General features: G+C 62.9%; 58 protein-coding genes and 1 tRNA gene (1 of these 59 only partly in view). 39 read left to right on the forward strand and 20 right to left on the reverse strand.

Translation table 11 applies throughout. The annotated features are described in order from the left end of the window. Window positions 1-741 (forward strand): DMT family transporter (locus JJ959_RS11725; RefSeq protein ID WP_292883809.1); only part of this gene is annotated, 741 nt, incomplete at its 5' end. 14 nt (window positions 742-755) lie between these two features. On the opposite strand, the gene JJ959_RS11730 is transcribed toward JJ959_RS11725, so the two are convergent. Together JJ959_RS11730 and JJ959_RS11735 are read right to left on the reverse strand one after the other, a co-directional pair. Next, the gene (locus JJ959_RS11730; protein ID WP_292883811.1) at window positions 756-3977 is read right to left on the reverse strand and encodes a PAS domain-containing protein; all 3222 of its coding nucleotides are present in this window, start codon (window positions 3975-3977) and stop codon (window positions 756-758) included. A 142-nt stretch (window positions 3978-4119) separates the two neighbouring features. Continuing rightward, a complete protein-coding gene (locus JJ959_RS11735) occupies window positions 4120-5172 on the reverse strand; it encodes a hypothetical protein (RefSeq protein WP_292883813.1) in 1053 nt (350 codons plus the stop codon). A gap of 479 nt (window positions 5173-5651) precedes the next feature. On the opposite strand from JJ959_RS11735, the gene JJ959_RS11740 reads away from it, so the two are divergent. Together JJ959_RS11740 and JJ959_RS11745 are read left to right on the forward strand one after the other, a co-directional pair. Then, on the forward strand, window positions 5652-6050 hold the full coding sequence (locus tag JJ959_RS11740) for a hypothetical protein (RefSeq protein WP_292883815.1): 399 nt from the start codon (window positions 5652-5654) through the stop codon (window positions 6048-6050). Between the two features lie 113 nt (window positions 6051-6163). Beyond that, a tRNA-Thr gene (locus tag JJ959_RS11745) sits at window positions 6164-6239 on the forward strand. 10 nt (window positions 6240-6249) lie between these two features. On the opposite strand, the gene JJ959_RS11750 is transcribed toward JJ959_RS11745, so the two are convergent. From JJ959_RS11750 to JJ959_RS11760, 3 genes are all read right to left on the reverse strand, one after another. Continuing rightward, entirely contained in the window at window positions 6250-8241 is a 1992-nt protein-coding gene (locus tag JJ959_RS11750; RefSeq protein ID WP_292883817.1) for an ATP-binding protein, read from the reverse strand. Between the two features lie 138 nt (window positions 8242-8379). After that, the gene (mnmC, locus tag JJ959_RS11755; protein WP_366817040.1) at window positions 8380-10392 is read right to left on the reverse strand and encodes an FAD-dependent 5-carboxymethylaminomethyl-2-thiouridine(34) oxidoreductase MnmC; all 2013 of its coding nucleotides are present in this window, start codon (window positions 10390-10392) and stop codon (window positions 8380-8382) included. Beyond that, window positions 10355-10750, reverse strand: a complete 396-nt coding sequence (locus JJ959_RS11760; protein ID WP_292883819.1) for a cupin domain-containing protein — start codon at window positions 10748-10750, stop codon at window positions 10355-10357. The genes mnmC and JJ959_RS11760 overlap by 38 nt, the downstream gene beginning before the upstream one ends. Before the next feature lie 115 nt (window positions 10751-10865). Between JJ959_RS11760 and JJ959_RS11765 the strand changes: the two genes are divergently transcribed. The 13 genes from JJ959_RS11765 to JJ959_RS11825 all read left to right on the forward strand — a co-directional run bounded on the left by JJ959_RS11765 (window position 10866) and on the right by JJ959_RS11825 (window position 19547). After that, complete coding sequence (locus tag JJ959_RS11765) at window positions 10866-11111, forward strand: hypothetical protein (protein WP_193181339.1); 246 nt, start codon at window positions 10866-10868, stop codon at window positions 11109-11111. 57 nt (window positions 11112-11168) lie between these two features. Next, complete coding sequence (locus JJ959_RS11770) at window positions 11169-11921, forward strand: SDR family NAD(P)-dependent oxidoreductase (protein ID WP_292883822.1); 753 nt, start codon at window positions 11169-11171, stop codon at window positions 11919-11921. Between the two features lie 16 nt (window positions 11922-11937). Continuing rightward, entirely contained in the window at window positions 11938-12312 is a 375-nt protein-coding gene (locus JJ959_RS11775; protein WP_193181343.1) for a hypothetical protein, read from the forward strand. After that, window positions 12309-13160 carry an alpha/beta hydrolase gene (locus JJ959_RS11780; protein WP_292883824.1) on the forward strand — a complete coding sequence of 284 codons (852 nt, stop codon included), beginning with the start codon at window positions 12309-12311 and terminating at the stop codon, window positions 13158-13160. Before JJ959_RS11775 ends, JJ959_RS11780 begins: the two co-directional genes overlap by 4 nt. A 1-nt stretch (window position 13161) precedes the next feature. Further along, a complete protein-coding gene (locus tag JJ959_RS11785) occupies window positions 13162-13623 on the forward strand; it encodes a YcgN family cysteine cluster protein (protein ID WP_292883826.1) in 462 nt (153 codons plus the stop codon). Window positions 13624-13698: 75 nt separating this feature from the next. Next, a complete protein-coding gene (locus JJ959_RS11790; protein ID WP_292883828.1) occupies window positions 13699-13890 on the forward strand; it encodes a hypothetical protein in 192 nt (63 codons plus the stop codon). 86 nt (window positions 13891-13976) lie between these two features. Then, entirely contained in the window at window positions 13977-14516 is a 540-nt protein-coding gene (locus tag JJ959_RS11795; RefSeq protein ID WP_292883830.1) for a DUF2796 domain-containing protein, read from the forward strand. A 23-nt stretch (window positions 14517-14539) separates the two neighbouring features. Further along, a complete protein-coding gene (locus tag JJ959_RS11800) occupies window positions 14540-15259 on the forward strand; it encodes an ABC transporter ATP-binding protein (protein ID WP_292883832.1) in 720 nt (239 codons plus the stop codon). Further along, window positions 15256-16515 (forward strand): ABC transporter permease, encoded by a 1260-nt coding sequence (locus JJ959_RS11805; protein WP_292883834.1) that lies wholly within the window; start codon window positions 15256-15258, stop codon window positions 16513-16515. The genes JJ959_RS11800 and JJ959_RS11805 overlap by 4 nt, the downstream gene beginning before the upstream one ends. Before the next feature lie 9 nt (window positions 16516-16524). Beyond that, window positions 16525-17052: a DUF3299 domain-containing protein gene (locus JJ959_RS11810; RefSeq protein ID WP_292883836.1), complete on the forward strand. Its 528-nt coding sequence runs from the start codon at window positions 16525-16527 to the stop codon at window positions 17050-17052. A gap of 50 nt (window positions 17053-17102) precedes the next feature. Continuing rightward, window positions 17103-17558, forward strand: coding sequence for a VOC family protein (locus JJ959_RS11815; RefSeq protein ID WP_292883838.1), 456 nt, complete (start codon window positions 17103-17105; stop codon window positions 17556-17558). A 30-nt stretch (window positions 17559-17588) separates the two neighbouring features. Then, window positions 17589-18986, forward strand: coding sequence for an amidase (locus JJ959_RS11820; RefSeq protein ID WP_292883840.1), 1398 nt, complete (start codon window positions 17589-17591; stop codon window positions 18984-18986). Window positions 18987-19070: 84 nt separating this feature from the next. After that, window positions 19071-19547, forward strand: coding sequence for a PilZ domain-containing protein (locus JJ959_RS11825; protein ID WP_292883842.1), 477 nt, complete (start codon window positions 19071-19073; stop codon window positions 19545-19547). Between the two features lie 10 nt (window positions 19548-19557). Here the strand turns inward: JJ959_RS11825 and JJ959_RS11830 are convergent, their stop codons facing one another. Then, on the reverse strand, window positions 19558-21015 hold the full coding sequence (locus JJ959_RS11830; protein WP_292883844.1) for a D-aminoacylase: 1458 nt from the start codon (window positions 21013-21015) through the stop codon (window positions 19558-19560). 173 nt (window positions 21016-21188) lie between these two features. Between JJ959_RS11830 and JJ959_RS11835 the strand changes: the two genes are divergently transcribed. From JJ959_RS11835 to JJ959_RS11860, 6 genes are all read left to right on the forward strand, one after another. Continuing rightward, window positions 21189-22352 (forward strand): FAD-binding oxidoreductase, encoded by a 1164-nt coding sequence (locus JJ959_RS11835; RefSeq protein WP_292883846.1) that lies wholly within the window; start codon window positions 21189-21191, stop codon window positions 22350-22352. A gap of 186 nt (window positions 22353-22538) precedes the next feature. Beyond that, entirely contained in the window at window positions 22539-23333 is a 795-nt protein-coding gene (gene cysD / locus JJ959_RS11840) for a sulfate adenylyltransferase subunit CysD (protein ID WP_292883848.1), read from the forward strand. Between the two features lie 39 nt (window positions 23334-23372). Beyond that, a complete protein-coding gene (gene cysC / locus JJ959_RS11845) occupies window positions 23373-25259 on the forward strand; it encodes an adenylyl-sulfate kinase (RefSeq protein WP_292883850.1) in 1887 nt (628 codons plus the stop codon). A gap of 132 nt (window positions 25260-25391) precedes the next feature. After that, a complete protein-coding gene (locus JJ959_RS11850) occupies window positions 25392-26567 on the forward strand; it encodes a 2OG-Fe(II) oxygenase (RefSeq protein WP_292883852.1) in 1176 nt (391 codons plus the stop codon). An 18-nt stretch (window positions 26568-26585) separates the two neighbouring features. Further along, window positions 26586-27128: a sigma-70 family RNA polymerase sigma factor gene (locus JJ959_RS11855; protein WP_292883854.1), complete on the forward strand. Its 543-nt coding sequence runs from the start codon at window positions 26586-26588 to the stop codon at window positions 27126-27128. Beyond that, window positions 27112-27879, forward strand: a complete 768-nt coding sequence (locus JJ959_RS11860; RefSeq protein WP_292883856.1) for a hypothetical protein — start codon at window positions 27112-27114, stop codon at window positions 27877-27879. The genes JJ959_RS11855 and JJ959_RS11860 overlap by 17 nt, the downstream gene beginning before the upstream one ends. 42 nt (window positions 27880-27921) lie before the next feature. On the opposite strand, the gene JJ959_RS11865 is transcribed toward JJ959_RS11860, so the two are convergent. The 5 genes from JJ959_RS11865 to JJ959_RS11885 form a co-directional block, all read right to left on the reverse strand. Further along, complete coding sequence (locus JJ959_RS11865) at window positions 27922-28176, reverse strand: hypothetical protein (RefSeq protein WP_292883857.1); 255 nt, start codon at window positions 28174-28176, stop codon at window positions 27922-27924. Beyond that, window positions 28173-28799, reverse strand: coding sequence for a metalloregulator ArsR/SmtB family transcription factor (locus JJ959_RS11870; RefSeq protein ID WP_292883859.1), 627 nt, complete (start codon window positions 28797-28799; stop codon window positions 28173-28175). The genes JJ959_RS11865 and JJ959_RS11870 overlap by 4 nt, the downstream gene beginning before the upstream one ends. A 69-nt stretch (window positions 28800-28868) precedes the next feature. Next, on the reverse strand, window positions 28869-30446 hold the full coding sequence (locus tag JJ959_RS11875; protein ID WP_292883861.1) for a cisplatin damage response ATP-dependent DNA ligase: 1578 nt from the start codon (window positions 30444-30446) through the stop codon (window positions 28869-28871). Beyond that, complete coding sequence (locus tag JJ959_RS11880) at window positions 30446-31471, reverse strand: ligase-associated DNA damage response exonuclease (protein WP_292883863.1); 1026 nt, start codon at window positions 31469-31471, stop codon at window positions 30446-30448. The genes JJ959_RS11875 and JJ959_RS11880 overlap by 1 nt, the downstream gene beginning before the upstream one ends. Before the next feature lie 2 nt (window positions 31472-31473). Beyond that, window positions 31474-32079 (reverse strand): SIS domain-containing protein, encoded by a 606-nt coding sequence (locus JJ959_RS11885; RefSeq protein ID WP_292883865.1) that lies wholly within the window; start codon window positions 32077-32079, stop codon window positions 31474-31476. A gap of 227 nt (window positions 32080-32306) precedes the next feature. Between JJ959_RS11885 and JJ959_RS11890 the strand changes: the two genes are divergently transcribed. From JJ959_RS11890 to JJ959_RS11905, 4 genes are all read left to right on the forward strand, one after another. After that, a complete protein-coding gene (locus JJ959_RS11890) occupies window positions 32307-32477 on the forward strand; it encodes a hypothetical protein (RefSeq protein ID WP_292883867.1) in 171 nt (56 codons plus the stop codon). Between the two features lie 158 nt (window positions 32478-32635). Next, window positions 32636-33433, forward strand: a complete 798-nt coding sequence (locus tag JJ959_RS11895) for an enoyl-CoA hydratase-related protein (RefSeq protein WP_292883869.1) — start codon at window positions 32636-32638, stop codon at window positions 33431-33433. A 19-nt stretch (window positions 33434-33452) separates the two neighbouring features. Then, window positions 33453-33893, forward strand: coding sequence for an STAS/SEC14 domain-containing protein (locus JJ959_RS11900; protein WP_292883871.1), 441 nt, complete (start codon window positions 33453-33455; stop codon window positions 33891-33893). Between the two features lie 39 nt (window positions 33894-33932). Next, the gene (locus JJ959_RS11905) at window positions 33933-36410 is read left to right on the forward strand and encodes a ligase-associated DNA damage response DEXH box helicase (RefSeq protein ID WP_292883893.1); all 2478 of its coding nucleotides are present in this window, start codon (window positions 33933-33935) and stop codon (window positions 36408-36410) included. An 8-nt stretch (window positions 36411-36418) separates the two neighbouring features. Here the strand turns inward: JJ959_RS11905 and JJ959_RS11910 are convergent, their stop codons facing one another. Next, complete coding sequence (locus JJ959_RS11910) at window positions 36419-36598, reverse strand: hypothetical protein (RefSeq protein ID WP_292883895.1); 180 nt, start codon at window positions 36596-36598, stop codon at window positions 36419-36421. 253 nt (window positions 36599-36851) lie between these two features. On the opposite strand from JJ959_RS11910, the gene pdeM reads away from it, so the two are divergent. From pdeM to JJ959_RS11945, 7 genes are all read left to right on the forward strand, one after another. Next, window positions 36852-37523 (forward strand): ligase-associated DNA damage response endonuclease PdeM, encoded by a 672-nt coding sequence (pdeM, locus tag JJ959_RS11915; RefSeq protein ID WP_292883897.1) that lies wholly within the window; start codon window positions 36852-36854, stop codon window positions 37521-37523. Window positions 37524-37586: 63 nt separating this feature from the next. Beyond that, the gene (locus tag JJ959_RS11920) at window positions 37587-39044 is read left to right on the forward strand and encodes a deoxyribodipyrimidine photo-lyase (RefSeq protein WP_292883899.1); all 1458 of its coding nucleotides are present in this window, start codon (window positions 37587-37589) and stop codon (window positions 39042-39044) included. 64 nt (window positions 39045-39108) lie between these two features. After that, window positions 39109-40455 carry an FAD-dependent oxidoreductase gene (locus tag JJ959_RS11925; RefSeq protein ID WP_292883901.1) on the forward strand — a complete coding sequence of 449 codons (1347 nt, stop codon included), beginning with the start codon at window positions 39109-39111 and terminating at the stop codon, window positions 40453-40455. Window position 40456: 1 nt separating this feature from the next. Further along, a complete protein-coding gene (locus JJ959_RS11930; RefSeq protein ID WP_292883903.1) occupies window positions 40457-41281 on the forward strand; it encodes a DUF1365 domain-containing protein in 825 nt (274 codons plus the stop codon). Between the two features lie 30 nt (window positions 41282-41311). Then, the gene (locus JJ959_RS11935; protein ID WP_292883905.1) at window positions 41312-42553 is read left to right on the forward strand and encodes a cyclopropane-fatty-acyl-phospholipid synthase family protein; all 1242 of its coding nucleotides are present in this window, start codon (window positions 41312-41314) and stop codon (window positions 42551-42553) included. A gap of 4 nt (window positions 42554-42557) precedes the next feature. Next, on the forward strand, window positions 42558-43928 hold the full coding sequence (locus tag JJ959_RS11940; protein ID WP_292883907.1) for an MFS transporter: 1371 nt from the start codon (window positions 42558-42560) through the stop codon (window positions 43926-43928). 3 nt (window positions 43929-43931) lie between these two features. Next, window positions 43932-44504: a DUF3833 domain-containing protein gene (locus JJ959_RS11945; RefSeq protein WP_292883909.1), complete on the forward strand. Its 573-nt coding sequence runs from the start codon at window positions 43932-43934 to the stop codon at window positions 44502-44504. Here JJ959_RS11945 and JJ959_RS11950 read toward each other — a convergent pair. From JJ959_RS11950 to JJ959_RS11960, 3 genes are read right to left on the reverse strand one after another with little or no spacing between them, the layout of a single operon-like run. Then, window positions 44475-44909, reverse strand: coding sequence for a nuclear transport factor 2 family protein (locus JJ959_RS11950; RefSeq protein WP_292883911.1), 435 nt, complete (start codon window positions 44907-44909; stop codon window positions 44475-44477). The two genes, JJ959_RS11945 and JJ959_RS11950, sit on opposite strands and share 30 nt — an antisense overlap. 5 nt (window positions 44910-44914) lie before the next feature. After that, the gene (locus JJ959_RS11955) at window positions 44915-45664 is read right to left on the reverse strand and encodes an SDR family NAD(P)-dependent oxidoreductase (protein WP_292883913.1); all 750 of its coding nucleotides are present in this window, start codon (window positions 45662-45664) and stop codon (window positions 44915-44917) included. Beyond that, on the reverse strand, window positions 45661-46437 hold the full coding sequence (locus tag JJ959_RS11960; protein WP_292883915.1) for a DUF6134 family protein: 777 nt from the start codon (window positions 46435-46437) through the stop codon (window positions 45661-45663). The genes JJ959_RS11955 and JJ959_RS11960 overlap by 4 nt, the downstream gene beginning before the upstream one ends. Window positions 46438-46600: 163 nt before the next feature. Between JJ959_RS11960 and JJ959_RS11965 the strand changes: the two genes are divergently transcribed. From JJ959_RS11965 to JJ959_RS11980, 4 genes are read left to right on the forward strand one after another with little or no spacing between them, the layout of a single operon-like run. Beyond that, window positions 46601-47113: a Fur family transcriptional regulator gene (locus JJ959_RS11965; RefSeq protein WP_292883917.1), complete on the forward strand. Its 513-nt coding sequence runs from the start codon at window positions 46601-46603 to the stop codon at window positions 47111-47113. Window positions 47114-47116: 3 nt separating this feature from the next. Next, window positions 47117-47902, forward strand: coding sequence for a metal ABC transporter ATP-binding protein (locus JJ959_RS11970; protein ID WP_292883919.1), 786 nt, complete (start codon window positions 47117-47119; stop codon window positions 47900-47902). A gap of 27 nt (window positions 47903-47929) precedes the next feature. Next, complete coding sequence (locus JJ959_RS11975) at window positions 47930-49027, forward strand: GTP-binding protein (RefSeq protein WP_292883921.1); 1098 nt, start codon at window positions 47930-47932, stop codon at window positions 49025-49027. Further along, the gene (locus JJ959_RS11980) at window positions 49024-50154 is read left to right on the forward strand and encodes a zinc-binding dehydrogenase (RefSeq protein ID WP_292883923.1); all 1131 of its coding nucleotides are present in this window, start codon (window positions 49024-49026) and stop codon (window positions 50152-50154) included. The genes JJ959_RS11975 and JJ959_RS11980 overlap by 4 nt, the downstream gene beginning before the upstream one ends. Before the next feature lie 6 nt (window positions 50155-50160). Here JJ959_RS11980 and JJ959_RS11985 read toward each other — a convergent pair whose 3' ends face one another. Both JJ959_RS11985 and JJ959_RS11990 read right to left on the reverse strand, forming a co-directional pair. Continuing rightward, window positions 50161-51057, reverse strand: coding sequence for an AEC family transporter (locus JJ959_RS11985; RefSeq protein WP_292883924.1), 897 nt, complete (start codon window positions 51055-51057; stop codon window positions 50161-50163). Between the two features lie 45 nt (window positions 51058-51102). Continuing rightward, window positions 51103-52362, reverse strand: a complete 1260-nt coding sequence (locus JJ959_RS11990; protein WP_292883925.1) for a TIGR04372 family glycosyltransferase — start codon at window positions 52360-52362, stop codon at window positions 51103-51105. A gap of 139 nt (window positions 52363-52501) precedes the next feature. Here JJ959_RS11990 and JJ959_RS11995 point away from each other — a divergent pair, with 139 nt between their 5' ends. Then, window positions 52502-53116, forward strand: coding sequence for a flavin reductase family protein (locus tag JJ959_RS11995; protein ID WP_292883927.1), 615 nt, complete (start codon window positions 52502-52504; stop codon window positions 53114-53116). 124 nt (window positions 53117-53240) lie between these two features. Continuing rightward, window positions 53241-55409 carry a hypothetical protein gene (locus tag JJ959_RS12000; protein ID WP_292883929.1) on the forward strand — a complete coding sequence of 723 codons (2169 nt, stop codon included), beginning with the start codon at window positions 53241-53243 and terminating at the stop codon, window positions 55407-55409. Window positions 55410-55415: 6 nt separating this feature from the next. Here the strand turns inward: JJ959_RS12000 and JJ959_RS12005 are convergent, their stop codons facing one another. The 3 genes in view from JJ959_RS12005 to JJ959_RS12015 are tightly spaced (at most 47 nt apart) and all read right to left on the reverse strand, a layout consistent with a single transcriptional unit that may run on beyond the window. Next, on the reverse strand, window positions 55416-55949 hold the full coding sequence (locus tag JJ959_RS12005; protein WP_292883931.1) for an SCO family protein: 534 nt from the start codon (window positions 55947-55949) through the stop codon (window positions 55416-55418). A gap of 47 nt (window positions 55950-55996) precedes the next feature. Then, window positions 55997-56521 carry a hypothetical protein gene (locus tag JJ959_RS12010; RefSeq protein WP_292883933.1) on the reverse strand — a complete coding sequence of 175 codons (525 nt, stop codon included), beginning with the start codon at window positions 56519-56521 and terminating at the stop codon, window positions 55997-55999. 2 nt (window positions 56522-56523) lie between these two features. Further along, window positions 56524-56664, reverse strand: partial view of a hypothetical protein gene (locus JJ959_RS12015; protein ID WP_292883935.1) — the 3' portion only. It continues 294 nt past the right edge of the window; only the last 141 of its 435 coding nucleotides appear in the window; its start codon lies beyond the right edge, outside the window; its stop codon occupies window positions 56524-56526.

Below are 56664 nucleotides of genomic sequence, written 5' to 3' on the forward strand. Positions count from 1 at the left end.
ATCTGCGTCATCCTCATCCTCGGGCCACAGCTTTTCCGTTCCTTTCCGGCCGGTTTCAAGACCGAACGCCTGCAATTGCACGGCCTGAGGGTCGGGTTTTCCCTGCTCGCCATGGCTGCGGGCTTCACCGCCGTGATCTACATGCCGCTGGCGCAAGTCACGGCGATCTCCTTCGCACGCACCCTGTTCATTACATTGCTCGCGGTTCTCATCCTGAAGGAAGTGGTCGATCTCAAGCGCTGGGGGGCGACCCTGTTCGGATTTGCCGGGGTGCTGATCGTCCTGCAACCGAGCTTCGACGGTATCGATTTCTATGCCGGTCTTGCGATGGCATCCGCGGTCTTTGTCGCCGCCGTCATGATCCTGACGCGGATTCTGACGAAGACAGAATCGCCGATGACGATCATGACCTATCAATCCTTCGGATTGACGATCGCCTTCGCCATTCCGGCCATTCTGTTCTGGGAAACGCCGACCTATGAGGAAGTGGCGATGATGGTGCTGACCGGCGTTCTGATGTCGCTGGCGCAATATTCCAACATCAAGGCCTACAAGCATGGCGAGGCCTCCGCCGTGCAACCGATGGAATATACCCGCCTCGTCTTCGCCGGCCTGATCGGTGTGATGTTCTTCCAGGAGATTCCCAGCCTCTGGACAATTGTCGGTTCGATCGTGATTTTTGTCGGCGCGATCTATTCCGTCAGGGAAATGCGCCGCAACCGATCCGTCCCGGAAGATTGAGAGATTTAACCCACTCATTTCCCGCTGGCGTTCGGCATCAGACCGCGTTCGTAAAGGCCTGCAATCAAGAGCCGCAACCGCGGCCAGTCTACCGGCTTGGTTTCGAACTCCGTCAACCCTGCTTCCATGTATTTCATCCGGTGTTCGGGCATCGCATCGGCGGATAGTCCAATGATCGCAGTATTCCGGTTCGGACCGGTTCCTGCACGGATCTCCCGCGTCGCGTCCGGTCCGTCCAGCTCCGGCATCTGCATATCCATCAGGATAAGATCGAACCGCGTCTCTTCAGCCTTGCGCACGGCTTCCAGGCCGTCGGACGCGATCTCCGTCCTGTGCCCCCACTTGCCGAGCATCATCGCAATCAGATCCGCGTTGAGCGCATTGTCTTCCGCAAGAAGAATATCAATGCCCGGCATTTTCTTCGGATCAGCCTCCGTCACCCGACTTTCGTCGCGATCGGCCGCTTCAGAATTTCCGGCAGCATCCTGCCGGCTTCCGGCTGCTTCGAACTTCAACTCGAAACTGAACCTGCTGCCTTTCCCCACCTCGGATTCGACGCTGATGCTGCCGTCCATGGCAATAGCGAGCCTGCGGCAGATCGCCAGCCCGAGCCCCGAGCCTCCGAATTTGCGGGTCGTCGAAGTATCGACCTGGTCAAACTGATTGAACAGCCGAGGCATGGCCTCTTCCGGGATTCCCATCCCGGTATCCGAGACACTCCCCCGAACGATCAGAGCGCCGTCCTCGAGGGATGACCCGAGGCGCAGTTCGACCTTGCCTTCCGCGGTGAACTTGACCGCGTTGCTGACAAGGTTCGCCAGTATCTGCTTGAACCGCAAGGGGTCGCCGCGCAATCTTCCGACGGTGTGCGGTTCGACCGACAAGAGAAGTTTGATGCCTTTGTCGGCCGCAGCGCTTTGAAAAAGATCGACCGTTTCGCGCGCCGTCTTCGCGAGATCGAACTCAATCGACTCGAGCTTGAGCTGCCCGGCTTCGATCTTCGACAGATCCAGAATGTCGTTCAGCAAATTCTGCAAGGTTCTGGCACACTGCCCGAGAACGTCGAGATATCCCTGCTGAGACTCGTTCAGCTTTTCCGCCCGCAGCATCTCGACCATGCCGAGGAGTCCGGTCATCGGCGTGCGGATTTCATGGCTCATCATCGCCAGGAACTGGGACTTGGCCTCGTTGGCGGCTTCCGCCGCGACACGGGCGGCGTCGAGGTCGGCCGCAAGCTTTTCGAGAGCATCATGCTGTTCGGATAACTGCGCGTGCGCGCTCTCAAGCGCTGTCTCGCGGCGCTTCAGATCGGTTACATCGGTTACCGTCGAGACCGTTCCGCCGTCTTTGGACGCGCGTTCGGCGATCAGGAAGACGCGGCCGTCGGGAACGTCGACAAGGATCGGGTCCTCTCCGGGATGGCGATGCCATTCCATCCGTTCCCGGATCCAACTCTCTGAATTGTCGACATCTTTCGGAAGCAGACCGTGCTTCTGCAGGAGGCGCAAATAGTCCTCGAACAGCAGTCCCGGCACGACGTGCTCGGCAATTTCCGGGCGCAGTTTGCGATAGGTGTCGTTGAAAATCACGAGCCTGTCGGCCGCGTCGTAATATGCGAAGGCCTCGTCGATCGCTTCGATGGCGTCATTGAGCCGCCGCTCGCTCTGTTGGATGCGCTCCTGCGCTTCCTTGATCTCTGTAACATCGACCAGCACACCCGTCAGATCGGTCCTCTCTTCGGAAACCGAAACGACCTGTGACATGCTGCGTATCCAGCGGATCCCCCTGAGCGGCAGTTCGTAACGCGCTTCGAAGCGCACCTGGTCACCGGTCCGCAGGTTGCGCTCCAGCACCTCCCTGACGGTCGCCAGATCGTCTTCGACCGGCACCAGACCGTCTGTCACACCGATGGGGCTTGAATCCTCGAAACCGAAGATTTCCTCGGCCTTCGGACTGACATAAGTGAAGAATGGCTGCTTGTCCTTGCCCAACGACCACTGGCAGAGCACGCCCGGGACGGTGCGAGCGATGTCGCGCAAGCGGGCTTCGCTACGCGCAACACGCTCCTGGTCGATCTTGCGCCGTGTCGTATCGACGATGGATCCGACGATCCGTTCTACGGATCCGCTTGAGTCCCTGATCGCCCGGGCGCGCCAATGAACCCAGTTCACGCGTCCGTCGCGCGAAACGACACGCACCTCGATGTCCATCATCGCGCGATGCGCGATGCAGGCCCGGAACTGCCCCCTGAAATGGGCAAGATCCTCGGCATGCACAATCCCGATCAGGGCATCCAGTGCACTCGGCGGCTCCTCCAGTCCTCCGGTCAGAATATCGGAAGCAAAGTCCGACCAGAAAAAACCGTCGCCGTCGATGTCATATTCCCAAACGCCGATCCCACCGGCAAAAACCGCCAGTTCATAGCGCTCCTTGACCTTTTCCAGTTCCTCGCTGGCTGCACGGGTCTCGGTGACGTCCCGACGCATGGTGATCAGAGCGCCCGTTTCGGTGCGGAACTCGTGCGCCGAATACCAGTGCCCGCTCTTGTGCAGGCGCACGCCGAGGTCCGATACACCGGCCCGACGCGCCGCAATGCGTTGAGCCACGTAAGCCTCCGGATCGTTCAACGCCAGCGGGCTGTCGATGACGCGGTTCTTGAGGCTGATGCGGAGCACCTCTTCGAAGGTCATGCCCTCGAGGTTATCGATGTCTTTCAGATAGGGGAAAAGTTCGAAATATTTCGGGTTTGCATATACATACCTGTCGTCTGGATCATATATGCTGACCGCCTCGTCGAGCGCGTCGATGGTCTGGCGCAGCAGTTCGTTGACACGACGTGCCTGCTCGACATCGCGGCGCTGAGAGATATCCAGGAAAACCCCGATGACCGCGACGACCTTGCCGCTGCTGTCCAGCTCGGGCGTCCCGCGTGAAACAACATTGCGGACCTCGCCATCGGGACGGCGAATTCGCAGCGAGAACTCGAACGGTTGCGCGTTTTCGATACAGCGGCGGACTTCGCTTTCGACCTTCGCGCGGTCCTCGGGAACATAGGCATTCAACGCCGTCTCGAGATTCGGCGGACCCGCTGACGGATCGCGGCCGTGGATCCGGAAAACCTCATCGGACCAGAAGATCGAGCCTGAACCGAGATCCAGCCGCCAGTAGCCGAACCGGGCAAGCCTTTCGGCCATCTGCAATAAGTCGGCCTGCGATTCGGAGCTCAGTTCGGTCATGTCGCCGGCAGCTTTTTGCTGAGCGGCCTTTGATGAGCACATAACGTCGGACGCTCCTCGGCGCGAAGCATTTTGCCGAGCGGAAGGCACACAACCAGGAAATCGGTTGCGTTCCGGCGGCCTCGGCTGCTCCGGAACGACCCTAGCTTACCGCACCGACCTTCTGCTCGATATCCTTGATCCGCTTGAGGCCGGGTTTGATTTCGGAATTGATGAATTCCAGACGCTTCACCGGTCCGCCGCCATGGTTCGGAAAGCGCGCCTCGTAGAGATTCAGTTTCACGGCCAGACCGCAAAGAACGGCACCGATGCTCACATGGTGCGCGGTAACCAGCTCCTGGAAGGACTGGAACGAATCGGCGCTGATATTTTCCCAGAACGCGTGCGAGCGGTGATTGAAATATTCAAACCGGCCAACGAGAGAGGTCGAAATCTCATTCAGATCCGACTCGATATCCATCAACACCTTCAGCTGCGCCCGGTCGTTCTGGATCTGGTAGTTGCTGTGCAGCTCTTCCATCCAGCTGATGAAGGACGGAAGCTGCGACATGATCTTGTCGAGACAGCTGCGGAAATAGGAGAGCGACAGAAAAATGTCGCCATAGCGCTCGAGGAACTTGGGGACCTCGGTCAGTTCGGTATTAAGTTCCTCGGCAAGCCGCTTCAGCTGCGCCACCGCTTCGTTCCGGTTCGGCGAGGCGACCATCTTGATGATCTGCCCGACGTCGCTGATCTCTTCCGACTTGTCGCCGCCATAGACACGCTGGATGAGAGGCCGCGTGAAGGCTCGCATGTATTCGGTGAGTTCCGCGCGCTTGGCGTCGGAAAGCTGCAATGCCGAATAATCCTCGAACCCGATCTCGAGGTTTCTGAGCTCAAGGCGCAGGGAATAAACGTCGAAAGATTCGAGAGTCGAAAGCTTTTCAAGAATGATCAGGTCGTGCGAGAGCGCGCCGCCGACATCCTGAAAATAGCCATGCAGCTCCTTCGGCTCGACCTGACCGCTGCCAGACGTGCCGTCACGAAACAATTCGATCGCACTTTCGAGGCGCGCATTCTTGATCATGAAGGCTTTCTTGAGCCCTGGAGTCTGCAGAGGAATGATCGACAAAGGCATGGTGTGAAGCGAATCAAGCGCTTCTTCGTCCACCTTGGCTTTGGCCGATGATTTCTTTTCCTGCACTTCGACGCTCATTCGAACCAGCTCGTTCAGGTTTCGTCTCGGGAGGCATAATCCCTCATTGTGCTTAAGAATTAATAAACATAATTCGGAGCGACGTAAAAAATCGCAGGATCTCCGCAGCGACATACCGGCAAAATCCCGGCCGCTCCGCGGGTTTTCATGCCTTTCCGAACTGAAAGCAGAATCCGGAACCACGTTCGATAAGCTCATTCCCATTTCCCCGAAAGTTGCCGCGGCAGGCCAAACTCTTTTCAGAGTTCACACTCTTTTTGACGCAAATAAGTATGCATTACAGAAACAAAAGAAGAACATAAAGAAAACACACCCGATTCCAATAAAAAAAATATGCCAAATTGGGGAAATTTATCTCAATTCGATTCACGAGCGATTCACGATTTCCCGCTTAAAATTCAATCGGCAGGCTCATCCAGACGCGGTGGAGTTCTGTTTTTGGATAGGACATGCAGTCGTAAATCGGCTCGGAGTGATCGATGCTCGAAAGTTTAGAATTGAACAATCGGGACCCGCGGGACCGCGAGCTTTACGTTCGCCACCAGCAAGTATACTCACTGCTTGAACTCAACGTCCGCTTGGCGCAGCTCCGCAAGATTGGAGCCGATGCTGGCGAGATCGACCGTGCGGCGGAGGACCTTTCGGCTCTGATATCGGACATCGTGACCCGTTACGAGGAAGCCACGGCGCCGCGGCGAGAGGCCCCGGTCTATTCGGACAGTCAAATCTCGAAACTGGAAAAGGCCCTGAAGGCGCTGAAGCAGCTATGCGAAGATCATGCGCCGATTTCACACCTCATGCGGGCTGCGAGAAATGTCGTGACGGCAGGCTCCCTGCCGCGCTTCGATCCGCCGAAATTGATTGTTTCGAACATTTAGAGCCGGCTGTCGGAATACATGACGTGCCCGGCCTGCGCCCCATGCAGGCGTCCCGCCAACCGTCTCTGTTGACTGCCGGCGCCGCAGGCTGTATCCCGCAGAAATCTGAGGATGCCGGTTTAGCTCAGTTGGTAGAGCATCTGATTTGTAATCAGAGGGTCGGGGGTTCAAGTCCCTCAACCGGCACCATTTCCCTGTCCTAATGACCGATGCTTCGATTTGTCGGGAAGGCAAGATCGACCGTCGTTCCCTGGCCGAGAACGCTCTGAAGATCGACCACACCGCCGTGCAGCTCGACGAAACGTTTCACGAGCGACAAGCCGAGGCCCGAGCCCTCGTGGCTGAGCAGGGCTGTTTCCCGTACCTGAACGAACGGTTCCAGAACACGGGCAAGGTGCTCTTCCGGGATTCCGATCCCCGTATCCCGGACCTTGATATGGATGCATCCCGCATCGTCCCGCTCCGACAGGATCCGGACCTTCCCGCCACGATCGGTGAACTTGATCGCATTGGAGACGAGATTCATCACCATCTGCCGGATCAGCCTGGTATCCGCGCGCAAACAAGCGGCATCCTTGCCGACGTCGAGCTCGATCGAGATCCCCCGCGATTCCGCGAGGCGCCGGAATCCACGGCAGACGAAATCAAAAGCAGTCGCCAGTTCGACCTCGTCCTCGGAGAGTTCGAATGTGGAGGACTCGATTTTGGAGAGATCCAGCACGTCGTCCACGAGCGACAGGAGATGCCGGCCCGAGGTCACGACATCGTTCGCATATTCGACATATTGCGGTTTTCCGACCGGCCCAAGCATCTGATCACGGATAATTTCCGAAAAGCCGATGATCGAATTGAGCGGCGTCCTCAGCTCATGACTCATGCCGGCGAGAAAATTGCTTTTCGCCCTGTTGGCCGCCTCGGCGTGCTCCCACGCCTTCCGCAACCGGCGTTCGGTCGCCACCTGTTCGTCGATGGAGCGGTCCGCGCCGCGATAGCCGATGAAACGTCCGCTTGAGCTATAGAGCGGCTTTCCGGATGAGGAGATCCAGCTTTTCGTCCCGTCCGGACGCTCCACGAAGAAAACGAAATTTGTAAACGGACTCTGTTGTCCCATGGTCGCGCTGTGCTCGCGCAACGCCGCTTCCGACATGCCGCTCACGTCGCATTCAGACAATCGACGGCCGAGGAAATCCGATGCAGGACGACCGACGATTTTTTCGAACGCCCCCGACACATAGGTAAACCTCTGATCTGCATCGGTTTCCCACAGATAATCGAAGGCGATCTCCGCATGATCCCGGAAGCGTGCCTCGCTTCGGGCCAGCAAGCCGATCTGGCGAAGCGCAAGGAAGAGCGCACCGGCAAACAGGATATTGACGAAAAGCACGGGCATCATCGGACTAACGAGACCCGGGCTTGAGCCATGCGCCCTCACCTCCAGTCGATACACCTGGTCGAGAATCTTCAGTTCGTGAGACAGGCTGGAGACGGCCGGCGTATCCGGGGTATTCGACTGTTCGGCAACCAACGCGTCTCCATGGTAGAGACCGACCGACAACCGGCCGCGCGGATCGAGCGCTGCGATGCTTTCGACGAGGTCGTTAAATCGAAAAACGACATTGACCAGCCCCAGCATCTCGCCGCTGCGGACAAGGGGGAAATAACTCGCGAACCCGATTCCCCCCTGCAGCAAGGTTATCGGACCCGTCGCATGCGGCAGGCCATCCCTGCGAGCCGCCGCGATAACGCTTCCGGGTCCATCGAGCGCACTCAGGTCCCTGTCCTTGACCGCCTCGTTCCCTTCAAGCGGAACGATCCAGCGCGCCACACCGTGGCGATCGATCCAGTTAACAGCCTGCACACCATCGAAATCTTCGTGAAACCGCCGGGCCAGCGCCTCGAATTCCGCCTCTTTGACCGCGTCTTCGGACATCGCCAATTGTGCAACCAGCCCGTCGATCGACCGAAACCGCGCATCGAGATAGTTCTGCAGGTTCTGGGAGATGTGGGCACGGGCAAATTCATGCTGCGCGGCACGCTCCTCGTTATCGCGCGCCTCGATCATGAGTTGCGCATAAAGGGCGGCTGCCAGAACGACAATGAAAGCAATTGCTGAGGCGACTGCCGGGGCGAGAGTCAACCGCTCGCCGACGAGCGAAAAGAGCACATTCTTATGCTTGGTTTGACCTGGCACGATCGCGAGCTTTCCGTTCCTGCAGACCAAAACGATGGATCGACAAAGATCGCGATGTTGTCTGCCTTTTCAACTATCTACGTAGAAGCTTAACGAAAGGTTTTCCAACCGGGACTGGCACGTCGGTTTTTCGACATCTCAGCCAAGAAAAGCATCCAGGCGCCCTTGGCGAAAGGCCCGAACGGCAAAACGCGCCGGGTCGCCGGCCAGCCCCGCCGCCATCTCAAGCGGCCAAACCTCCCCGAACAGCCTTGCCGCGAGCAATTCAGCCGCCAACGGCGCGGTGACGAACCCGCGCGAGCCGAGCCCACCGAGCACGAGAATGTCCGATGCCGGAAGGAGAGGTCCGCCGCGCGGAACCGGCTTTGCGAAAGCCGACCGTAGATCCACTCCGTCCGGCAGCGCTCCGAATAGCGGCACGCGGTCCGGCGTCACGGCCCGCAGCCGCGCACGGCCAGTCCAGGCCGCGTCCGGAGTGGCGACAAAATCCGCCAGACAGGGCGGAAGGTTGGAGTGGTTGCGCCGGTGATCCTCATAGGTCACCGCATCGTCCCACCCCGGGCCGATCCGGTTCACCGGATCGTGCGTCGCCCCCAGAAAACGGATGCCGTCCCGCACCGGCGACAGATAGCCGCCCCAGGAAAGCGCGCATCTCAGAGGGTCGTCTTGTCCGAGCGCCGGGACCATGGAGAGCTGACCGCGCACTGGCGCGAGCGGAAGCCAGTCACCCGCGGAAAAGCTTCCATTGCCAATACCTGCAGCAAGAATCACCGTGTCGGCTTCACCCAGAACATCGCCATGATCGTCAAGCAGCCTCAAGCCGCTTCCGGTCCGCGCCAGACCGGCGACGCAGCGCCCGACACATGGAGCCCCGTCGATCCATTCGCGGAGCAGCTTTTCGGTCCCGAGAAGTCCTGCATCGGCATGGAAAAGTCCCGGGCAGTTCAACTCCACTCCGGCAACATCGCTTGCCGTCCGGGCGTCCAGGAGTTCGGCGCGGGCGGCCGGATTCCAGTCATGTCCGCGTGCCTTTTCCGCCCGGACGAGCGATGCCTCCTGCTCAAGCATGACAAGAACGCCGACCGGGTCCCAGGCTTCGCTTCTGCCATATTGCTCGATCGCATAACGGTAGGCCGCCGCATGGAATCTGGCGGCCGGACTGTCGCCCGCATCCATGCGCGGCATGACGAGCGCCAGGGGATTTCCCGAAGCACCCGATCCGATGCCTCCGCCATCGTAGAGCTCCGGCGTAACGCCTCGCCGCCGAAACGCGCGGACCAGCGACGCGCCGGCAATGCCGCCCCCGACGATGGCGATACGGGCGTTCCGGCCACGCTCGGCCACCGGCGCCGCCAGCCGCGCAAATTCGGGGCGTTCATCAGGCACATTCTCTTGCTTTCGGGCCACCGACATCTCGCGCTTGCGCCCGAAGCCCGGCATTTTGGTGACTTCGAATCCGGCCGCGGCCAGCCCCCGGCGCACCGCCCCCGCCGACGTGAAGGTCGCGAGCGTACCGCCCGCGACGGTGAGACGCCCGATCCCCGTCAGAACCTCCTCACGCCACATCTCCGGATTTCGGGACGGAGCGAAACCGTCGAGAAACCAGGCATCGATGCGGGCCTTCAATTTCGAAAGCAAGTCCCCCGCCTCGCCGATTGCGAGTGTCAGGACAATCCCCCATTCCTCGAAATGAATGCGGTGCAGCCCCGGCACCGGATCGGGATAGCGTTCGGCCAGCGCCCCGGCGACCTCGCCGATTTCGGGCCAGCGTTCGAGCGCGCGGCGGCACTCCCCGGCAGAGAGCGGAAACCCCTCGATGCTCACATAATGCAGAAGCGCGCCGGTCGGCCGTGTCCGGCGCCACAGATCGGCGACAGCACAGAAATTGAGACCGGTCCCGAACCCGGTCTCGCCGATCGTGAAGGTCTCCCGCCCGGCCCAGGCTTCGGGAAGGCCGTTCCCTGCGAGAAAGACGTGGCGGGTCTCGGCGAGACCGTCCTCGGCGGAAAAATAGACGTCGCCGAACCGCTCCGAAAACGGGAGCGATCCGTCCTGCCAGCTCAGGTTCTGGGATATGGCCAGGCCCTCCTTGTCCGGCGGGCCGCGCGCCCGGTCAGCTTTCGGGCGCGTCGACTTCGTAAGTCTTGAAATTCGCCGGCGCTACGACCTCGATCAGTTCGAGGTCCTCGGAATGTTCAATTTCGCGATGTTTGATCATCGGCGGCTGCAAAACGCAATCGCCCTCCTTGATCATGTGCACGCCCTGGCCCTCGTATTCGAACTTCGCCCAGCCTTTCAGGACGTAGAACATCTGGAACTTGCAGTCGTGCACGTGCCAGGCACCGGTCGCGTTATGTCCGTCGCGTGCCTTGATCACGTGAGACACCACATCGCCCTTGGAGGCATCTTCGATTCCGAGGTCGCGATATTCGAAATAGCTCCGGAGCCCGCGCGCAACGAACGGATGCTCATCCCCGACGTGATGCAGGAACTCGTGCTTTTCAGTCATGTTTTTCCTCCCACTGACTTTGGAATCAGTCTAGCGTTCGCTCGGTGCCGGCCTCAAGCGAAGCCGCATCGAATAAAGCCCTTCGGGCGGGAACAATAAAAAGTCGGAGAATGATATGTCGGACTCGGATGCGGGAGTTCTGCCGGACGACGAACAGAAACGCGTCGCGCTGAAACTCATCCTCGAGGCCTGGGACGAAGCGGTCGACCAGGGCTGCGCACCGGAGATGGTCGCCTCATCCGCAATCTTTGCGGCCCTGACCGATATGATCGAGAATTACGGCGAGCAGGCCGTTGCGGACATGGTGGCCGAATGGCCCGACCGGATCCGTGAGGGAGAATTCACGCTCGCCTCGAAGTAACATCGGACCAGCCAACGAGTCCGGATTGCACATAAAAAAGGCTTGGGGAGAAGCACATTGAAGGATGGGGATTTTACCGGTCGCGCGGCGATCGTGACGGGCGGCGCGAAAGGCATCGGCCTTGCCGTTGCAAAACGCATTCTGGAACGTGGTGGCAAGGTCGCCCTCTGGGACGTGGATGCGGAGGCGCTCGCGGCCAGGGTCTCGGAACTCGGAAATCCTTCGGGTCTGTCGGCAGCAACCGTCGATGTCAGTTCGGAAGCGAGCGTCGCAGTGGGTCATGCCAATTCGGTCGGCGCCATCGGCCCGATCGACCTGCTGGTCAACAGCGCCGGCATCATCGGTCCGACAGTTCCGACCACCTCCTACGCGCTGCCGGACTGGAAGCGGGTCATCGACATCGACCTGACCGGCGTCTTCCTCTGCTCCAAGACCGTCGCGCCGGGCATGGTTGATCGCGGCTATGGGCGGATCGTGAATATCGCCTCGATCGCCGGCAAGGAAGGCACGCCGAACGCCCCTGCCTACAGCGCGGCAAAAGCCGGCGTGATCGCCTTCACCAAGGCGATGAGCAAGGAACTCGTGAATACCGGCGTCCTCATAAACTCCATCGCACCCGGACCAATCGAAACCGAGATGGTTGCGAACGCGGACCCGAAACATGTCGAGGTGATGATCTCGAAATGTCCAATGGGGCGTCTCGGCACCGTCGCGGAAGTCGCCACCATGGTGTGCTGGCTGCTGTCGGAGGAATGTACCTTCAATACCGGCGCCTGCTTCGACCTGTCCGGCGGCCGCGCCGTCTACTGATCCGGAGAGAGACACCATGTTCGACTGTCTGACGGACGCTGTCGCCAGCCGCCCGCACCTGCGCCACATCGGCCGCTACATGCGTTCCGCCTTTCTGCTCGAGGTCGGCGACACGCCCTATCATGTCACGGTCGAGAACGGCGCCGTCAGCGCCGTCGAGGTCGGACCGTTCAAGATGCGGAGCTGGGACTTCGCCATCCGAGCGCCGAGGGAGGTCTGGGAGACTTTCTGGTCCGACGCACCGCCACCGGGCTACCAGGACCTCTTCGCCATGACGCGCTACGGGCATGCCCGGCTCGAAGGCAACACCGCGCCGCTGCTGCACAATCTGCGCTACGTGAAGGAACTGCTCGCCCTCCCCCGGACCCTGCGTCAGGAGGCGGGGAAATGAGCTCAAGGATCGAGCCGATTACCGGGCGCTACGTGCATCTCGAGATCGAGGGCCGTCCCTACCGGATCTATTTCGAGGAGGCCGGCAGCGGCATTCCCCTGCTCTGCCTGCACACCGCCGGTGCGCATTCGAGCCAGTACCGGCACCTTATGTGCGACAGTGCCGTCACCGACCGGTTCCGCGTCATCGCTTTCGATCTGCCGTGGCACGGCAAGTCCAACCCGCCGGAAGGCTGGCAGGACGAGGAATACAAGCTGACGAGCAGTTTCTACGTCGCTGCGGTAGAAGCCTTCTCCGAAGCGCTCGACCTCGACCGGCCGGTGGTGATGGGCTGCTCCATGGGCGGCCGGGTCGTCGTCCGGTTGGCGCTGGAGAAAGGCGCCGCGCTACGGGGCGTCATCGGCCTCGAGGGCTCCGACCATCCCTCGCCCTGGTACGACAACAGCTGGCTGGAGAGCCCGGAGTTCCTGCGCGGCGATTTCTGCGCCGCCCTCGTCTCCGGCCTCGTCGCGCCGCAAAGTCCGGACGAGTTCCGTTGGGAAACGCTCTGGCACTATTACCAGGGCGGTCCGGAGGTCTTTAAGGGCGACATGCATTTCTACCGGACCGACAGCGACTACGCACGGGATAGCAGCACGATCGACACCGGCGCCTGCCCAGTCTTCCTGATGACCGGCGAATACGACTATTCCTGCACGCCGGAGAACACGATCGAGACCGCAAAACGCATTCCCGGCGCCGAAGCGATCATCATGAAGGAGATGGGGCACTTCCCGATGTCGGAAAATCCCGCAGCCTTCCGCGAACAGCTGCTGCCCGTTCTGGCGCGGATCGCCGGCAAGGACTGAGATGACGGCTGAGAGCGCCACGTCCAACCTTCCATACTGGAAGACCACGCCGCTGGAGCAGATGAGCGGCGAGCAGTGGGAGGCGCTCTGCGACGGCTGCGGAAAATGCTGTCTGGTGAAGCTGATCGACGATGTGACCGACGACCTGCATTACACCGACGTCGCCTGCAAGTTGCTCGACGGACAGTCCTGCCGCTGCAAGGACTATTCGAACCGGAAGGCCAAGGTGCCGGATTGCGTGATCCTGACGCCGAAGCTTCTCGAGGATCTGGTCTGGATGCCCTCGACCTGCGCCTACCGGCTGGTCAAGGAAGGCAAGGATCTGCCGTTCTGGCACCCCCTTGTCTGCGGCGACCCGGAGATGGTGCATGAAGCCGGGATATCGGTCCGGGGACGCGCCGTTTCGGAGGATCTGGTGCCGGACGAGCAGTTGATCGATCACATCGTCGAATGGGCCGAATGACCGAAGTCGGGGCAAACGCCCCCTTTTATCATCGGTGACGTGACCCCACTTTTGGACGGGAGAAAGGGGGCTGATATGAGCCGAGGCATGTGGATACTGGCCGCGTTGCTGGCCGTGATCGTGATGGCGACGATCTATCAGGAGGAGTTCGGCGGCGGCGTCGACCGGCCATGGGCGGCCTGCAAGGAAAGCATGGTCCAGCAATGGCTTTCGGGAGACTGCACTCCCAGAGACGGCGCACAGATCAATATCCAGCCGCAAAACTGAACCCGGAGCCCCGATAGTATCTGGCGAAGTTGATATGTTATGTTATAATATTTCAAACTTAACTCATCGCTCCCGGAGCTCCAAAAATGATCCGTTCCGCATCCGCCGCCCTTCTGCTTGCTGCCCTGGCCGCATCACCCGTCGCCGCGAGCGAAACACGTTCCTCCGGCGCCCATGAGCATGGCCATGGACAGCTGAACATCGCGATCGAAGGCAACAGCGTGCTGATGGAGCTCCAAATTCCCGGTGCGGATATCGTCGGCTTCGAGCACGAGGCGAAATCCGATGCCGACAAGGCTGCGATGATCGACGCGGAGAAGAAGCTGAAGGACGGCGCCGCGCTCTTCAGTTTCCAGGGAGCCACCTGCACTTTCGAGCAGGCGCATGTCGAAGACGGCCACGACGATCACGGCAAGCAGTCCGCCTCCCAGGAAGCGGAGCATTCCGAGTTCCACGTGGCCTATGAAATCTCCTGCGACGACACGTCCCGGCTGTCGGGAATCGAGTTTCCCTTTTTCGCCGTCTTTCCGCATAGCGAGGAACTCGACGTGACGGTTCTCGGCGCGCGGGGTCAGTTCAAGTATGAGGTGGAGCGCGATACGCCTATGCTCTCCCTCAAGAACTGAACACCTCTATCCCGGAACGAACCGTGGCAGCGCCCCATCCCCGACCAGACGACAGTTCGCCTGCGATTGCCCTCTCCGGCGTGCAATTCGAGTGGAAAGGGACCGGCTTCCGCATCGCCGTCGACGCTTTTCAGGTTGCGCGGGGCGAGCGGGTTCTGCTGCTCGGCCCATCCGGCGGCGGCAAGTCGACCCTGCTGGGGTTGATCTGCGGAATCTCGACGCCGGCCGAGGGAAAGATCGAAATCCTCGGGACGGATCTCTCCACCCTCTCATCGGCGCAGCGGGACCGTTTCCGGGCGGAGCATATCGGCGTGATCTTCCAGATGTTCAATCTGCTGCCCTATGCCTCGGCGCTGGAAAATGTGCGCCTCGGCCTTGCCTTCGCCCCCGGACGCGCGCGCCGCGCAGGCGGGGATGCGGACGCCGCCGACGTACTGCTGACCCGACTGGACCTGCCGGAAGGCAAGATGCGGCATCGTCCGGCCTCCGGCCTCAGCACCGGCCAGCAGCAGCGCGTCGCCGCCGCGCGCGCGCTGATCGGCGGCCCGGAACTCATCGTCGCGGACGAGCCCACCTCGGCGCTCGACGGCTCCAGCCAGGAGCGTTTCCTCGACCTCCTCTTCGCGCAGCTCGACAGTCTCGGTGCGAGCCTGCTGATGGTGAGCCACGACGAACGCCTCGCATCGCGCTTCGACCGCGTCGTCCGCACGACCGACGTTCTCAGAACGGAGGCGGCGGCGTGATTCTGCTGAGACTTACGGGGCGTTCCATTGCCAACAGGTGGGCGACAGCATTGCTCACCGTGCTCGCCCTCGCGGTCAGCATCGCGCTGTTCCTTGGGGTGGAACGTGTCCGCACCGGGGCCCGCACAAGCTTCGGCAGCACCATCTCCGGCACGGACCTGATCGTTGGCGCGCGCAGCGGCGGCGTCCAGCTCATGCTCTATTCCGTGTTCCGCATCGGCAATGCCACCAACAACATGACCTGGGAAAGCTACCGGGACATTGCCGGGCAGCCCGAGGTCGCCTGGACCGTACCGCTCTCCCTCGGCGACAGCCATCGCGGGTTCCGCGTGCTCGGCACCACGGAGGCCTATTTCGAGCATTACCGCTTCCGCGGTGGACAAAAGCTGACCATGCGCGCTGGGGAACCGTTCAGCGACCTGTTCGATGCGACCCTCGGCGCGGACGTGGCAGAGACACTCGGCTACAAGGTCGGCGATCCGATCGTGGTCGCCCATGGGCTCGGCGCGATCGGCTTTACGCGGCATGAGGACATGCCATTCCGGGTGTCCGGTATTCTCGAGAAGACCGGCACCCCGGTCGACCGGACGGTGCATGTCAGCCTCGCCGCAATCGAGGCGATCCATGTCGACTGGCAAAGCGGCGCCCGCATTCCTGGTCAGTCGACCGGCGCAGACGCGGTCCGGCAGATGGATCTGACTCCGAAATCGATCACCGCGGCTCTGGTCGGCGTGACCTCGAAACTGAAGACCTTCAAGCTCCAGCGCTTCATCAACGAGTACCCGGAAGAGCCGCTGCTCGCCGTGCTGCCCGGCGTCGCGCTCCAGGAGCTCTGGTCGCTCATCGGCGTGGCCGAGACCGCTCTTGCAGGTGTTTCCGCGATGGTCGTCCTGACCGCCGTCATCGGGATGATGGCAGCCATTCTCTCCAGCCTTGCGGAACGGCGTCGGGAAATGGCGATCCTGCGGTCCGTCGGCGCAGGCCCCGGCACTATCGCGCTGCTGACCGTGCTCGAGGCCGCCCTGCTCTCGCTCGCAGGCGCGGTTGCCGGAACCGCCCTGTTTCTGACCGGCTTGGCGGTCGCCGGACCTCTCGCCGACCAGGCCTTCGGGCTCTACCTGCCCTTCACGCTTCCGACCGCGCGCGAAGCGGCGATCTTGGGAATATTCGTTCTCGCTGGTATCGTTGCAGGGCTGTTTCCCGCCCTGCGCGCATACCGGATATCTCTCGCGGACGGCATGACGATCCGGCAATAGGAGGCTGGTGTGAGCAACTCTCTGGTTCTTTCCCGCAGATCTTTCCTCGCACTCGCGGGATCTGTTCCGGCAATGGCAGGCTTGCCGGTAATCGCCCGAGCTTCGGAGACACCGCGCGACATTCTCTGGGAAGATCTCATCCCGAATGCGGACGAGCGCCTGCAGGCGACCATGAACCGTCTCGGAGTGGTCCAGCACGGGGGCGCTCCGGCGCAGACCAGCGACGATTACGGCAAGGATCTGGTAAAGGAATTGATCGGTCAGAACATCCGCATCGCCGGCTACATTATCCCGCTCGACTATGAAGGCGTCGGGGTCAAGGAACTGATCCTGGTGCCCTATGTCGGCGCCTGCATCCACGTACCCCCGCCGCCACCGAACCAGCTTATCCTCGTCCGCACGGAACAGCCTTACGACCCGCGGGAAATGTTCGAACCGGTGCATGTCGCCGGCACGCTCGGCATCCTGAACGAGACGAACGACCTGGCGGAAGTCGGGTACTCCCTGCAGGCGGATTCGATCGCGCCCTATCAGTAGGCGACAAAGGCAATCCCCGAATTGCGCCGGCCAGGTGAAGAGTCCTAGACTTGGCTTCCCACCTTACCGGTGACGCACGCCGTTCGAGCGTCACCGCATCACATTCGGGAGTCGCCGCCGCCATGCCGTCCGTCGGGCAAATGCTGTCTTTCATCTACACCGGTGACCTCGCTTCGGCTTCGGCCTTCCTCGGCGAGACACTCGGGTTCCGGCTGGCGCTGAACCAGAACGACCATTGCCATATCTACGAAGTGGCGCCGAACGCCTTCCTCGGGGTCTGCACCAACCGCCCGCCCTCGGCCGATCCGGCGGTAACGATTTCCTTCGTCTCCGACGATGTTGACGGCTTCTACGACGAGATGAAGGCCAAGGGCGTCAGCTTCGACGGAGCTCCTGCCTACAGCGAGAAGTTCAACGTCTATTCCGCCTTCTTCCGCGGCATCGGCAACTACCGTTTCGAGATTCAGGAATTCCGCGATCCGTCCTGGCCGAAACCGGTCAAGTGAAGCGGCCCGAAAGATACTGGAGAACACGACATGAGCCGTGAAATCGCGATGATGAGCGCGACCGATCTTATCCGCTCCTATGCCGCCGGAACCCTCTCTCCGGTCGAGGCGACGGAAGCCGCTCTCGGCGCCATCGAGCGCCACAATGCGAAACTGAACGCCTTCGTCCATATCGATGCCGAGGGTGCGCTTGAGGCGGCGAAGGAGTCCGAGGCACGCTGGCTGAAGGGGCGCCCGGTCGGGCTCGTGGACGGCGTTCCGACGACCATCAAGGATCTTGCGGACGTGAAGGGACTGCCGACCCGGCGCGGCTCCAAGACGACCGATCCCGATTACAGGGCGCCTGAGGACGCACCGTTTGTCGCGCGGCTCCGCGATCACGGTGCCGTTTTCCTCGGCAAGACCGCGACCCCCGAAATCGGCTGGAAGGGCGTCACCGACAGCCCGCTGACCGGGGTTACCCGCAACCCCTGGAACCCCGAGAAAACACCCGGTGGCTCTTCGGGCGGCGCCGCGGCCTGCACCGCGACCGGTATGGGCGCACTGAATCAGGGCACCGACGGCGGCGGCTCGATCCGGATTCCCGCAGCCTATACGGGCATTTACGGCATCAAGCCGACCTTCGGCCGGGTTCCGCAATATCCCGCAAGCGCGATGGGAACGGTCTCCCATGTCGGCCCGATGACCCGGACCGTCGCGGACGCCGCGCTGATGCTGCAGGTGATGAGCGGGCCGCATGTCGCGGACTGGTACACCGCACCCGACGATGGACGCGATTTCCGCCGATTCTCCGCCATCTCCGTCCGCGGCATGCGGATCGCCTTCAGCCCGGATCTCGGTTTCGCGAAAGTCGATCCGGAAATCGCGAACCTCGTCGAGGCCGCAGTCCGCCGCTTCACCGAACTCGGCGCCCATGTCGAGCATGTGGAATTGAACCTCGCCTCGTCGGCGGAAACCTTCCGGGCGCACTGGTTCACCGGCGCGGCCAACGCCTACAGGGCCCTCACGCCGGCCCAGCGCGAACTGCTCGATCCCGGCCTCGCCGAAGTCTGCCTCGAAGGGCTCGAGATCACCCTTCCCGAATACCAGGACGCGATCCGGGCGCGGGAAAAGCTCGGTTACGATATGAACCAGCTTCTGGACCGCTATGACCTGCTGATGACGCCAGCCATGCCGACGGCGGCTTTCGACGCCGGCACGGACGTTCCGGCGGGGTCTGGCATGCGGCGCTGGACCGAGTGGACACCCTTCTCCTACCCGATCAACCTGACGCAGCAACCGGCCGCCTCCGTGCCCTGCGGCTTCACAGCCGAAGGCCTGCCGGCGGGTCTGCAGATTGTCGCGGCAAAGTTCCGCGAAGATAAAGTTTTCGCTGCGAGTGCCGCCTACGAAGCACTTTGTCCGTTTAAAATGCCAATTTCTGATTGATCCGCGTCAACCTACTCCCTGTACAGATCGCCGGGCTTCGGCAATAGTTTTCGGGAGTCAGATACAACCTCGATGAGGTGACGTGTGACAGCAGGTGCAGCTCCACGGCCGGAAGGCTCCAAGCCCGTCTCCGAGGGTCTCGCTGGCCTTCAGGTGAGCGTTGAACGCATTCTCGCGACAATGACAGACGATCAACTGGCGGCAGAATTGGCCGACATCCTGCATGACATCGCCGCGCTCAGGCTCTATGTGGACATGCCGAAGGAAGGGGACCGGCGCCGGGATCTGAGAGAACCACGCCGTGATATCTCGATCTTCAGAATCGACGGTCAGGACGTTGATTGCGCGATCCAGGATCTCTCGATCGGCGGCGCCTATATCGTCGCCGATCTGCCGGTCGAGCCGAACAGCGAAATCGCGCTGAACATTCCCGAAGCCGGCAATGTGACCGCCCGGGTCGTCCGGCAAACCGACACCGGGGTCCATGTCCAGTTCGAGAAACTGACGGACCAGCAGATCATCGCCATAACCGAAAGCCTGCAGGCGCACTACACCCGCTAGCCGCAAACGGTCAGGCCGCGAGCGTCGCACCGCGCCGGAGCGCCCTGCCCGGCCGCGCGCCGGTATGGGCGCCGCCGCCCCAGACCATGCGGCCATTGACGAAGACGCTCTCGATCCCGCCTGCAGGTGCTGTCGGGTGGTCGAAATCCGCCCGGTCGATGACCGTCTTCTCGTCGAAGACGCAGAGATCGGCATAGTTTCCTTCGGCCACCGTACCGCGGCCTTTCAGGCCGAACTTTTGCGCCGAAAGACCGGTCATGCGCCGCACCGCCTCTTCCAACGGGAAAAGCTCGAGATCGCGGCAATAGTGGCCGAGCACGCGCGGGAATGTGCCCCAGAGCCGAGGATGCGGAAACTCGTCATGCGGCAGCCCGTCGGAGCCGATCATGGCGTGTTCGAACTTGAGGATGCGCTGCACGTCCTCTTCGCTCATGGAGAAATAGATCGCCCCCGCCGGCTGCAGCTGTTCCGCCGCCTCGTAGATGTCGCAACCGAGTTCCTTCGCGATATCCGCGAGATCGCGTCCGGCGAGATCGGGCCGTGCCTTCGACCAGGTGATCTTCACCCGTTCGGAGAGGGCGATGGAATCCGGCTTCAGCACCGTCGAGGAGGCGCAATAGGGATAGATATCGAGACCGATATCCTGATGGTGCATATGCTTCTCGAAGCAGGCGAGCGTCTCGCAGCTGCGCCCAAAATTGTGTTTCCCCTGCACCTTGTGGTGCGAGACGATCACCGGGCAATCGGCTTCGCGGCCGATCGTGAAGGTTTCCTCCAGCGAGTCCATGATCTCGTTGGACTCGTTCCGCATATGCGTGACGTAGCGCGCACCGAAGGCCTTCAGGCTGCGCGACAGCTCTATGACCTCTTCGGTCGGCGCCTTATGGGACGGCGCATAGAACAGGCCTGTCGAGAACCCGACAGCGCCGGAATCCAGCGCTTCCTCCAGGAGGCCGCGCATCTGCTTGATCTCTTGTCCCGTCGCCGCCCGGTCGAGCCGGTCCATCGTCCCGACACGGAGCGTGGAATGGCCGACCAGGAAGGCCGCGTTCACCGACGCCGGTGCCTGCTCCACAGCAGAGAGGAAGCTGTCGAAAGTCCGGAACTTGTACCAGTCGGGATCGCCGATCAGGTCGAGCGGCGGTGGCGGCGCAACGTCGAGGACAAGCGGCGCGAGACTTATACCGCAATTGCCGACCACCACCGTGGTCACGCCCTGACTCACCTTGGCGTCGAAATCGGGCTGCGAGAGCAGCATCCGGTCGTCGTGGGTATGCACATCGATGAAGCCGGGGGCGACGATGCGGTTGCTGACATCCACTCGCTTGCCCGCCTCGGCCCCCGAGAGATCACCGACCGCGGCGATTTTCTCGTCGCGGATCCCGACATCGGCGCGCCGGCGCGGCCCGCCGGTTCCGTCAACGACGTCACCGCCCTCAAGCACGATATCGTAGGCAGCCGCAGCCATGTTCAATCCCCTTATGATCCCTGTTCGTCTATTGCGATCGGACTGCGTCATGCCGGGTCCTGTCAACGCCCCTCCCGGAACGAATGCGCTGGCCGCCCGGAACCATTGCCCCCCTTGAGCCGCTCCGCCGCATGGGCGTAAGGTCCGGGTCCCACCTTCGGAACACCAGCATCATGACCAACACGATTCAGCACGCGGATTTCCTCATCATCGGGGCCGGGATGGCCGGCGCTTCCTGCGCCTATTTCCTCGCGCCGCACGGCTCCGTCATCCTATTGGAACGCGAGGATCAGCCCGGCTACCATACGACCGGCCGCTCCGCCGCGCTCTATATCGAGAGCTATGGCAATGCCGCGATCCGCGCCCTGAACCGTGCCGGAAAACCGTTCTTCCTCAACCCGCCCAAGGGCTTTGCGCAAGATCCGATCCTGACCCCACGCGGGTCGCTGACCATTGCCGAAGCCGATCAAGTGGACGCGCTCGAGGCGGCCTACGCGGAACAGGCCGCGACGATCAAGGGCCTTGAAATCGTCGAGGGCCAGCGCCTGCTCGATCTCTTCCCCGCCATCGATCCGGAAAAGACGGTGCGCGGCCTCTACGATCCGAACGACATGGACATGGATGTGCACGCCCTACACTGGGGCTTCATCCGGGGCATGCGGGACAAGGGCGGTAAGCTCGTCACCGACGCCGATGTCCGCGGCCTGACGCGTAGCCCCGACGGCTGGAGTGTCGAGACCCGGGCGGGAACCTTCACGGCCCCGGTCGTCATCAACGCCGCCGGCGCCTGGGCCGACGAGATCGGCAAGATGGCAGGCGCGAAACCGATCGGCCTGGTGCCGAAGCGCCGCACCGCCTTCACCTTCGATCCGCCGGAAGGGCTCGATCCTGACAAGCTGCCGGCTGTCGTCAACGTGAACGAGGATTGGTACGTCAAACCCGAAGCGGGCCGCTTCATGGGCTCTCCCGCGGACGAGACCCCGTCCCTGCCGACAGACGCGCAGCCGGAAGACCTCGATCTCGCCATCGCCGTCGATCGGATCGAGAACGCGACGACGCTCAAGGTCGGCCGCTTCCACAGCCGTTGGGCGGGCCTCAGGTCCTTCGTCTCGGACAAGACCCCGGTGGTTGGCTTTGAGCCCGGTCTCGAGGGCTTTTTCTGGCTCGCAGGCCAGGGCGGCTACGGCATCCAGACCTCGGCCGGCCTCGGCATGACCTCCGCCGCGCTCGCCCGCGGCGCGGCGCTACCGGAAGAGGTTTCCTCTCAAGGCCTGAAAGCGAGCGATCTCGCACTCGACCGCCCGGCTCTGGCGAACGCGGTCTATTTCACCGGATAAGCTCCCCGCGCCGGAACAATGTTTCGCCGTTCCGTCCAAGACAAAGGTCAGGCTTTCGCCTGAAGCTGCAAATACGTGACAGGAACGTGCAAATCGTTCCCGATACCCTTTTGCGCTTTTGACAAGTCGCCATATGGGGCCTAGAAACCGCGCTCCACTTGGAATTGAAACGGAAACACCGGCCCGATGGATCATCTCGACGCGCTGGAAGCGCAGAGTGTCTACATTCTGCGCGAGGCTTTTAACAAGTTCGACCGCATGGGCATGCTCTGGTCACTTGGCAAGGACTCGAACGTCATGGTCTGGCTCGCCCGAAAGGCGTTTCTCGGCCATGTCCCCTTCCCGCTGATGTTCTGCGACACCGGCAAGAAGTTTCCCGAGATGTACGCTTTCCAGAAGAAGTACGCCGCCGAGTGGGGCGTGAACCTAATCGTGAAGGACTGCCCGCCGATCGAGGAGATCGATCCGACGCTGCCGCCGGCGACCCGTTCCGCCGCGCGCAAGACCGAGGCCCTGAAGCGGCTGATCGCCGAACGCGACATCCAGGCCGTCATCGCCGGTATCCGCCGCGACGAGGAAGCGACGCGCGCCAAGGAGCGCGTCTTCAGCCCGCGCGGTGAGAACGCGGAATGGGACTTCCGCGACCAGCCGCCGGAATTCTGGGACCAGTTCAAGACCGACTTCGCCCCGGGCACGCATATCCGCATCCATCCGATCCTGCATTGGACGGAGCTCGATATCTGGCGCTACATCCAGCGCGAGAACATTCCAATCGTGGATCTCTATTTCTCGAACAACGGCAAGCGCTACCGCTCCCTCGGCGATCAGGACATCACTTTCCCGATCCAGAGCGAGGCCAGCACGATCGAGGAGATCATCGCCGAACTGGAAGCGACGACGATCGCCGAGCGCAGCGGCCGGGCCATGGATCACGAGGCGGAAGACGCCTTCGAACGGCTCCGCACCGCGGGCTACATGTAAATCGCGGCACGCGTCAGAACCGCACAAAGAGATTTTCCGATGACCCTCTCCTCCGAAAGCCCCGCTCTCAAGCTCGTCGTGGTCGGCCACGTCGATCATGGCAAGTCGACCCTGATCGGTCGCCTGCTGCACGACACCGACTCCCTGCCCGACGGCAAGGCCGAGGCGGTGATCAAGATGTCCGAACGGCGAGGCATGCCGGTCGAATGGGCCTTCGTGCTCGACGCCCTGCAGGCCGAACGCGACCAAGGCATCACCATCGACACGACGCAGATCTTCTTCAATACCGATAAGCGCAACTACGTCATCATCGACGCGCCCGGTCACAAGGAGTTCCTGAAGAACATGGTCTCCGGCGCCGCGCTTTCCGACGCGGCCCTGCTGGTGATCGACGCCAAGGACGGGATGCAGGAACAGTCCCGCCGCCACGGCTATATCCTGCACCTGCTCGGCGTCCGTCAGGTTGCGGTCGTGATCAACAAGATGGATCTCGTGGAGTATCGCGAGGAGCGCTATCAGGAACTGACCGGCGAGATCCGCAAGTATCTCTCCGGTCTCGGCCTCGAAGCCGCCGCCATCGTCCCGATCTCCGCCCGCGAAGGCCAGGGCATGGTCGCGCGTCCGGACCGGATGCCGTGGTACGAGGGCCCGCACCTTGTCGAGGTGCTGGACGGCTTCAATCCGCCGGTACTGCCGACCGACCGTCCGCTGCGCCTGCCCGTGCAGGACGTCTACAAGTTCGACGAGCGCCGCATCATCGCCGGCCGCATCGAGAGCGGCCGCATTCATACCGGCGACCGGATCCTGATCTCGCCCTCGAACAAGACCGTCACGGTCAAGAGCATCGAGAGCTGGAACGTGAAGGACCCCGCGCTCGGCGCGTCTGCGGGCCAGTCCGTCGGCATCACTCTTTCCGAGCAGCTCTTCATCGAGCGCGGTCAGGTGATCAGCCACGAGAGCAACCCGCCGATCGAGACCAACGTGTTCCGCGCCCGGATCTTCTGGCTCGGCAAGAAGCCGCTCGAAGTCGGCAAGCGCTACAAGCTGAAGCTCGCGACCAACGAGCAGACGGTCGAAGTGCAGTCGATCGAGACCGTGATCGACGTCGAGAACCTGACCTCGAGCGCGGGCGACAAGCTCGAGCGCAACGGGATCGGCGAGGTCACGCTGCGCGCCCGCGCCATGCTGGCGCTCGACGAATTTGCCGAGAACCCGAAGACCGGCCGCTTCGTTCTGGTCGACGAGTACGACACGGTCGGCGGCGGCATCATCTTCATGGAAGGCTATCCGGACCAGCGGGCCCGGGGCGACGTCCGTTCGACCAACATCACCGCGGTCGAGCATCGGGTGACGCCGGATCTGCGCGCCCGCGCCAACGGCCACGAGGGCGGCATCCTCTGGCTGACCGGCCTCTCCGGCGCCGGCAAGTCGACGCTCGCCATCGAGGCGGAACAGCAGCTCTTCGCAAAGGGCTATCAGGTCTATGTGCTGGACGGCGACAATATCCGCTTCGGGCTCTCCTCCGATCTCGGCTTCGCGCCGGAAGACCGGGCGGAGAATATCCGTCGCGTCGGCGAGGTGGCGAAGCTCTTCGCCAGCGCGGGCGTTCTGGTCTTGACCGCCTTCATCTCGCCCTACCGCGCAGACCGTGACCGCGCCCGCTCGATCGCACCCGACCTGTTCCACGAGGTCTATGTCGCCGCCGATGTCGCGACCTGCGAGGGTCGCGATCCGAAAGGCCTCTACAAAAAGGCGCGGGCCGGAGAAATCAAGGACTTCACAGGCGTTTCGGCCCCCTATGAGGAGCCGGTGACGCCGGAGCTGACGGTCGATACCTCCGACAAGACGGTGAACGAGTCGGTGGCGGAGCTGCTCGCCTATGTCGAGGAAAATTTCAGCCTGACGCGCAACGGCGGTGGGCGTTGACGGACGATTAGCAGACGCCCAAGTAGCCGGGCGTTTGCCCTTAAAGGAATTATTTTCGTGATCGCGATATTTCCGGGATGAAATCCCGGCGCGGCTCCGTATCCGATTTAGTTGAGTCGGGATACGAGCAAAATGACCTTCCCCCTTTTGTCTGAAAGCCTAACCCATATGCTGCCGGGAGATCCCGCGCCGGGATTCTCGCTACGAACCGTCAAACACGCGAAATTCGCGCTCGAAAGCATGGGCGGGCGCTACCTCGTTTTGTGTTTTTTCGGCAGTGCCTCCGAAAGCCATGCACAGCGCGCCTGCAAAGCAGCATATTCCCGTCCGGACCTTTTCGACGACAAGCATGCCAGCTTCTTTGGCGTAAGCATCGACCCGACGGACGAAAGCGAGGCCCGGCTTACCCACCGGAGTCCGGGTCACAGGCATTTCTACGATTTCGATCTCAAGGCAGCGAAGCTTTACGGCGCATTGCCCCGTACGGCGAGCCCGACCAACGCCCTGGACGGTCTGATGCGCCAGTGGGTAATCATCGACCCGACAATGCGGGTGATCGCAGCGATCCCGTTCCAGGCGGATCAAGGCGACATCATCGCGACCATCTCGCTCGTCGAGGGACTGAACCCTCCGGCGCGCTTCGCCGGGACCGAGCTGATGGCGCCTATCCTCTACCTGCCCCGGGTCTTCGAGCCCGAGCTCTGCCGGCACCTGATCGGGGTCTATGAGGCAGAGGGAGGGAAAGAAAGCGGCTTCATGCGCGAGGTCGAAGGGCGAACGCTGGGTGTGCTTGACCCACGCTTCAAGCGGCGCAAGGACGTCACCCTGAAAGACGACAGGCTGATCCGGGAATTGCAGATGCGGTTCGTTCGCCGGGTTGTCCCAGAAATCGCCAAGGTGCATCAGTTCAAGGTGACACGGATGGAGCGCAATATCGTTGCCTGCTATGCGGCCGAAGACGGGGGGCACTTCTCGGCGCACCGGGACAACGATTCGAAGGGCACGGCCCACCGGCGTTTCGCCGTCTCGGTCAATCTGAATGACGACTTCGAGGGTGGCGAAGTGAGTTTTCCCGAGTACGGATCCCGCTCCTACAAGGCCTCTCCGGGTGGCGCAGTCGTGTTCTCCTGCTCGCTTCTGCACAAGGTCAGCAAGGTGACCCAAGGGCAGCGGTACGCGTTCCTGCCCTTCCTCTATGATGATGCCGCTGCGCGCATCCGGAAGGAAAACGCCCACTTCATCGGACCGGAAAAGACCCAGCCCGGCGACACCGAGGCCGAAGCGCAACCGGCCGAGGCCGTAGCGTGAAATTTGACGGACATACGAATGAGAGGTGACAAAATCGACATCGTGGGACAGATCGACATCCTTAGGAGGTATGCCCGGGTTTTGACCCGGAACGCCTCGGCTGCGGACGATCTTGTCCAGTCGACGTTCTTGCGGGCACATGAACGAGCTGCGACCTTCCGTCAAGGCGCGGATGAGCGCGTCTGGCTGATGTCGATCCTGCACAACATCTTCATCGACGAACGCCGCAGCGCGAGGGCGAGCCAGGCCAGAGAACGCGCTTGGATGGACCTTAATCCCGGTTTCAGTGCACCGAGCGGTGAACCGGCCGCAAGGCTGCGACAGATCAGGGAAGCTTTCCTTTCGCTCTCACAGGAGCAGAGAGAAGCGCTCCATCTGGTTGGCGTGGAAGGGTTTGAACTGGCAGAAGCGGCGAAAATCCTCGGCGTACCGACAGGGACCGTCATGTCCCGGGTGGGCCGTGCACGGGAAGCTTTGAGAGATTTCGAGACATCCGGCCGAAAAGGCCTCAAGGCGCGCAGCTTCAAGATCGTAGGAGGACATAATGAGCGATCAGACTGAGGCTCCGCGTGAAATCGAAGCAGATCTTCTGGCGTTTTTGCAGGGACGGCTCGATGCGGAGCGCGCATATATCGTCGCGGACCATCTGGCCGACAATCCGGAGCGCGCGGCGGAAATGCTTGCGGACGCACGGAACATTGAAGGACTGAGGCTGTCGCTATCAGAGCTGGACACGCCCCCGTCCGCAGCGATCCTTGCCGGGGCTCGCCGTCTGGAAGGCCGCCTGCAGAGACGTCACGCGTTGCACCGGTTCGCCCCGATCGCAGCGTCGCTCTTCATTTTCGCCGCCGGCTGGTCTACCAACACGGTGCTGCAGACTTTCGGAACCGCCAATGCTCATCCACTGATAGAAGCAGCCCTCGACGCTCAGGCCGCACTGGATCTCCGGCACTGGATGGTCTCGCAGCCTGAAAGCACGGATCTCAACACGGCGGAAATCGTCGGTGCGCTCGGTATTAAATTGCCGGCCCTACCCACGGGCTGGATCGTTCGCGATGTCCAGGTTGTGTCTTCGCCCGAGCGCCCGGGCGTTGCAATCGATCTCGACACGCCTGAGTTCGGACGCATACTGCTATTCGCGATCGCGAGAGATGCAAACGGAAGCGACACCTCGCTCACTGCATTCGACTATCAGGGAAAATCCGTCGCACTCTTCACTAGCGGACGTTCGGCTTTTGTCCTGGTCGACGAGTCCGGTCATCCGGAACAGATCACGGACGGAGCCAGGCAACTTCTCAGTCTGATGCACTGACCAGTGCATCCAAAGGCCCCGTGCCGGAAAGCAAGGAATTGCTCAGAGATGCTTCCCGCGCTCGAGAATCTCGAGCACATATTCCCGGTAGGTCATGCCGAGTTCCTTCGCTCGCTTGATGCGGCGCTGGAGGATCAGCCGGTCCGGCGTCTCCCAGGCCTTGGCGCTTGCCTTCTTCCAGTGCGTCTTGTGCCAGACATTGCTGAGCGGCGGCCCCTGATTGTGGCCGATGCCAATGGGAACCGGTTTGCGCAGGCCGACCAGCGCGGAAACCTTGTGCCGTTTGATGCGATTCATTTGGGCGTGATCCGATAGGCGCAGCGCCGCGCCCCCGAAAGAATGTGGTCAGTGCGCTCTACCACGCAATCCGGCCCGAGAACATCCTGAAACAGCTCCAGTTCGGCCCGGCACAGCCCCTGGCATTCGGCAGCGGCCGCGCAGACCGGACAATGATTTTCGACAAGCAGGTACCCGCCGTCTTCCGTCCCGGAACATTCGGCCATGTAGCCTTCGCGATCGCGCAGACCAACCAGCCGCTCGAGCTTCTGGCGAAGGGTGGATGCCTCCGAGACCTCTGCCTTGTAGGCCGCAAGATTTTCCGCGCGGCGCTTCTCGATCAGGCGGTCGAGACCGGTCTCGCCGAACAGGTCGCGGACCGACTGGAGCAGGTCGACGGTGAGCTGCGCGTGACTGTCAGGAAACCGTGCATTGCCCTCTTCCGTCAGCGCCCAGTAGCGCTTGGGCCGACCGCGGCCCTCGGGCCTGTCCTCATGTCTGACCAGACCGGCGTCGGCCAGCTTGGCGAGATGCTGGCGCGCCGCCTCCCCGGTCATGGAGAAGCGCGCGCCGAGTTCCCCGATGGTCTGAGGACCCCGGGTCTTCAGCTGAAAGAGAATACGGTCTGCGGCGCGGTCATTCATCTCGGATTCCAACAGGTTATCCGTTTTTATCAAGAAACGGCTTGGGTTGGAAGCGCGCGTACCCGCTGTTCAGACGATCAGCTTCTCGAGGCTCTCCAGCCGGTCCGCCTCCTCCACAGGCTTGTCCCAGCGGATGCGGTGGAACCGCGGAAAGCGCATGGCAACGCCGCTCTTGTGGCGGGACGAGCGATGCACGCTGTCAAAGGCGACCTCCACGACGAGGCCATGCGCGACTTCGCGGACCGGCCCGTAGCGCTGCACGGTATTATCCCGCACCCACTTATCGAGCCGCTTCAGCTCCTCGTCGGTGAAGCCGGAATAAGCCTTGCCGACCGGCACCAGCTCCGGCCCGCCTTCTCCCTCGCGCCAGGCACCGAAGGTGAAGTCGGAATAGAAGGACGAGCGCTTGCCGTGCCCGCGCTGGGCATACATGACGACGGTGTCGAGGGTGAGCGCGTCGCGCTTCCACTTGAACCAGGGTCCCTTCGGGCGGCCGGCGATATAGACGCTGTCCCGCCGTTTCAGCATCAACCCTTCGAGCTGTTCGCCGCGGCAGGCATCGCGAAGCGCTTCCAGCGCCTCCAGATCCTCGAAGTTCACGATCTCCGACAGGTCCGTCCGCTCGGGCTGCTCGCGCTCGAGGAAGCGCTCCAGCCGGCCCCGGCGCTCCGTGAATGGCAGCGATCGCAGATCCTCGTCACCGTCGAACAGGATATCGTAGAGGCGGATATGCGCCGGATGGTCCTGCAGCATACGGCGCGTCACGCGCTTGCGGTTGAGACGCTGCTGCAGATCGTTGAACGGCGCCACCTCACCGTCACGCTGAACCAGCAGTTCGCCGTCGAGTACGCCTTCGAAGGACACTAAATCGACGATGTCGGGAAAGGCTGCGGAGATATCGTCGCCGGTCCGCGAATAGAGTCTCACCTCGCCACCGCGGGACGCGATCTGCACCCGGATGCCATCCCATTTCCATTCCGCGACATATTGCGAGAGATCGAGACGGGCAAGATCGCCCTCCTCCAGCGGATTGGCGAGCATCAATGGCCTGAAGACCGCGCGCTGGCTCATGTCCGGCTGATCGGATTGCCCCTCAAGCCAGTCGAAGAGCTCGCCGTAAGGAGGCTCGAGCCCGTGCCAGATCTCCTCAATCTCGTCGACCTCGCGGCCGAAGGCCTCGGCAAGCGCGGTCTTGGCGAGGCGTGCGGACACACCCACCCGCATTCCACCGGTCACCAGCTTCAGGAGCGCCCAGCGTCCGGTCGCGTCCAACGTGTCGAGCCAGCTTTCGATGACTTCGGAAGCGGCCGCCGCACTTAGCCCGTCGAGTTCCGACGGAATCTCGCCAAGCGCGGGCGCCGCCCGGTTGGTCGGGCGCTCGGGCCAGATCAGCGCCGTGGTCTCCGCGAGATCGCCGACGAAATCGTAGGACCAGCCGAACAACTCGGGATCGACCCGCTGCATCACCAGCGCCCGGATCATTGACGGCTTGGCGCTCTTTACTTCGAGCGCGCCCGCCAGCGCCGCGAGCGCGATGCCCCGGTCCGGATCCGGTGCCGAGCGGAAGTAATCGGCCATCAGCTTCAGCTTGGTATTGCGCTGGGGCGCGTAGAGCAGACGGTCGAGCAGATGGGCGAAGCGCAACATCAGCCCTCCTCCTCGTAACCGAGCAGTCTGAGAGCCTTGGCCTCGATCCCCTTTTGCCGTGCCGCATGAACCAATGCTTCCTCACGCCCGTGCGTCACCCAGACTTCCGGCGCGCCGACATCGTCGAGCGTCTGCAACAGCTCGTCCCAATCGGCATGGTCCGAGATCACCAAAGGGAGTTCGACGCCGCCCTGCTTCGCCCGCTGCTTCACCCGCATCCAGCCGGACGCCATGGCAACGACAGGATCCGGCAGGCGCCGCGCCCAGCGATCGGCGATCGCCGATGGCGGCGCGAGCACGATCTCGCCGGAAAGATCCGCGCGCGGCTTGCCCTTCTCCCCCGCCGTAGCCGGCAACAGCTCGCCGAGATCGACGCCATGCGCCTGATAGAGATCGCAGAGCGGGATCAGGGCGCCATGCAGATAGAGCGGCCTGTCGTATCCCGCCGCCCGGATCAGCGATATCAGCCGCTGCGCCTTGCCAAGCGAATAGGTGCCGATGACGTGACAGCGCTCCGGAAAGAGACGCCGCGAATGCATCAACGTCGCGATTTCATCTTCGTCCGGCGGGTGACGGAAGACAGGCAGCCCGAAAGTCGCCTCGGTGACGAAGACGTCGCACGGTACCGGCTCGAACCCCGCGCAGGTGCGGTCGGGACGGCGCTTGTAGTCGCCGGAGACAACGACCCGCTCGCCCTTGTATTCGAGCACCACCTGGGCGCTGCCGAGCACATGGCCGGCCGGCACGAGGCGCACCGAAACGCCGTTTATAGAAATCGTCTCGCCGAAAGCCAGCGGCTGACCGGTGCCGAACGGCGTCTCCCCATACCGGGTCCGCATGATCGCGAGGGTCGCGGGCGTCGCCGCGACCGCGCCGTGACCCGGCCGCGCGTGGTCCGCATGACCATGGGTGATGACCGCACGCTCGACGGCGCGGGTCGGGTCGACATAGAAGCCGCCCGGCTCGACAAGCAGGCCCTCCGGTCGGACCCTGATCCAGCTTGCCCTGCGTGCGGCTCTTGCCATTCCTACTCGATATTGTCCGTGCGTGCCTGCTTACCGAGATAGCCGCCGTGATGGCGAAGTCCATATTCGTGCCGCGTCACGCCCTTGCGCTCCATCAGCACAAGCGCCAGCGCGTCGCTCACCGCCGCCATCACCGCCATGCTGGCAGAAGGGGTCAGGCCGAGCGGACAGGGCTCCTTGATCACCCCCATGTCGATGATCACGTCCGCCAGATCGCGCAACCCACTGTCGGGGTGCGAGGTGATGCCGATCACCTTGCCCGCATCGACATGGCGGCTGAGCTCAATGAATTCCAGGACCTCGCGGGTCTTTCCGCTTGTCGAGAAGGCGACGATGCAATCGCCCGGCGCGACCATGCCGAGATCGCCGTGCGCCGCCTCGCTCGGATGGATGAAAAACGCGGGAGACGCCGTCGAACTCAGGATCGCCGCGAACTTGTGCGCGATGAAACCCGCCTTGCCCATGCCCGTCGTGATGATCTTGCCCGGCGTGGTCTGCAGGATGTCGAGGGCCCGCTCATAGGTATCGTCGACCCGGATCGCGTTGATGGCCGCGGCTTCCGCATCGAGGATCATCTTGATGCGGGACTTGATGTCGGAACTGTTCAAGGAAGGCCTCGGGGTTTCGGAATCTGAAGCTGCCGGAACTTACCCGACCGGAGCCCGAGACTCCAGCACGAGATACCTGAAGAAACACAAATCAACGCGCCACACCTCGCCCTCATTATGCACGATATGAGATCAATGCATTGCTGCACTGCAGCATTCTCAATTCCATCCGCTCACACAATCTCCTAAATCTGCAATGACTGATTATTCAGAGTTGGATCCGGAAAATGATCATCGAAAACAACAAGCATCCGCGGGTCTATTTCGAGAACATGCAGCGGAAATGGTCGGTTCTTCAGGCCGGCGCGGCCCAGGACATGATCGACGGAATGTCCCGCCACGGCGAGGACGCGGACCCGCTGGGCGACCTGAGACAGGGCCAGGCGAAAGCAGCCTGACACTTCGCAAGCGCACAAACAAGATAGCCGGACACATCCTGTGTCCGGCTATTTTTTTGATTATGATCAGCAACATAGGGGTTGGAGCCTAGCCGTTCCGAGCTTAGTCTGGATCTCCCAGATCCGAAAGCTCATCCCAGACAGCAGAGAGCCCCCCCATGTCCGACCCCGTCGTCCTGCTTTCCAAAGATCCGCGCGGCGTCGCGACCGTCACAATCAACCGTCCCGAGGTGAACAACGCCTATAACGGCGATGTCATCCAGGGCATGATCGACGCGCTGGAGGAGTGCGGCGCGGACGAGAAGGTGCGGGTTGTCGTGCTGCGCGGCAACGGCAAACATTTCCAGGCCGGAGCCGATCTGCGCTGGCTGAACGAGATCGGTGCGCTTTCCCCGGAAGAGAACGTCGCGGTCTCCCGCCGTACCGCTTCCGCCGTCTGCGGCCTCAATGATTTCCCGAAACCGACAATCGCGCTGGTGCATGGCGGATGCTTCGGCGGCGGCGTCGGCATTGTCGCGGCCTGCGACGTCGTGATCGCCAGCGAGGATGCGATCTTCGCCATCACCGAGGCGCGCTGGGGCGTGATGGCCGGCATCATCGTTCCGCATCTGAATGCCGCGATGGGCCCGCGTAACGTCCGGCGCTACGCCCTGACCTGCGAGCGCTTCGGCGCGGCCAAGGCGGCCGAAATGGGTCTCGTGCACGAGGTCTGCCCGACAGGAGGTCTCGACGCCGCGGCGGCTCCCGTGATCGACCAGCTTCTACTCTCGGCACCAATCGCAATGACCGAGACCAAACAGGTCATTCTCGACCATGCGAACATCACGCTCTCCGACGAGTATTTCGAGGAACTGGTCGCCCAGCATGCGGCCAAGCGCCAATCGGACGAGGCCGCCGAAGGGCTGAAGAGTTTCGCGGAGAAGCGGAACCCGTCCTGGTACACTGGCACGGCCTGAGCGATGTTGCGGGCGCGCCATGCCCAGGATTGAACAAAGCCCGCTCCCGCAGCGGAAGTCGAAGAACGTCATCTGGTCGGTCGACCCGGAACGCAAGCTGCTGTTCATCGAGCTCCGCGGCGGCGTCTCCGATTACGATCTGCTGAAAGACATTCCCCAGATCTGGAAAGACTATCCCGACATCGTCTGGTTCAACGTGATCGTCGATGTGATGGAAGACCGGGGCTCGGGGAACTGGACCTGGGGCGCGTTGCAGCAGATCGCGAAGGAATGGAAAGAGGTCGAGCAATTTCGGAATCCCGACAAGCGCGTCGCGATCCTGACCGACAATTACTGGATCACCCAGCTCGTCAACAGAGCCTTCGGCTTTCTCTTCCGGGGCGAGCGGTTCCGTTGCTTCGAGGACCAAGAAGCGGCGACCGCCTGGGCCGCCTGCGCGCCGGTCGACGCCGCCGATTAACCCCTTGCCGCGCGCCCGGACGACCGCCACTTTTGCACAATGCCGGACGCCGCCGCTACATCCCCGATAGCCACCCCCAACCTGCCCCAGAGCTTTCGCGACTGGTTCGACGAGAAAGGCTGGCATCCGCACCCTCATCAGATCGAGATGCTGGACGCGGCGCGGCAGGGACGACACGCCCTACTCATCGCGCCGACCGGCGGCGGCAAGACGCTCGCCGGCTTCCTGCCGAGCCTGATCGAGCTCGCGGAAGCGCCCCACGAAGGCCTGCACACGCTCTACATCTCGCCGCTGAAGGCGCTCGCAGTCGATATCCACCGCAACCTTCTGCTGCCGATCGAGGAGATGGACCTTCCGATCACGGCAGAAACCCGGACGGGCGATACGTCCCAGTCGAAGAAACAGCGCCAGCGCGGCACCCCGCCGAACATCCTGCTCACCACGCCGGAGAGCCTCGCCCTCCTGCTCTCCTACACCGACGCACAAAAAATATTTGGACGCCTGCGCACCATCGTCGTCGACGAGCTGCATGCCCTCGCCCCGAACAAGCGCGGCGAGCTGCTGGCTCTCGGCCTTGCCCGGCTGGCGCGGCTGGCACCGGATGCGCGGCGTGTCGGCCTCTCGGCAACCGTCGCCTATCCGGAGGCGCTCGAAGCCTATCTCTCGCCCACGGGACGCGCCGGCCAGTCCGATGTCGCCCGGGTAACCGGCGGCGGCGCTGCCGCGGCGGAGGTTAAGATCATGATCGGCCGGGGTCATTTCCCCTGGTCCGGCCATATGGGGACCTATGCGGTCGAGGATATCTACGAGCAGATCTGCGGCGCCGAGACCACGCTCGTCTTCGTCAACACGCGGGCGCAGGCGGAGATCCTCTTCCAGGCGCTCTGGCGGGTGAACGAGCAGAACCTGCCGATCGCCCTGCATCACGGTTCGCTCTCTGCGGAGCAGCGGCGCAAGGTCGAGGCGGTGATGGCCAAGGGCGGACTCCGGGCCGTTGTCGCCACCTCCTCGCTCGATCTCGGCATCGACTGGGCGGCTGTCGATCTGGTCATTCAGGTCGGGGCACCGAAGGGCTCCTCCCGGCTGCTGCAGCGGATCGGCCGGGCAAACCACCGGCTCGACCAGCCAAGCCGCGCGATCCTGATTCCGGCCAACCGTTTCGAGGTGCTCGAATGCCAGGCGGCGATCGACGCGGTGAAGGAGATGACGCTCGACGGCGACCTGCCGAGCGACGGCGCGCTCGACGTGCTGGCGCAGCATATCCTCGGCACCGCCTGCGCCGGGCCGTTCCATCCGGACCGGCTCTATCAGGAAGTCCGCACCGCCGCGCCCTACGCCGATCTGCCGCGCGAGGATTTCGACGCCGTGCTGCGCTTCGTCACCGACGGCGGCTACGCGCTCCGCACCTACGACCGCTTCCGCCGGCTGAGGCCGACGTCCGAAGGATTGCTCTCGGTGGTCAATGAGAGAGTTGCACGTGCCTACCGGATGAATGTCGGCACCATCGTCGAGGCGGTGACATTGAAGGTGCGGATGCGGCGCGGGCGCTTCCTCGGCGAGATAGAGGAATATTTCGTCCAGGGCCTGACACCGGGCGACACTTTCCTCTTCGCCGGCCAGCTCCTGACCTTCGAAGGTGTGCGCGAGACCGTCGTAGAGGTCAGCCCAGGCGGCGACGGGGAGCCTGAAGTCCCAGCCTATATGGGCGGGCGCCTGCCCTTCACGACCCATCTCTCCGACCGGGTCCGTGTGATGCTGGAGGACGACCGAGACTGGCCGGCATTGCCGGCGCCGGTCGAGGACTGGCTCCGCATGCAGCAATGGCGCTCGGTCATGCCGAAGCGCGACCGCCTGCTGGTCGAGATCTTCCCGCGCTCCGGCAAGTTCTATCTTGTCGCCTACTGTTTCGCCGGGCGGAACGCGCACCAGACCCTCGGCATGCTGCTGACCCGCCGCATGGAGCGTGCCGGACTAGACCCGCTCGGCTTCGTCGCGAGCGACTATGTGATCGCGGTTTGGGGACTGGAGGAGCCGCGCCGGGAGGATGTAGAGGCCCTGTTCGACCAGGACATGCTCGGCGACGATCTCGAGGAGTGGATGGCTGAGTCGACGCTGCTGAAGCGCACCTTCCGCAATGTCGCGGTGATCGCCGGGCTGATCGAGCGCAAGCTGCCGGGACACGAGAAGACCGGCCGGCAGGTCACCTTCAGCGCCGATCTCATCTACGATGTCTTAAGAAGCCACGAGCCGGACCACGTGCTGCTGAAGGCGACGCGCGCCGACGCGGCGCGCGGCCTCACCGACATCCGCCGTCTGGCGGACCTTCTCGTTCAGGTTCAGGGAAAGATAGACGTCCGCGCTCTGGATCGGGTCTCGCCCCTGGCGGTCCCGATCCTGCTGGAGATCGGCAAGGAGCAGGTTTACGGCGGCGCCGTCGATAGCCTGCTGGAGGAGGCCGAAGCGGAGCTGGTGGCCGAGGCCACGGGCGGCAACATGCAGGCCCAGTTGCCGATCTGAAACGCCGGTCAGTTAATGACGATCCTCGGAGCGTCTCCGCACATCTCGGAGATGAGATGGCGGGCATGTTCGATCATTTTCGGGTTTTCGGAGCCGTCGATCGAGAAGACCTTCTCGCCGCCCGTGCGGGAAAAGGAGACGTAGTTGTGCAGTCCGTAATTCGTCAGGAAGTTCGTTTCGTAATTCATAGTCACCTTGCAAATGTTGCGCAGCGTCCTGGACCGCAGACGGTCCGGCGCGATTGAAATCCGTTCGTTTTGTCGGGGAAGAGAACTCTGGCGACCGCCGTTGCGGTCCTTGGGTCTTTTTACATCGACTTCTAAACGTACCGAACAGATGGGGAGTTTCGACCGGAATACAAGGTCCGGTTCTGCGGCCTGCGGCTGATACGGTCTCCGGCACAGCCTTGACCCCGTAGAGCGGATCGGCGAAAGCAGCAGCATGTCCGTCGAAACCTTCCACCTCAACGGCGTCGCCCTGACCGCGGATCCTGCCGGAATCCTGTTCTGGCCGGAGCGCTCCCTGCTCGTCGTGTCCGATCTGCATTTGGAGAAAGGCTCGAGCTACGCCGTGCGCGGGGTGCATCTGCCGCCATACGACACGGCCGAGACCCTGAAACGGCTTGCTTTGCTTGTGTCGGCCTACGCGCCCGAGCGGGTGATCTGCCTCGGGGACAATTTCCATGATCTGGGTGGTCCCGGGCGGATGTCGGAGAGCGACCGGAATGCCCTCGCCGCCCTGGTTGCCGGTCGCGACTGGTGCTGGGTTACCGGCAATCATGACCCGGACCTGCCGGAGGATCTTCCCGGGCGCAACAGCCTCGAAGAAACGGTCGGCGCACTCACCTTCCGCCACGAGAGCAACCGCAACGGCATTGGCGAGATCAGCGGCCATTTTCACCCGTCGGCACGGGTGAAGACCCGACAGCGCCACCTGTCCGGCCGTTGCTTCGCACATAACGGCCAGCGCCTTATCATGCCGGCTTTCGGCACCCTCACCGGTGGGCTCAGCGTGCGCGACCCGGCGATCGGAGCGGTCCTCGGCCGATCCTTCGAGATTCTGTTTCTCGGCCCGCGCCGCCTCTACCGGTTTCCGAGCAAGGCCGTCGCTTGAGTCAAAGTGATCCGCCTGCCGTCGCCTGCCGTATCGCCACAGCAGCAAATTACGGGTGGCATTTTGTCCGAGAAACCAATCCTTGTCTGGTTCCGCCAGGACCTGCGGCTTAGCGATAATCCGGCTCTGACGGCCGCTGTGGACTCTGGTGCGCCGGTCCTTCCCGTCTATGTTCTGGATGACGAAACGCCGGGCAGATGGGCGCCGGGCGGCGCATCGCGCTGGTGGCTGCATCACAGCCTCGCCGCGCTCTCCGAAAGACTTGAAAGGCGCGGCGCCACGCTGCATCTGGTCCGCTCGAAGAACGCGGCTGAGACCATCCGCACCCTCGCATCCGAGATCGGCGCCGGCGCGGTCCATTGGAACCGCTGCTACGAGCCGTTCGCCATAGCGCGCGACAAGAATCTGAAACAGGCCCTGAAAAGCGACGGGATCGGAACGGAAAGCTTCAATGCCTCACTTCTGTTCGAACCGTGGGCAGTGAAAACGAAATCCGGTACGGCCCCGAAGGTTTTCTCGCCCTACTGGCGTGCCCTGCGCGCGCTCGGCGATCCGGCGGAGCCGCTCCCCGCGCCCGAGCATATCCGTGGCGCCATGGCTTCCACGGAGGGCGAAAAGCTCGAGGACTGGAACCTGTTGCCGACAAAGCCCGACTGGGCATCCGGCTTCAACAAGCACTGGAAACCCGGCGAGGCCCACGCCCAGGCCCGGCTGGACTGGTTCCTCGAAACTGCGCTGGAAGACTATAAGGACGGCCGGAACTTCCCGGCGAAGCCCTACGTATCGCGCCTCTCCCCGCATCTCCATTTCGGCGAGATCGGACCGAGGCAGATCTGGCATCGTACGATCGCCTTTTGCCATGCCGAGGACCGCAATCCCTTTGCCGGATCGGCGGAGCATTTCCTGAAAGAACTGGTCTGGCGGGAGTTTTCCTACTCCCTGCTCTACCACAATCCGGACCTTCCCGAGGCCTGTCTGCGCCCGGAGTTCGAGCACTTCCCCTGGGACAGGTCGGACAAGGCGCTAAACGCATGGCAGCGCGGGCAGACCGGGATTCCCATTGTCGATGCCGGCATGCGCGAACTCTGGCAGACCGGCTACATGCACAACCGGGTGCGGATGATCTGTGCCTCCTTCCTGATCAAGCACCTGATGGTGGACTGGCGCGAGGGCGAAGCGTGGTTCTGGGACACCCTGCTGGACGCCGATCTCGCGAACAATTCGGCTTCCTGGCAATGGGTGGCCGGATCCGGAGCGGATGCCGCCCCCTATTTCCGCATCTTCAATCCGGTCCTGCAGGGCGAGAAATTCGATCCGGACGGCGACTATACCCGCCGCTGGGTGCCGGAACTTGCCGACGTGCCCGACCGCTGCCTGCAAAAGCCCTGGGAAGCGCCCGGAGACCCGGCGCCCGACTATCCTGACCCGATCGTCGATCTCGCCGCCGGTCGCGATCGCGCCCTCGCCGCCTACAAGAATCTGGGCGATGCGGAACCCGAAAAGGTAGCCGCGTGGGGTTAACCACAGCGAAATGCTGCACATGCCGCACAATTCAGAATAGAGTTTGCCCCGGGGGAGTGAGTGGATGCGTATAGCTGTTGTCGGAAGCGGAATCGCCGGACTCGGCGCGGCTTGGCTGTTGTCATCGCGCTATCAGGTGACCGTCTACGAAGCCAATGATCGACTGGGCGGACACAGCAATACGGTAACCGTCGATTACGACGGCCAGGCTGTTCCCGTCGATACCGGCTTCATTGTCTACAACGAGGCGACCTACCCGAACCTGATCGGAATGTTCGACTGGCTCGGCGTCAGGACCAAGCCGAGCGACATGTCCTTCAGCGTCTCGGTCGGCGATGGCGCGCTCGAGTACGAGGGCTCGCTCCGGGGGCTCGTCGCCCAGCCGACGAACCTCCTGAAACCCGGCTATTACCGGATGCTGGCCGACGTCGCCCGATTCTTCGCAGCGGCTCCACGCCTTCTTGACGAACCGCACGACCCGGACATCACTCTCGGCGCCTTCCTGGAGCGCGAGGGATACGGCGACGGATTTCTCTACGATCATCTCTTGCCGATGGCGGCCGCGATCTGGTCCTGTCCGGTCGAGACCATGCTCGCCTTCCCGGCCCGCAGCTTTGTTCGTTTCTTCGTCAATCACGGCCTTCTGAAACATATGAACCGGCCGCAATGGTTCACCGTCGACGGCGGCTCGCAGAGCTATGTGCGCCGGCTTGCGGAAGAGATCGAACAACGCGGCGGTCAGATCCGTATCGGCCATCCGGTACGCGAGATTCGCCGCCTCGAGAGCGGCGTCATGGTGAAGGAGCCGGACGGTTCGGAGACCTTCTACGACCAGATCGTGATCGGCGCCCATGGCGACGAGGCACTCTCCATGCTGAGCGATGCGGACAGCGCTGAGCGCAATCTGCTCGGCTGCTTCAGCTATCAGGACAATGTCGCGGTGCTCCACCGGGACCGCAGCCTGATGCCGAGAAGGCGTGCGGCCTGGGCCTCCTGGAACTATCTCGCCGAGGGCCGGCGGAACATGGACCGGGCCGTCGCACTCACCTACTGGATGAACCGCCTCCAGAGCATCGACGAAGGACTGCCGCTCTTTGTCACAATGAATCCGCTGCGCGAGCCGGATCCCGCGCTTGAGTTCGCGCGCTTCAACTATACCCATCCGGTCTTCGACAGCGCCGCCGTGCGTGCGCAGTCCGATCTCGGAACCATACAAGGTAGCCGCAATACCTGGTTCTGCGGCAGCTACTGCGGCTATGGCTTTCATGAGGACGGCCTCAAAGCCGCGATCGCCGTTGCGCGCGGTCTAGGGATCACGGTTCCCTGGAACACCACGGTCGAGCCCGCGAGCCAGATTTGGCTGGCGCGGCAGAATTCCGAAGCAGCGGCACTTGCGACGGGAGACGATTGAGATGGACGACGGGGCAGAACGGATCGCCTCCGCATCCTGCCTCTATCGCGGGGCGGTCATGCATGCGCGCCTGCTGCCTTTCCGGCACCGCTTCGTCTACCGCGTGTTCTCGATGCTGGTGGATCTCGACGAGCTCGACGAGCTTTCCTCCGGGTTGCGCTTCTTCTCGCGCAACCGCTTCAACCTGTTCTCCTATTTCGACCGGGACCACGGCAGCCGCGACGGCATGCCGGTGGCGGGCTGGGTCCGCGCCCAGCTCCAGGCCGCAGGCTTCGAATCGGGCGAAGGTCGCATTACATCACATTGTTTTCCAAGAATTCTCGGTTTCGTCTTCAACCCGCTGACGATCTACTTCTGTCACCACCGGGACGGGCACCTGCAGGCAGTTCTCTATGAGGTGAAGAACACGTTCGGACAGCAGCATTGCTACCTGATCCCCGTCGAGGACGCGCACGAATCCGAGAGCGCGATCCTGCAGAGCTGCGACAAAGGCTTCTACGTTTCGCCTTTCATGGAGATGAAATCGACCTACCGCTTCCGGCTGAAGGAACCCGGCGAGAAACTCTCGATCCTGATCCGTCAGGAAACACCGGCCGGAGAGACTCTGATCGCGACCCATACGGGGCGCCGAGAGACGCTCACCGACGGCTCGATCCTGAAGATGGCAGCCCTCTATCCGCTCCTCACTCTGAAGGTCGTCACCGGGATCCATTGGGAGGCTCTGAAGCTTTGGGTCAAGGGCGCGGTCTTCCATGAGAGGCCGGCCGAGCCGGAAAATGCCGTAACCGTGATCGGCAAATCATCCGCCGGGCGGCATGCAGCGTAAGCAAGAAGATTGAGAATGGGGCGAGCTGGAATGACTGATCAAAAGACGGCCGACTATCCGCTTCCGATGACCGGCCTGAGACCGAAACGAACCGACATGCTGATGCCGTGGACCCGGGCCCTGCTCATCATGTTGAGGGCAGTGCGGATCGGCACGCTGACCGTGCATGCGCCCAATGGCGAGAGCTATCGCTTCGAAGGCCAGACTCCCGGCCCCCACGCGGAAGTCAGACTTTCCTCCGACGATGTCAGCCGGAAGCTTCTGCTCGGCGGCGACGTGCGCTTCGGCGAAGCCTACATGGAAGGCGGCTGGGATACCCCAGATCTCCCCGCCCTGATCGAATTCGGCGCGCAGAACCAGCGCGCCCTCTCCCGCGCCATCGACGGTACCCGCATCGGGCGTTTCTTCAAGTCGCTGCAGCATTTCGCCAACCGCAACACGAAACGCGGCAGCCGGCGCAACATCGCGCACCATTACGACATCGGGAACGCGTTCTACGGCAAGTGGCTCGACCCGAGCATGACCTATTCGGCCGCCGTCTTCGAGGCGGGCGAGGAAGACCTGGAGCCGGCGCAAAGGCGCAAGTACCGGCGGATCGCGGACATGCTGCGCCTCGAGCCCGGCCAGACCGTGCTGGAGATCGGCTGTGGCTGGGGCGGCTTTGCCTCGGTCGCGGCGCGCGAATACGGCGCCCGGGTGGTCGGCCTGACGCTTTCCCAGGAACAGCACGATTACGCCATCGAGCGCGCGAAGCGCGAGGGCATCTCCGACAAGGTCTCGATCCAGCTCTGCGACTACCGCGACGTGGACGGACGCTTCGATCATATCGCCTCGATCGAGATGTTCGAGGCGGTCGGCGAGAAGTACTGGCCGACCTTTTTCGATCAGGTCCGCGCACGTTTGACAGACACGGGCCATGCCGCGATGCAGATCATCACCATCGACGACGAGGGCTTCGAGACCTACCGGAGAAACCCCGACTTCATTCAGAAATACATCTTCCCGGGCGGCATGCTGCCCTCTGTCGGCAAACTGACCGAGCACATTGAAGCCTCGGGCCTCGAATGTTTCGCCAATGACGGGTTCGGCAGCCACTATGCGCGCACCCTCGCCATGTGGCGGGAACGCTTCCACGCGCGCTGGCACGAGATCGCCCCACTCGGCTTCGACGAACGCTTCCGGCGGATGTGGGACTATTACCTCTGCTATTGCGAGGGTGGCTTCCGCGCGGGCCATATCGATGTCCGGCAGATCGCGCTGAAGCACGCGTGAGGGCATGACGGCAGAAACCGCTGCTTCGCCCTTCTCGCGGCTGAAGCTCCTCGCCTACGGCTTTCCCGGGCTGCCCCTCGCCGCGCTCGGCGTTCCGCTCTTCATCTTCCTGCCGTCCTTCTACGCGCAGGACCGGGGGCTCAGTCTTGCCGCGGTCGGTCTCGTCCTGCTGGCGGCCAGGCTCTGGGATGCGGTCACGGATCCTGTCATCGGCCTGCTGAGCGACCGGATCGCGACCCGGTTCGGCCGCCGCAAACCCTGGATCCTCGCCGGTACCCCGCTGACCTGCCTTGCCGTCTATATGCTCTTCGTTCCGCCGGACGGTGCCGGCGTGCTCCATCTCTTCGCCTGGAGCGCGGTGCTCTATCTCGGCTGGACCATGGTGCAGCTGCCCTATACGGCTTGGGGCGCCGAGCTCTCCGGCGACTATCACGAGCGCTCCCGGATCACCGCGTTCCGCGAAACAATGGTTGTGTTCGGCACTTTGCTGGCCTCCGGCATGCCAGCCGCGATCGCGGCCTCCGGCGGCCAAAATGATCTGGGTGAGGTCCTCACGGCGCTCGCCGTTTTCCTGATCCTCGCCTTACCGCTTTCGGTTCTGCTGGCGGCAGGGCTGGTCGCGGAAACACCTCCGGGACCAGCCCCGGTTCGAAAGACGGTGGATAACTGGCGTGCCGGCGCCGCCCTGCTCATCCGCAACAAGCCCTTTCTGCGCCTGATCCTCTCGTATCTGCTGAACGGGCTGGCCAACGGGCTGGCGGCGACCCTCTTCGTCCTGTTCGTCCAGAAGGGTCTCGCCTTGCCGGAGGCCGTCGACACGCTCCTGCTCACTTACTTCCTGCTAGGCATCGCGGGTGTGCCGCTCTGGCTCTTCGTGAGCCACCGGCTCGGAAAGCACCGGACCTGGATCGTCGCAATGCTGCTGAACAGCGCGATCTTCGCCACCGTGCCGCTGCTCGGACCCGGCGACTATTTCGCCTTCCTCGCCATCTGTGTCGGCACCGGCCTCTGTCTCGGCGCCGATCTCGTGCTGCCGCCCTCGATGCAGGCCGACGTTGTCGATGTCGATACAGCCGAGGGCGGAGGCGCGCGCACCGGGCTCTATTTCGCGCTCTGGGGCATGGCGACAAAACTCGCACTGGCGCTCGCCGTCGGCATCGCCTTTCCGGTGCTGGAGATAGCCGGGTTCGATGCCGCGGGCGAGAACGACGCCGAAGCTCTTCTCACGCTCTCCCTGCTCTACGGCGCCGCACCGGTGGTCCTGAAGCTCGCGGCCATCGCAATCATGCGCGGCTTTCCGGTCACCGCCGAGAAGCAGGCCGAGCTGCGCCGGAAAATCGACCTGAAATCCGCAGAAACCAGTCCCGGGAGTTGATCCATGATCCGCCGTCTTCCGTACATTCTAGTGGTTCTCCTGACCCTCGGAGCCTGCTCGAACATGCAGATCGAAGATTTCGCCGGAACCGGACCGGAACTGAAACCCGAAGAGTATTTCGCGGGCCAGACCAAGGCCTGGGGAATCTTCGAGGACCGGTTCGGCAACCTGAAACGGGAGTTCCTCGTCGACATCAAGGGCGACTGGGATGGGACCACGCTGACGCTAACCGAGGATTTCAACTATAGCGACGGCGAAAAGGAGCAGCGTATCTGGCACATTATGAAGTCCGGAGACGGGCTCTATGAAGGCCGCGCCGACGACGTGGTCGGTGTCGCCAAGGGTGTTGCCAGAGGCAAAGCCCTCAACTGGTCCTACGACCTGATGCTAAAGGTCGGGGACAACACGATCAAGGTGCGGTTCGACGACTGGATGTTCCTGCAGCCCGGCGGGGTGATGATCAACAAGGCCGAAGTCTCGAAATTCGGCATCACCATCGGCACCGTCACCCTGTTCTTCGCCAAGAATGCGGTCAATCGCACGGGATCATTCGGCGGGCGTAAATCGGCGGCCTAGCCAGCGGAGCACCGGCCCCAGAACGGGCACCAGCCCGAACACCTGCGAGGCGGCGTCCCAGTGGTCGATATGGCTGGAGACGAGGCCGTCATCGTCGAATTCGATCTCGCTCAGGCCGACGATCTCGATCTCCCGGTCCCCGGCCGCCTTCACCCGTCCGGTCATGCGCCATTTGAGATAGCAGGCCCTCTCTCCGGAAACCCGGTCGAGCACTTCGAAAGCCGGCGCGTCCATCGCCTCGAACATATGCCTGAAGATCGCAATGACCTTGCCGCGCCCGGTGACATCGCTGAACGGGTCCCTGAAACGGACATTCTCAGCGAGCAACGCGGCAAGCGCTCCGAGGTTTTGTTCCGTCAGCGTCTCGTAGCAGCGGGCATAGGCCGCCAGCCGATCTTCAGCCAATCCTGTCACTTGCCCGTGCCCCGCTTCACCAGCCCGAAATAGAGACTGTATGGCAAAGCGTTCAAGAGCTTGAGAATGATCGCGAAACGGCGCGGAAAGGTAATTTCGAACCGATCGGACTGCAGGCCCTTGTAGAACGCTTCCGCGGCGTCCTCCGGCTCCATCAGGAACGGCATCGGGAACGGGTTCCTGTCTGTCAGCGGCGTCCGGACGAAGCCCGGGCAGACCAGCTGGGTCTTCACGCCATATCGGTCGAGATCGAACTTCAGCGCCGCCGTCATGTTATTGAGCGCGGCCTTTGTGCCACCGTAGGCTGCCGCCGTCGGCAGCCCGCCATAACCCGCGACGGAGGACACCACGGCGATGTGGCCCTTGCGGGCAGAGATGAAGCCGGGCACGACGGCCGCGAGACAGTTCACCACGCCCATCAGATTGACCTCGAGCAAGGTCCGGAACGGCTTCGTCTCGAGTTCCTCGATCTCGACCGGCAGGTGAGTTCCTGCCGCAAGGACCGCCAAGTCGAGACGACCCCGCTCTTCACGAATGCGCGCCACGGTCTCCTTCGCCGCCGCCTCGTCCGTCACGTCGAGCGGATAGGCGAAGAATTTTTCCGGGTGCCGCTTTTCCAGTTCCGCCATCGCCTCTGCGGACCGCGCCGAACCAGCGACGGTCCAGCCGTCCCGCATCATGCGTTCGGCCAGCGCAAGACCGATCCCGGAACTGGCACCGGTGATCCAGACACAGCGCGCGCTCATTCGAGGTCCTCCAGCACGACCCGGACGGTCTCGGAACCCGCACTCTTCACCGCGTCCAGCTCGATGAAGCGGTCCCTGTCCCCTGCGCGTGGCGCGACGCGGACATATTCGAACGCGGCACCGTCATGCACGAAGGTCATTTTCACCCACTCGCCGTTACGGCCGTACCAGATGTCGAGGTCCAGCTCGCCCCGCATCCGGTAATGCAGAGCGTCGATTTCCCTACCTTCCGCAAGGATGGTCTCCTGACCGACCTCGGTCATGGTAATGTTCCGCAGCCGCCCGTATTGCAGGTCGATCAGCTTGGTCGCGTCCGTCAGGGCGAAATTCCAGTAGGTCGACGGAACCGACTCGCCGGGTGGCGCCACATGCTCCCCCTCGCGCCCGGAAAAGCGGAACCCTTCCGGGGCGGACTCACCGTCGACGATAAAGACATCTCCGTCGTCATTCACCACTCCGCGGGCGCGCAGAAGCTTGTTCCCGTCCCACTCGTCCTGCGCCCGCAGAGCGTAGTAATAGAGCGTAAACGGCCCTATTCTGAAATCGAATAATGTCTGTGTATCAACAAGATATTTTCCGTCTTTGATGTCAAATCTTAACATGACGACACCAAGCGGATCGCCCTCGCGATAGACCTTGAACTTGATCAGCCCATCCTCCGCCCAGCCCTTCGGAACGAGACTGGACGCGGTGACGGCGTTGGGCAGCAGGAGGCCCGTAAGGATCAGCGCCGGTGCGATCAGCGCCAGCAAGCGGGCGCAAAACGGTTTCATCTTTCCATCCCAGCATGCGAGGCCGGATGAGGTCGCATCCGAACCAGCCTATCCTGCGTTACGGCGGCAGCAGGGAACCGGATCATCCCGATCCTTGGATCGTGGATATGAAACATTATACTATTGCATCAGAGACACTTCGACTGCGACGGATGCCACACAGGTGCACAAGCCCGACGAAAGCTTTCCGAGTCCGGACCACGATCACGGCCAATGCCTCGACGACGCGCTGAGCGCGGCCGAGCGGCTTTGCGCGGAGCGTGGCGCCCGCATCACGCCGGCCCGCCGCCGCGTGCTGGAACTGGTCTGGCAGCGCCATGCGCCGGTCGGCGCCTACGATATCCTCTCTGAGATGCAGAAAGACGCGGACCGGGACGGCAAGGCGAGCACCAAGATCGCCCCGCCGACCGTCTACCGGGCGCTTGAGTTCCTGATGGAGCAGGGGCTCGTGCACAAGGTCGAGTCGCAGAATGCCTATATCGGCTGCAGCCATCCCGAGGCGGGCCACGATTGCGGGTTCCTGATCTGCCGGGAGTGCGGCGCCGCGCTCGAGGTCGAGGACGAGGAACTGAGCGCTCTGCTCACCGCCCTCGCCCGACGTCACGGCTTCAAGGCAGAGGAAAGCACGGTGGAGATCAAGGGGCTGTGTCCTGCCTGCAAATCGGCCGCGGCCTGAATCATGCTCGACAGGACATCGCCGCTTCTCGACATCGCGAACCTCAGCATCGACCATAACGGCCGTGCGGTTCTGCAGGATGTCAGCTTCGCCCTTGGACGGGGCGAGATCATCAGCGTGATCGGCCCGAACGGCGGCGGCAAGACCACCCTGCTTCGGGCCATCCTCGGCCTGGTGCGCCCGGGCAGCGGCAGCGTGACGCTCGCCGCCGGCACGAGCATCGGCTACGTGCCGCAAAAACTCGCGATCGACGCGACCATGCCGCTCACCCCGCGCCGCTTCCTGACCCTCGGCATGAAGGGCGTGCGCGGACGCGTCGCGGAGGTCGCGGAGCGGACCGGGATCAGCCACCTGCTCGACCGCCAGCTTGCCGCGCTTTCCGGCGGCGAGACCCAGCGGGTCCTCCTCGCCCGCGCGATCCTGAAAAAACCGTCCCTCCTGGTGCTCGACGAGCCGACCCAGGGCATGGACGTCGCCGCGCAGTCGGAACTGTTCCGGCTGATCGAGGCGATCCGGGCCGAAACCGGCGCCGCGGTGATCATGGTCTCGCACGACCTGCATCTCGTGATGCGCGGCACCGACCGGGTGCTCTGCCTCAACGGCCATATCTGCTGCACCGGCCATCCGGCGGAGGTCGAACGCGACCCGAGTTTCCGCTCGCTCTTCGGACGCTTGGACGAAGCGGCCGTCGTGCCCTATCGTCACGACCACGACCACACGCATGACGGCGCCTGCGATCACAACCACGACCATGGGCACGATCACGGGCATCACCACCACCATCATTGACCAACCCACGCCAGAACGGGCGGAACCATGACCGATACGACCAGCGAACCGGACCGGCTTCCGGTCTCCATCCTCACCGGCTTCCTCGGCAGCGGGAAAACCACCCTGCTCTCGAAACTGATGCGCCACCCGGAGATGGACCGCATCGCCGTCATCGTGAACGAATTCGGCGAGGTCGGGCTCGACGACGCGCTTGTGATGGAGTCGAACGAGGACGTGGTGCTGCTGAACAGCGGCTGCCTCTGCTGCACCGTGCGTGGCGATCTGGTGGACACGCTGAAGCGACTGTTCAAGGACCGCGCGAAAGGCCTGATCCCGGACTTCGACCGCATTGTGGTCGAGACCACCGGCCTCGCCGATCCGGCGCCGATCCTGCACACGATGATGGCAGATCCGTTCCTGGTCACGCGCTTCCGCCTCGACGGGGTGATCACGGTGGTCGACGCGCACCATGCGATGGAGCAGTTCGACAAGCAGTTCGAGAGCGTGAAACAGGCCGCCGTCGCCGACCGTATCGTGCTGACCAAGACGGACGTTACCGACGCCGAGCAGGTCGCGAAGGTCGAGGCACGGCTCGCGGAACTCAATCCGGCGGCGCCGGTGATCAAGGCCGTGCAGGGTGACGTGTCCCCGTCCGTGCTCTTCAACGCCGGGCTCTACAATCCGAAAACCAAGAGCACCGACGTCTCCCAATGGCTCCGCGAGGAGGCCTACCGGGCGACCGAAGGCCATGTGCATCACCACGACCATCATCATGATCACGGCCACGATCATGACCACGGGCACCATCATCACGATGTGAGCCGGCACGACGATCATATCCATTCCTTCGTGCTCTATTTCGACGAGCCGCTGGAGTGGAACCGGATCGCCGGCGCGCTCGACATGATGGCGCAGACCCACGGCGCGAATATCCTGCGCATCAAGGGTCTGCTGAACCTGAAGGAACTGGAAGACGAGCCGGTCGTGGTCCATGCCGTGCAGCACATGTTCCATCCGCCGGCCAAGATCGAGAAATGGCCAAACGAGGACCGCCGCTCCCGCCTCGTCTTCATCGTCCGCGACCTCGACAAGAAGACAATCGAGAGCGTGATGAACTCCTATCTCGCCCTCGAATTCGCATGAGCCACGCGTTCAAAGCCGCGGTTCTGAGGGCGCCGAACCCGGCGCGTCCATACGCCGAGCACAAGCCGCTCTCGCTCGAGACCGTCAGCGTCCCCGCGCCTGGCGAAGGCGAGGTCCTGGTGAAGATCGCCGCGGCAAGCCTCTGCCGCTCGGATCTTTCAGTGATCAATGGCGTCCGCGCCTGGCCGATGCCGATTGTTCCCGGTCACGAGGCGAGCGGAACCGTGGTCGAGACCGGGCCCGGAGTTGGCTCGGTCGGCACCGGTGATCCCGTGGTGCTGGTCTACCAGCCGCAATGCGGCGCCTGCCCTGCCTGCCTCGATGGCGAAGCCCATCTCTGCGGACCGGGGCTCGCGGCAAACCGCAAGGGCGAGCTGCTCTCCGGCGGCCCGCGTCTCTCGCTCGACGGCACGCCGGTGCATCATCACATGGGCCTCTCCGCCTTTGCCGAATACGCGCTGGTTTCCGAGAAATCCGTGGTCCGGATCCCGAAAGACCTGCCGCTCGACATCGCCGCGCTCTTCGGCTGCGCTGTGATGTGCGGCGCGGGAACCGTTCTGAACACCGCCGCGATCAGAGCCGGCGATACGGTTGTTATTGCCGGCGCCGGCGGAGTCGGGCTCAGCGCCCTTCTCGGCGCCCGCGCCGCCGGGGCCTCGCAGATCATCGCCGTCGATCCGGATCCGGCGAAGCTGGAGCACGCGACACGCCTCGGCGCGAGCAACGTGATCCATTCCGGCGATCGCAGCGCGGCGGCCGAGGTTATGGACCTGACCTCGGGCGGCGTCGATATCGCCTTTGAGACTGCAGGAAAGCTCGGCGCCTTCGAGATCGCCTACGACAGCGCAAGGCGCGGCGGCACGGTGGTCTCGGTCGGTCTGGTCGATCCGAAGACGCCGTTCCAGCTCGACGTGGCCGCGCTCGTCACCGGCGCCAAGACCGTGAAGGGTTCCTACGTCGGAAGCTGCAATCCGCGCACCGACATCCCGCGCTTCATCGCCATGCACCAGCGAGGCCTGCTGCCGGTCGAGGACCTGATCACCCACCGGATGCCGCTTTCCGAGGTCAACACCGCGCTCGACCGCATGGAAGACGGCACGGCGATCCGGCAGATCCTGACGCCGTAAGCGTCCTCAGCCGGCCTTCCCGGAAAGCTCCAGAACGAGATAGAGCAGGCCCGGCATGGTCAGGAAGCCGAGCACCGTCGAGACGATGACGCAGCCCGCGATGGTCTCCGGTTCCCGGTTGTAACGGACCGCGAACAGGTAGGGGAAAATCGCGACCGGCATGCTGGACATCAGGATGACGACGCCTGTTTCCATCTCGCTGGTCCCGAGCACCCAAGCCGCGAACACACCGGCGCCGAAGCCGACCACCAGCCGCAGCAAGGCCACCCCGAGACTGTCAAGCAGGTTGGAAAGCCGCAGCTTGGCGAGCGACACGCCGAGCGTCATCAGCAGCAGCGGAATGCACATGCCGCCCATCAGGTCGGCGGTGTCGATGATCCATTTCGGCACGTCGATCCCGCCGAAGATGCAGACCAGCGCGGCCGCGACGGAGTAGATGATGGGATTGCGGGTCAGCGATCCGATGCCGAATTTCCCGGACGCGATCCCGTTGCCGACGGTGAACATGGTGACCGCCTGCACGGCGAAATAGGAAATCCCCAGCGCCAGGCCTTCCTGGCCGAAAGCGAAGAGGCAGAGCGGCAGGCCGATATTTCCGACATTCGGGAACATTAGGGCCGGAAGGTAGGCGCGCTGAGATTTCCGCCAGAGAAAGAGTGCCGGCACGATCACGGCCACCGTCACCGCGACAACCAGGGCGCTGCCCGCGCCGATCCGCAGCAGAGAGTCGATGGAGAGCTCCAGGCCGACCAGGGTTCCGAAGACCAGGCAGGGCGTACCGATCAGGGTCACCATGGAGGTGACGGACTCATTGTCGAAAGGCAGCTTCAAACGTGCCCAGACGATGCCGAAGGCCGAGCAGATGAAAACCGGGGCGATGATCGCGAACAGCTGGTAGAGCATGGGCGGGTCCGGGAAATGCAGGCAGCGCGCTAGATAGACCAGCCGTCAGGCAGGGTCCAGAAAACCTTTTCGCGCGAGAACCGAGGGCGCCGGCACGCCGAAGCCGTGCGCATGGGCGTAGAAATCGTGGTTGTCCCTCTGCATGACCGGATCGGCCATCAGCCGCTGTTCGTATGCCAGACCGAGTTCCCGGAAGCTATCGAGCGCTTCGGCATCCGCGGTGACATCCGTCCCGTCTCGATCGCGGTCGATCATGCTCCGGGCCGCTTCCTCAAGCTCACCCTCGTCGTTCTCGCGGATCTCGACGCCCATCTTCGCGAAGACCTCGCCGCTCCCCACTGCCGGAAGACCCCGTTCCAGGATCTCCCGATAGGACAGCCGCATTCCGTTGGCGGACGAGACATAGTCCTTGAAGAGCAGCAGGTCGTTCTTCAGCGGCAGGCGCAGGAGTTCATAGACGAGATTGACCGTCGCGGCCGGGCGGCCGAAGGCGCGGACCAGCGCTTCCGGCCCTGAGGCCTGATTGAAGGCGAAGGCACAGCGGGCGGAAAGGAAGATGTCCAGCGCCTGGCTGTAGGCCGGATGCAGGAACGCGTCGAGCGCCTCGCGCGGGGCGCCTTCCATCGGAATGCTGTTCCGGTCCCCGAGGCGGAACACCCAGTAACCCGCCTCGGTGAAGCGCCGGATCGCCTGTCTGTAGGTGCGGATATCGGCGCAGCGGAAGGCATGATGCGCCTTCTCCGGAAGATAGCTCATGTCACGGGTATGGAGCATGACGAAGGGATTTCCCTCCGGCATACCGGACGCGGCCAGAAACGCCTCACCGCGCTCCCGGATATCGTCCGGAAGCTCGTAATAGCGGATCTCGCCGCCTGCGACGGCGTGACGCCCGAAGTCGCGGACCACGCGCTGCGGCGAGGCGAGGCAAAGATGGAAAAGCTTCAGGTCGAGGATACCGCCGTCGAGAAAGCCGAGCAGCGGCAGGATCGGATCGGCCGTCGGAACGTGAACGAACTCCGGTCCCGGGCATTGCAGGATGAACGGATTGTAGCCGGCACCGCTCCCCTCCCCGGTCACCAGAAGGATGCGGTCGTAATGCGGACCGTAGAGGCTTTTCACGAAGAACGGCTCCATCGCCGTGTGCCCGATGCGGTCGACCTGCGCCAGGATGTAGACCAGCGTCCGCCGCCCCTCTTCGATATGGGGCAGGACGGTCTGGAAGAGCCGCTGCATCGTCTCCTGCTTGCCGAACTCGGCGCGCAGGTTTTCCAGCAGCCTCGCATCCTCTTCCGGAAACGTCGTCATATCCGCTCTCCTCCGGGCGAAGCGGTATCATGATACGGGTCGGCAGGGAATGGCACCCGTTCAGGCGCGCCCCGTTGCGCGCCCTCCGGCTTTGTGGCATTCCGCTCTGGCTTACACGCGACAGGGAGGAGCGAGGCGCATGTTTTTCGAGCCGGGCAAGCACAAGGAACACGGTTTCACCTTCGATCCGTTCAAGGCGACGATCTCGCCGCGGCCGATCGGCTGGATCTCGACACTGGACGAGAACGGTGTGACCAACCTCGCGCCCTATAGCTTCTTCAACGCGGTCTCCTGGGCCCCGCCCTGCGTGATCTTCTCAAGCGGCTCGCGGCCAGACGGCTCGCCGAAGGACAGCCAGATGAATGCCGAGAAGACCGGGGAGTTCGTCTGCAACATCGTCGGCGCCGCACAGGCGAAGCAGATGAACGAAACAGCAATCCACTTTCCGCACGGCAAGGACGAGATGCAGCATGCCGGCCTCGAAGGCCTGCCCTCTCAGTATGTGAAGCCTCTCCGGGTGAAGGACGCGCCGGTGCATCTCGAGTGCAAGTACCTGCGCACCATCGAGCTTCCGTCGGCGAGCGACACCGCGCGCAACTGCATCATCCTTGGCGAGGTCGTCGGCATCCATATCGACGAGAAATACGTCGCCGACGGCCGTCTCGACGTCACCAAGTACCAGCCGGTCGGCCGCCTCGGATACATGGATTACTGCGCCGTTTCCGAAGTCTTCGAGATGAACCGCCCGGACTGACCGTCCCGGCCGCACCGCGGCCGCGAGGAACGACTTCACATTGACCGCTTCTCACGCGTCGACCTGATACCGCGACCGGCAGCCTCCGGCGCGGCCGGGGACAATGCGGAGACGGAGCAGTCGCGTGAGGAAAATCTCGGTCGATCACAAACGCAGTCTGGACAGCGCGGTCACGGGCCAGCTTCTCAAGATCAAGCCGATCCGGAACGAGCTCGAGACCTACACCACCGCCTTCATCAAGGCGTTCAACGCGGACACGGTGCCTCTCTTCCCGGCGCCGGCCAAGCAGGTCACGCTCGCGAAGCTGACCTCGCTCAGCGTCAAGGGCGGTCTCGGGATCGAGAACCTCGAAGCCCAGGCAACCCAGAACCCGCCGAACCGGCTGGTCTGGAACAATTATGCGGGCGACGCGGACTTCAATCTGCTGATCGAGAAAGAAGCCTATCCGCCCGGCCTCACCACCGGCGCGGTGATGGCCTCCGTCGCGCAGCGCATCAAGATGCTGCTGGCCGAGACCATCGGCACGACGCGCTTCGCCAACCTCACCCAGATCCTCTCGAACCAGGCCCTCCAGGCCCCGCTCTATCTCTGCAATCAGGTCGAGGCACTCTCCCACCTTGTCGACTTCCTCTCCCAGGACCTGACGCCGCCGATCGACGGCGCGAACTACCCGGTGAACGCCGACGCCCTGACCATCGCCAAGTGCCTGTCCGGGCTCGAACCGGCGCTTTCGGGGATCCGCGGCCCGGACATCCAGCGGGCCTTTCAGGCAATCACCGCCAGCTCCGGCAACCAGTTGCTGGTCTATCGCGACCGGGACGAGAAACTGTTCTTCGTCTCCGATGTCGGCCGGGTGAAGTCGGAGTGGTTCGACGTGGACTACAGCTTCTTCCCCTATGCCCCCGGCCGCATGGACAGCCTCGGCTTCGAGGTGACGGAGCTGGCGATCGCGCAACAGCAGGCGCGTGAGGTCAACCGAACCAAGCTGCCCTATGACATCTTCAAGGTCGTGACGTCGGACTTCACCTACACCGAGTCCGAACGCACGCTGAAGGAGCTCGGGCCGTTCGACGATTTCCTCTACACGGCCGAATTCGAGACCCGCGAGCAGAAGCGTCCGAAATCGCCCTACAACCTCTCGCTCTACGCCAACAACCTGATCGACGATTTCGATCTGATCCGCACGGCCCTGAGGTTTCCGGGCATCTCGGTCAGCCAGCCGAAGGACATCGCCAAGGACGATTACCGGGCCGATGTCGGACACGGCGCAGCGAAATGCGAGTTCGTCGACGTCGCCATACCGCGCATCGCCTCGCCCGAATGGTTCTACCTGCAGGACCGGGTCTATTACGACAAGATCCCGGCGAACCCGCAGCAGAATCAGGCCTACGTCAAGGTCTGCAACTGGGAATACCAGTGCGAGGAGAACCTCAATCTTCTGATCGAGCTCGCGGCGGGCCAGAGCCACAGCGCTCACAAGTCCGGCAAGCGGATCGACCGGCTGATCACGGCCTGGAACCATTGCAACATGGCGGCGGTCTTTCCGCGCCCCGGCGGTAACGCAAAGCTGCCCAACGACATCCCCTTCGAAGCGCCGGGCCTGCTCGTTTCCAACTTCGCCGACGATTACGAACGGCTCTACGGGTTCCACCCGCTGCCCGACGATTTCTACGTGCAGGTCTTCGAACCGTTGTTCCTTTTGCATCAGGCGCTCGCGACCAGCCAGATCAAGCCGAACGACACGACGAGAAAAGCCGTCGTCACTGCCGCCGGCGTGCTGGGTCAGACAGGTCTCGGCAAGATGGTTTGCGGCGCACTGACCGCCGAAGCGCCGATCGTGTCCGGCCTGCGGACGCTTGTGGATGCGGAGCAGCTCTCATGCGACTGGGCTCTGGCTGCGCTGCTGACGCTGAAGGCGAGCCGGATCGGCGACAGGATCTGGTTTCCCGTGACCATGAAAGCCGAAGTGAAGGACGCCAATGCCGTCAACAACGCCAATCTGGGGCTGCCGCAGGCCAATGACGGCGATCTCATCATTGCCACCCGTAACGGCGGCCTGCCGAGCCAGTGGCTTACCCTGACCCTCATACCGCAAGGCATCGACGGCACGACCCCGATCGACTTCACCGGCCCGCTCGTCCGTGCGAACCAGCGTCTGATCAACAAGGTGCGGGAGAACCTGCTGCATTCGAACAACCAGATGCTGCGCATCGCCTACGGGCAGATCCTGAACGTCCTGCTGCGGGCAAACGCTGACAGCTATCTCGACAATATCATCCCGCTCGACGGCTGAGCGGGTTCAGCCGGAGAGATACTTCCGCAGGACCTCGGTCATCCGCGCCGGCGTGGTGCCGCGCGGGAACATGGTAACGAACCGGCCGTCCGGGCCCATCAGGTAGGTCAGGGTCGAATGGTCGACGAGGTAATCGTCCTCAGACGCGCCGTCGAGCCGGAATTTCCGACGATGCACCCGGTAGGCTTTCGCAGCAGCCGCGACTTCCGCCTCGGTTCCGGTCAGGCCCACCAGGGCGGGATGAAAGGCATCGGTGAAAGCGGCGAGCGACTCCCACCTGTCGCGCTCGGGATCGACCGAGATCAGAAGGGGCTGCACCCGTTCCACCAGCGGCCCGAGACTGTCCAGCGCCTGCCCCACCACGGCGAGGTCTGTCGGACAGATGTCGGGGCAATAGGAATAGCCGAAATAGACCAGCATGAACTTTCCGGCATAACTGTCCGGTGCGACCCTCGCGCCGGTCTCGTCGATGAGCGAGAACGGGCCGCCGAACAGCGACGGCAGGTCCGCACTGCGAGCCGCGGATGCTGCGAACAGCACAGCCAGTGCCAAAGAAGCAGCAAGGAGAAACCGCGTCACAGCAGCCCCTATTCGGCAGGCGGCGGGACCAGATCCGGCCGCCCGACCTTGCCGTAGGTGCCGATGACCTCCCCGATATGCGGATCGCGGCGGAACCAGCGCTTGGCGTCCGTCGTGCCGTTGCGCTTCTTCCAGTCCTTCGCGAAGGCGGTCGCCTGGATCCAGTCGACCGCGCCGGGCTTGCGGTGTTTCTGCAGCATGTAGATGACCATCGAGGGATGGGTGATGATCAGTCCGTCGACCTCGACCCGCCCGCCGCAATAGGGCAGCAGATCGAGCGTCGCCCCGGCGAAGAGCGTGTTGCTCTTCACCGCCATCAGCAGCCGCCCGTCGTCCCGCAGCAAACCGAGCTGGCGCTTGCCGCCGCCGCAATTCTCCGGGCAGTCTCCGCTCAGCTCGCAGAGCATGTCGACGACCTTCGCCTCGAACTGCGCCGTCATTTCGCCGTCGATGCCCCATTTCTGTGCCGCGTGCGACGGCATGGAAACGGCGAGAAGGAACGGCAGGAGAAGCAGCAGAAGGTGCCGGGCCATGCTCACATCCCCCATGGCTGGATGCCGAACTTCTCGTGCGTGAGATCGACCACGCCGTCGTCGTCCGCCACCTGCGTCACCAGCAGGTAATTCACCCCGTCCCGCCGGATCAGGTCTCCATCGACCGTGACCTTGTGGCTCTG

The sequence above is a fragment of the Nisaea sp. genome, from assembly GCF_017640745.1.
Lineage (GTDB): Bacteria > Pseudomonadota > Alphaproteobacteria > Thalassobaculales > Thalassobaculaceae > Nisaea.

Coding starts and splice junctions, on each gene's coding strand:
- JJ959_RS11730 (WP_292883811.1), bottom strand. CDS start 3,977: ATGACCGAACTGAGCTCCGAATCGCAGGCCGACTTATTGCAGATGGCC.
- JJ959_RS11735 (WP_292883813.1), bottom strand. CDS start 5,172: ATGAGCGTCGAAGTGCAGGAAAAGAAATCATCGGCCAAAGCCAAGGTG.
- JJ959_RS11740 (WP_292883815.1), top strand. CDS start 5,652: ATGCTCGAAAGTTTAGAATTGAACAATCGGGACCCGCGGGACCGCGAG.
- JJ959_RS11760 (WP_292883819.1), bottom strand. CDS start 10,750: ATGACTGAAAAGCACGAGTTCCTGCATCACGTCGGGGATGAGCATCCG.
- JJ959_RS11765 (WP_193181339.1), top strand. CDS start 10,866: ATGTCGGACTCGGATGCGGGAGTTCTGCCGGACGACGAACAGAAACGC.
- JJ959_RS11775 (WP_193181343.1), top strand. CDS start 11,938: ATGTTCGACTGTCTGACGGACGCTGTCGCCAGCCGCCCGCACCTGCGC.
- JJ959_RS11780 (WP_292883824.1), top strand. CDS start 12,309: ATGAGCTCAAGGATCGAGCCGATTACCGGGCGCTACGTGCATCTCGAG.
- JJ959_RS11785 (WP_292883826.1), top strand. CDS start 13,162: ATGACGGCTGAGAGCGCCACGTCCAACCTTCCATACTGGAAGACCACG.
- JJ959_RS11790 (WP_292883828.1), top strand. CDS start 13,699: ATGAGCCGAGGCATGTGGATACTGGCCGCGTTGCTGGCCGTGATCGTG.
- JJ959_RS11795 (WP_292883830.1), top strand. CDS start 13,977: ATGATCCGTTCCGCATCCGCCGCCCTTCTGCTTGCTGCCCTGGCCGCA.
- JJ959_RS11820 (WP_292883840.1), top strand. CDS start 17,589: ATGAGCCGTGAAATCGCGATGATGAGCGCGACCGATCTTATCCGCTCC.
- JJ959_RS11830 (WP_292883844.1), bottom strand. CDS start 21,015: ATGGCTGCGGCTGCCTACGATATCGTGCTTGAGGGCGGTGACGTCGTT.
- JJ959_RS11835 (WP_292883846.1), top strand. CDS start 21,189: ATGACCAACACGATTCAGCACGCGGATTTCCTCATCATCGGGGCCGGG.
- cysD (WP_292883848.1), top strand. CDS start 22,539: ATGGATCATCTCGACGCGCTGGAAGCGCAGAGTGTCTACATTCTGCGC.
- cysC (WP_292883850.1), top strand. CDS start 23,373: ATGACCCTCTCCTCCGAAAGCCCCGCTCTCAAGCTCGTCGTGGTCGGC.
- JJ959_RS11850 (WP_292883852.1), top strand. CDS start 25,392: ATGACCTTCCCCCTTTTGTCTGAAAGCCTAACCCATATGCTGCCGGGA.
- JJ959_RS11855 (WP_292883854.1), top strand. CDS start 26,586: ATGAGAGGTGACAAAATCGACATCGTGGGACAGATCGACATCCTTAGG.
- JJ959_RS11860 (WP_292883856.1), top strand. CDS start 27,112: ATGAGCGATCAGACTGAGGCTCCGCGTGAAATCGAAGCAGATCTTCTG.
- JJ959_RS11865 (WP_292883857.1), bottom strand. CDS start 28,176: ATGAATCGCATCAAACGGCACAAGGTTTCCGCGCTGGTCGGCCTGCGC.
- JJ959_RS11870 (WP_292883859.1), bottom strand. CDS start 28,799: ATGAATGACCGCGCCGCAGACCGTATTCTCTTTCAGCTGAAGACCCGG.
- JJ959_RS11875 (WP_292883861.1), bottom strand. CDS start 30,446: ATGTTGCGCTTCGCCCATCTGCTCGACCGTCTGCTCTACGCGCCCCAG.
- JJ959_RS11880 (WP_292883863.1), bottom strand. CDS start 31,471: ATGGCAAGAGCCGCACGCAGGGCAAGCTGGATCAGGGTCCGACCGGAG.
- JJ959_RS11890 (WP_292883867.1), top strand. CDS start 32,307: ATGATCATCGAAAACAACAAGCATCCGCGGGTCTATTTCGAGAACATG.
- JJ959_RS11895 (WP_292883869.1), top strand. CDS start 32,636: ATGTCCGACCCCGTCGTCCTGCTTTCCAAAGATCCGCGCGGCGTCGCG.
- JJ959_RS11900 (WP_292883871.1), top strand. CDS start 33,453: ATGCCCAGGATTGAACAAAGCCCGCTCCCGCAGCGGAAGTCGAAGAAC.
- JJ959_RS11905 (WP_292883893.1), top strand. CDS start 33,933: ATGCCGGACGCCGCCGCTACATCCCCGATAGCCACCCCCAACCTGCCC.
- JJ959_RS11910 (WP_292883895.1), bottom strand. CDS start 36,598: ATGAATTACGAAACGAACTTCCTGACGAATTACGGACTGCACAACTAC.
- pdeM (WP_292883897.1), top strand. CDS start 36,852: ATGTCCGTCGAAACCTTCCACCTCAACGGCGTCGCCCTGACCGCGGAT.
- JJ959_RS11925 (WP_292883901.1), top strand. CDS start 39,109: ATGCGTATAGCTGTTGTCGGAAGCGGAATCGCCGGACTCGGCGCGGCT.
- JJ959_RS11930 (WP_292883903.1), top strand. CDS start 40,457: ATGGACGACGGGGCAGAACGGATCGCCTCCGCATCCTGCCTCTATCGC.
- JJ959_RS11935 (WP_292883905.1), top strand. CDS start 41,312: ATGACTGATCAAAAGACGGCCGACTATCCGCTTCCGATGACCGGCCTG.
- JJ959_RS11940 (WP_292883907.1), top strand. CDS start 42,558: ATGACGGCAGAAACCGCTGCTTCGCCCTTCTCGCGGCTGAAGCTCCTC.
- JJ959_RS11945 (WP_292883909.1), top strand. CDS start 43,932: ATGATCCGCCGTCTTCCGTACATTCTAGTGGTTCTCCTGACCCTCGGA.
- JJ959_RS11955 (WP_292883913.1), bottom strand. CDS start 45,664: ATGAGCGCGCGCTGTGTCTGGATCACCGGTGCCAGTTCCGGGATCGGT.
- JJ959_RS11960 (WP_292883915.1), bottom strand. CDS start 46,437: ATGAAACCGTTTTGCGCCCGCTTGCTGGCGCTGATCGCACCGGCGCTG.
- JJ959_RS11970 (WP_292883919.1), top strand. CDS start 47,117: ATGCTCGACAGGACATCGCCGCTTCTCGACATCGCGAACCTCAGCATC.
- JJ959_RS11975 (WP_292883921.1), top strand. CDS start 47,930: ATGACCGATACGACCAGCGAACCGGACCGGCTTCCGGTCTCCATCCTC.
- JJ959_RS11980 (WP_292883923.1), top strand. CDS start 49,024: ATGAGCCACGCGTTCAAAGCCGCGGTTCTGAGGGCGCCGAACCCGGCG.
- JJ959_RS11985 (WP_292883924.1), bottom strand. CDS start 51,057: ATGCTCTACCAGCTGTTCGCGATCATCGCCCCGGTTTTCATCTGCTCG.
- JJ959_RS11990 (WP_292883925.1), bottom strand. CDS start 52,362: ATGACGACGTTTCCGGAAGAGGATGCGAGGCTGCTGGAAAACCTGCGC.
- JJ959_RS11995 (WP_292883927.1), top strand. CDS start 52,502: ATGTTTTTCGAGCCGGGCAAGCACAAGGAACACGGTTTCACCTTCGAT.
- JJ959_RS12010 (WP_292883933.1), bottom strand. CDS start 56,521: ATGGCCCGGCACCTTCTGCTGCTTCTCCTGCCGTTCCTTCTCGCCGTT.